The sequence below is a fragment of the Alteromonas sp. ISO5 genome (assembly GCF_058105165.1).
On sequence record NZ_CM176572.1, the window covers coordinates 230,686 to 288,356 of the forward strand.

Annotated in this window: 47 protein-coding genes (2 of these 47 only partly in view); 34 read left to right on the forward strand and 13 right to left on the reverse strand. The window is 49.9% G+C overall.

Annotated elements, in window-relative coordinates; genetic code table 11:
- The 5 genes from AC2T0J_RS01005 to AC2T0J_RS01025 form a co-directional block, all read left to right on the forward strand.
- A protein-coding gene (locus AC2T0J_RS01005) for a 1-aminocyclopropane-1-carboxylate deaminase/D-cysteine desulfhydrase (RefSeq protein WP_489810408.1) crosses the window boundary here: on the forward strand, nt 1-875 show its 3' portion. Its footprint begins 43 nt before the window's first position; 875 of the gene's 918 nt are visible here — the last part of the coding sequence; its start codon lies beyond the left edge, outside the window; it ends in the stop codon at nt 873-875.
- A gap of 41 nt (nt 876-916) precedes the next feature.
- On the forward strand, nt 917-1,324 hold the full coding sequence (locus AC2T0J_RS01010; protein ID WP_489808349.1) for a hypothetical protein: 408 nt from the start codon (nt 917-919) through the stop codon (nt 1,322-1,324).
- Nucleotides 1,325-1,471: 147 nt separating this feature from the next.
- Entirely contained in the window at nt 1,472-2,674 is a 1,203-nt protein-coding gene (locus AC2T0J_RS01015) for a saccharopine dehydrogenase family protein (protein ID WP_489808350.1), read from the forward strand.
- A 22-nt stretch (nt 2,675-2,696) separates the two neighbouring features.
- On the forward strand, nt 2,697-3,827 hold the full coding sequence (nspC, locus tag AC2T0J_RS01020; protein WP_489808351.1) for a carboxynorspermidine decarboxylase: 1,131 nt from the start codon (nt 2,697-2,699) through the stop codon (nt 3,825-3,827).
- A gap of 317 nt (nt 3,828-4,144) precedes the next feature.
- Nucleotides 4,145-5,299 carry an IS110 family RNA-guided transposase gene (locus AC2T0J_RS01025; RefSeq protein WP_489808352.1) on the forward strand — a complete coding sequence of 385 codons (1,155 nt, stop codon included), beginning with the start codon at nt 4,145-4,147 and terminating at the stop codon, nt 5,297-5,299.
- A 406-nt stretch (nt 5,300-5,705) separates the two neighbouring features.
- Here AC2T0J_RS01025 and AC2T0J_RS01030 read toward each other — a convergent pair whose 3' ends face one another.
- The 4 genes from AC2T0J_RS01030 to rsmI all read right to left on the reverse strand — a co-directional run bounded on the left by AC2T0J_RS01030 (nt 5,706) and on the right by rsmI (nt 7,996).
- Nucleotides 5,706-5,966: a PspC domain-containing protein gene (locus AC2T0J_RS01030; RefSeq protein WP_489808353.1), complete on the reverse strand. Its 261-nt coding sequence runs from the start codon at nt 5,964-5,966 to the stop codon at nt 5,706-5,708.
- 108 nt (nt 5,967-6,074) lie between these two features.
- Nucleotides 6,075-6,482 (reverse strand): hypothetical protein, encoded by a 408-nt coding sequence (locus AC2T0J_RS01035; RefSeq protein ID WP_489808354.1) that lies wholly within the window; start codon nt 6,480-6,482, stop codon nt 6,075-6,077.
- Between the two features lie 276 nt (nt 6,483-6,758).
- Complete coding sequence (locus tag AC2T0J_RS01040; RefSeq protein ID WP_489808355.1) at nt 6,759-7,025, reverse strand: hypothetical protein; 267 nt, start codon at nt 7,023-7,025, stop codon at nt 6,759-6,761.
- Between the two features lie 137 nt (nt 7,026-7,162).
- Nucleotides 7,163-7,996, reverse strand: a complete 834-nt coding sequence (gene rsmI, locus AC2T0J_RS01045) for a 16S rRNA (cytidine(1402)-2'-O)-methyltransferase (protein ID WP_489808356.1) — start codon at nt 7,994-7,996, stop codon at nt 7,163-7,165.
- 177 nt (nt 7,997-8,173) lie between these two features.
- Here rsmI and AC2T0J_RS01050 point away from each other — a divergent pair, with 177 nt between their 5' ends.
- From AC2T0J_RS01050 to AC2T0J_RS01070, 5 genes are all read left to right on the forward strand, one after another.
- Nucleotides 8,174-10,090 carry a penicillin-binding protein activator gene (locus tag AC2T0J_RS01050; RefSeq protein WP_489808357.1) on the forward strand — a complete coding sequence of 639 codons (1,917 nt, stop codon included), beginning with the start codon at nt 8,174-8,176 and terminating at the stop codon, nt 10,088-10,090.
- Nucleotides 10,091-10,094: 4 nt separating this feature from the next.
- Nucleotides 10,095-10,439, forward strand: coding sequence for a YraN family protein (locus tag AC2T0J_RS01055; RefSeq protein WP_489808358.1), 345 nt, complete (start codon nt 10,095-10,097; stop codon nt 10,437-10,439).
- A 41-nt stretch (nt 10,440-10,480) separates the two neighbouring features.
- Nucleotides 10,481-11,080, forward strand: coding sequence for a phosphoheptose isomerase (locus tag AC2T0J_RS01060; protein ID WP_105936437.1), 600 nt, complete (start codon nt 10,481-10,483; stop codon nt 11,078-11,080).
- Entirely contained in the window at nt 11,040-11,663 is a 624-nt protein-coding gene (locus AC2T0J_RS01065; protein WP_489808359.1) for a BON domain-containing protein, read from the forward strand. Before AC2T0J_RS01060 ends, AC2T0J_RS01065 begins: the two co-directional genes overlap by 41 nt.
- Nucleotides 11,664-11,765: 102 nt before the next feature.
- Complete coding sequence (locus AC2T0J_RS01070; RefSeq protein WP_489808360.1) at nt 11,766-14,738, forward strand: diguanylate cyclase; 2,973 nt, start codon at nt 11,766-11,768, stop codon at nt 14,736-14,738.
- An 11-nt stretch (nt 14,739-14,749) separates the two neighbouring features.
- On the opposite strand, the gene AC2T0J_RS01075 is transcribed toward AC2T0J_RS01070, so the two are convergent.
- Nucleotides 14,750-15,277, reverse strand: a complete 528-nt coding sequence (locus AC2T0J_RS01075; RefSeq protein WP_489808361.1) for a hypothetical protein — start codon at nt 15,275-15,277, stop codon at nt 14,750-14,752.
- A gap of 7 nt (nt 15,278-15,284) precedes the next feature.
- Nucleotides 15,285-15,494 (reverse strand): hypothetical protein, encoded by a 210-nt coding sequence (locus AC2T0J_RS01080; RefSeq protein ID WP_489808362.1) that lies wholly within the window; start codon nt 15,492-15,494, stop codon nt 15,285-15,287.
- A gap of 353 nt (nt 15,495-15,847) precedes the next feature.
- Here AC2T0J_RS01080 and AC2T0J_RS01085 point away from each other — a divergent pair, with 353 nt between their 5' ends.
- From AC2T0J_RS01085 to AC2T0J_RS01110, 6 genes are all read left to right on the forward strand, one after another.
- A complete protein-coding gene (locus tag AC2T0J_RS01085; protein WP_489810409.1) occupies nt 15,848-16,510 on the forward strand; it encodes a GntR family transcriptional regulator in 663 nt (220 codons plus the stop codon).
- Nucleotides 16,511-16,534: 24 nt separating this feature from the next.
- Entirely contained in the window at nt 16,535-17,413 is an 879-nt protein-coding gene (gene prpB, locus AC2T0J_RS01090; RefSeq protein ID WP_489808363.1) for a methylisocitrate lyase, read from the forward strand.
- 99 nt (nt 17,414-17,512) lie between these two features.
- On the forward strand, nt 17,513-18,637 hold the full coding sequence (gene prpC, locus AC2T0J_RS01095; protein WP_489808364.1) for a bifunctional 2-methylcitrate synthase/citrate synthase: 1,125 nt from the start codon (nt 17,513-17,515) through the stop codon (nt 18,635-18,637).
- A 58-nt stretch (nt 18,638-18,695) separates the two neighbouring features.
- Nucleotides 18,696-21,287: a Fe/S-dependent 2-methylisocitrate dehydratase AcnD gene (acnD, locus tag AC2T0J_RS01100; RefSeq protein WP_489808365.1), complete on the forward strand. Its 2,592-nt coding sequence runs from the start codon at nt 18,696-18,698 to the stop codon at nt 21,285-21,287.
- A 59-nt stretch (nt 21,288-21,346) separates the two neighbouring features.
- A complete protein-coding gene (prpF, locus tag AC2T0J_RS01105) occupies nt 21,347-22,525 on the forward strand; it encodes a 2-methylaconitate cis-trans isomerase PrpF (protein WP_489808366.1) in 1,179 nt (392 codons plus the stop codon).
- Nucleotides 22,526-22,711: 186 nt separating this feature from the next.
- Nucleotides 22,712-23,131: a hypothetical protein gene (locus tag AC2T0J_RS01110; RefSeq protein WP_489808367.1), complete on the forward strand. Its 420-nt coding sequence runs from the start codon at nt 22,712-22,714 to the stop codon at nt 23,129-23,131.
- Here AC2T0J_RS01110 and AC2T0J_RS01115 read toward each other — a convergent pair.
- Together AC2T0J_RS01115 and arcB are read right to left on the reverse strand one after the other, a co-directional pair.
- Nucleotides 23,128-23,601 (reverse strand): hypothetical protein, encoded by a 474-nt coding sequence (locus tag AC2T0J_RS01115; RefSeq protein WP_489808368.1) that lies wholly within the window; start codon nt 23,599-23,601, stop codon nt 23,128-23,130. The genes AC2T0J_RS01110 and AC2T0J_RS01115 overlap by 4 nt on opposite strands.
- Before the next feature lie 81 nt (nt 23,602-23,682).
- The gene (arcB, locus tag AC2T0J_RS01120; protein WP_489808369.1) at nt 23,683-26,043 is read right to left on the reverse strand and encodes an aerobic respiration two-component sensor histidine kinase ArcB; all 2,361 of its coding nucleotides are present in this window, start codon (nt 26,041-26,043) and stop codon (nt 23,683-23,685) included.
- 741 nt (nt 26,044-26,784) lie between these two features.
- On the opposite strand from arcB, the gene gltB reads away from it, so the two are divergent.
- Together gltB and AC2T0J_RS01130 are read left to right on the forward strand one after the other, a co-directional pair.
- Nucleotides 26,785-31,251, forward strand: coding sequence for a glutamate synthase large subunit (gene gltB / locus AC2T0J_RS01125; protein WP_489808370.1), 4,467 nt, complete (start codon nt 26,785-26,787; stop codon nt 31,249-31,251).
- A gap of 15 nt (nt 31,252-31,266) precedes the next feature.
- On the forward strand, nt 31,267-32,682 hold the full coding sequence (locus AC2T0J_RS01130; protein WP_489808371.1) for an FAD-dependent oxidoreductase: 1,416 nt from the start codon (nt 31,267-31,269) through the stop codon (nt 32,680-32,682).
- Nucleotides 32,683-32,752: 70 nt separating this feature from the next.
- Here the strand turns inward: AC2T0J_RS01130 and AC2T0J_RS01135 are convergent, their stop codons facing one another.
- From AC2T0J_RS01135 to AC2T0J_RS01150, 4 genes are all read right to left on the reverse strand, one after another.
- Nucleotides 32,753-35,119, reverse strand: coding sequence for a TonB-dependent receptor (locus AC2T0J_RS01135; RefSeq protein WP_489808372.1), 2,367 nt, complete (start codon nt 35,117-35,119; stop codon nt 32,753-32,755).
- A 149-nt stretch (nt 35,120-35,268) separates the two neighbouring features.
- Nucleotides 35,269-36,453 carry an MFS transporter gene (locus AC2T0J_RS01140; protein ID WP_489808373.1) on the reverse strand — a complete coding sequence of 395 codons (1,185 nt, stop codon included), beginning with the start codon at nt 36,451-36,453 and terminating at the stop codon, nt 35,269-35,271.
- Nucleotides 36,454-36,498: 45 nt separating this feature from the next.
- Entirely contained in the window at nt 36,499-37,683 is a 1,185-nt protein-coding gene (locus AC2T0J_RS01145; protein WP_489808374.1) for an acetyl-CoA C-acyltransferase, read from the reverse strand.
- 15 nt (nt 37,684-37,698) lie between these two features.
- The gene (locus tag AC2T0J_RS01150; RefSeq protein WP_489808375.1) at nt 37,699-39,795 is read right to left on the reverse strand and encodes a 3-hydroxyacyl-CoA dehydrogenase NAD-binding domain-containing protein; all 2,097 of its coding nucleotides are present in this window, start codon (nt 39,793-39,795) and stop codon (nt 37,699-37,701) included.
- Between the two features lie 290 nt (nt 39,796-40,085).
- Between AC2T0J_RS01150 and AC2T0J_RS01155 the strand changes: the two genes are divergently transcribed.
- The 16 genes from AC2T0J_RS01155 (at nt 40,086) to AC2T0J_RS01230 (ending at nt 57,112) form a co-directional block, all read left to right on the forward strand.
- A complete protein-coding gene (locus AC2T0J_RS01155; protein ID WP_489808376.1) occupies nt 40,086-41,138 on the forward strand; it encodes an alcohol dehydrogenase in 1,053 nt (350 codons plus the stop codon).
- 9 nt (nt 41,139-41,147) lie between these two features.
- Nucleotides 41,148-42,125, forward strand: a complete 978-nt coding sequence (locus AC2T0J_RS01160) for an NADPH:quinone oxidoreductase family protein (RefSeq protein WP_489808377.1) — start codon at nt 41,148-41,150, stop codon at nt 42,123-42,125.
- Between the two features lie 16 nt (nt 42,126-42,141).
- Nucleotides 42,142-43,398, forward strand: a complete 1,257-nt coding sequence (locus tag AC2T0J_RS01165) for an acyl-CoA dehydrogenase family protein (protein WP_489808378.1) — start codon at nt 42,142-42,144, stop codon at nt 43,396-43,398.
- A gap of 98 nt (nt 43,399-43,496) precedes the next feature.
- Entirely contained in the window at nt 43,497-44,693 is a 1,197-nt protein-coding gene (locus AC2T0J_RS01170) for an acyl-CoA dehydrogenase family protein (RefSeq protein ID WP_489808379.1), read from the forward strand.
- 12 nt (nt 44,694-44,705) lie between these two features.
- A complete protein-coding gene (locus AC2T0J_RS01175) occupies nt 44,706-45,839 on the forward strand; it encodes an acyl-CoA dehydrogenase family protein (protein WP_489808380.1) in 1,134 nt (377 codons plus the stop codon).
- A gap of 10 nt (nt 45,840-45,849) precedes the next feature.
- Nucleotides 45,850-46,599 (forward strand): electron transfer flavoprotein subunit beta/FixA family protein, encoded by a 750-nt coding sequence (locus tag AC2T0J_RS01180; RefSeq protein ID WP_489808381.1) that lies wholly within the window; start codon nt 45,850-45,852, stop codon nt 46,597-46,599.
- On the forward strand, nt 46,599-47,525 hold the full coding sequence (locus tag AC2T0J_RS01185; RefSeq protein ID WP_489808382.1) for an electron transfer flavoprotein subunit alpha/FixB family protein: 927 nt from the start codon (nt 46,599-46,601) through the stop codon (nt 47,523-47,525). The genes AC2T0J_RS01180 and AC2T0J_RS01185 overlap by 1 nt, the downstream gene beginning before the upstream one ends.
- Nucleotides 47,526-47,560: 35 nt before the next feature.
- A complete protein-coding gene (locus AC2T0J_RS01190) occupies nt 47,561-49,204 on the forward strand; it encodes an electron transfer flavoprotein-ubiquinone oxidoreductase (RefSeq protein ID WP_489808383.1) in 1,644 nt (547 codons plus the stop codon).
- A 9-nt stretch (nt 49,205-49,213) separates the two neighbouring features.
- On the forward strand, nt 49,214-50,737 hold the full coding sequence (locus tag AC2T0J_RS01195; protein WP_489808384.1) for a 3-hydroxyacyl-CoA dehydrogenase: 1,524 nt from the start codon (nt 49,214-49,216) through the stop codon (nt 50,735-50,737).
- Nucleotides 50,731-51,933 carry a 3-oxoadipyl-CoA thiolase gene (locus tag AC2T0J_RS01200; RefSeq protein ID WP_489808385.1) on the forward strand — a complete coding sequence of 401 codons (1,203 nt, stop codon included), beginning with the start codon at nt 50,731-50,733 and terminating at the stop codon, nt 51,931-51,933. The genes AC2T0J_RS01195 and AC2T0J_RS01200 overlap by 7 nt, the downstream gene beginning before the upstream one ends.
- Before the next feature lie 150 nt (nt 51,934-52,083).
- Nucleotides 52,084-52,878, forward strand: a complete 795-nt coding sequence (locus AC2T0J_RS01205; protein ID WP_489808386.1) for an IclR family transcriptional regulator — start codon at nt 52,084-52,086, stop codon at nt 52,876-52,878.
- A 205-nt stretch (nt 52,879-53,083) separates the two neighbouring features.
- Nucleotides 53,084-54,109, forward strand: coding sequence for a TRAP transporter substrate-binding protein (locus tag AC2T0J_RS01210; protein WP_489808387.1), 1,026 nt, complete (start codon nt 53,084-53,086; stop codon nt 54,107-54,109).
- A 3-nt stretch (nt 54,110-54,112) separates the two neighbouring features.
- A complete protein-coding gene (locus AC2T0J_RS01215) occupies nt 54,113-54,613 on the forward strand; it encodes a TRAP transporter small permease (RefSeq protein WP_489808388.1) in 501 nt (166 codons plus the stop codon).
- Entirely contained in the window at nt 54,613-55,899 is a 1,287-nt protein-coding gene (locus AC2T0J_RS01220; protein ID WP_489808389.1) for a TRAP transporter large permease, read from the forward strand. The genes AC2T0J_RS01215 and AC2T0J_RS01220 overlap by 1 nt, the downstream gene beginning before the upstream one ends.
- A gap of 212 nt (nt 55,900-56,111) precedes the next feature.
- Nucleotides 56,112-56,381 (forward strand): hypothetical protein, encoded by a 270-nt coding sequence (locus tag AC2T0J_RS01225; RefSeq protein ID WP_489808390.1) that lies wholly within the window; start codon nt 56,112-56,114, stop codon nt 56,379-56,381.
- Nucleotides 56,382-56,398: 17 nt separating this feature from the next.
- The gene (locus AC2T0J_RS01230) at nt 56,399-57,112 is read left to right on the forward strand and encodes a hypothetical protein (RefSeq protein ID WP_489808391.1); all 714 of its coding nucleotides are present in this window, start codon (nt 56,399-56,401) and stop codon (nt 57,110-57,112) included.
- Between the two features lie 117 nt (nt 57,113-57,229).
- Here AC2T0J_RS01230 and AC2T0J_RS01235 read toward each other — a convergent pair whose 3' ends face one another.
- Nucleotides 57,230-57,671 carry the 3' portion of a PaaI family thioesterase gene (locus tag AC2T0J_RS01235; RefSeq protein WP_489808392.1) on the reverse strand. It continues 26 nt past the right edge of the window, so the window shows 442 of its 468 coding nt (coding positions 27-468); its start codon lies beyond the right edge, outside the window; it ends in the stop codon at nt 57,230-57,232.

Sequence of the window (57,671 nt, forward strand, 5' to 3'; positions counted from 1 at the left end):
CATCTCCGTTACAGCGCTTTACACCAGACTGGCCGGGCGCCGACAGAGTCACTCTGTGGGTGAAGCGTGACGACCTTATCCACCCCATTATTTCCGGTAATAAGTGGCGCAAGCTGAGTCAGTTGTTGGCAAACAACGCCGCCACGACGCAACACATCGTGAGCTTTGGTGGCGGCTTTTCCAATCACCTGCATGCCCTTGGCTGGTGCTGCCAGCAACTGGGCATTGAGTTTACGGCGTTGATCAGAGGTAACTATGCCGCATCGCCAACCCCAATGCTGACCGACCTGAGACTCTGGCAGGCCAATATCCGCTACCTGACTAAACTGGAATATAAGCAACGTGATGAGTCTGACTACCTCGCCCGACTGAGCAAACAATATCCCCGGGCCCTGATCATTCCTGAAGGTGGCAGTCAGCATGCTGCGCTGGCCGGTGTTAAAACCATGCTGGAGGAATGTCAGGTACCGTTTGATAAGATTATTGCTCCCGTGGCAAGTGGCGCGACAATGGCCGGTATAATTGCCGGTGTCACCGCCAGGCAGCAGGTATTGGGTATTGCAGTTCTTAATGGGCTTGGGTATCTTGAAAACCTGGTAGCACGATTTTTACCCATTAAATCAAAACGCGACTGGCACATTCTGCATCAATATCATCACGGGGGTTATGCCCGCACCTCGCCGGCACTACTCAATCTGTGCGCAGAAATGCAGCAGGACTATGCGATTCCGGTAGAGCCAGTCTATTCAGGCAAAGTATTTTTTGCGGTAAAAGCGTTGCTGGCTCAGGGGGTCTTTGCAACTGACGAGCAGATAATCATTGTGCATACCGGCGGGCTACAGGGAGCCCGAACTGATCCGGAGAGCTATTCGTAACGTTACCAACCCAGAGTATTAAAAACGAACAGGGAGACAACATGAGTGACAATCATACCGTTTTTTCGCGTCCCGGCCAGTTGTTAATCGACCGCTCGTTAACCCTGTGTAAAACCCTACTGCGGATGGAAAACTCCTTTTACCCGTTCGCAGCGATTTATGAAAACGGCCGTATAGGCTGTTTATTCAGTGAAGATTTTGGCGTTGAGAATCCTGGTGAGATGCAAATTCTTGAGCATTTGCAATGGCGCATCATCGATAATATCACCGACAACGATGCCTATGCTACGCTAGTGTATGCGGCACAAATCGAAATTAATGAACAGGAAGCCCAAGACGCTATTGTAATTACTTTGTGCGAACCCAACCGTCCCGAACGTTCGGTGGTCTATCCTTATTATCGTCAAAATCAGCGTGTCATCCTTGCACCACCACTGGTTGAAAAGTAATCATTATTAATCATTTTACAGCGCGGCAGGAACTGCATTGTAAGGCTATGCTTTTAGGCGGCAGACGGTCAACTTTGCTTGCCTATTTTCCGCCGTCTGATAGCATTCATCGCAAATTTTAAATCCATTACAAAAGGGATCATGACTATGTCTCGTGTTCTGATTATCGGCGCTGGTGGCGTAGCGGCAGTTACTGTAAAAAAATGTGCTCGCCTGCCTGAGTACTTCGACGAAATTTACCTCGCCAGCCGTACCGTTTCGAAATGTGAAGCACTGCAGCAAGAAGTGGGAATCAACCGTGTAAAAGGCGTATTCGCCGTTGATGCCGACGACGCTAAAGCCGTTGAAGCATTAATTAACGACGTTAACCCGGATTTGGTAGTTAACCTGGCGCTGCCGTATCAGGATCTGCCAATCATGGATGCCTGTCTGGCCACCAGGACCGATTACCTGGATACCGCCAACTATGAGCCCAAAGATGTCGCCAAGTTTGAATACAGCTGGCAATGGGCCTACCAGGATAAATTCAAACAGGCCGGTATCATGGCGCTGCTTGGCAGTGGTTTCGACCCGGGCGTAACCAATGTTTACACCGCCTATGCGGCGAAACACTATTTCGATGAAATCCATTATCTGGATATTGTTGACTGTAACGGCGGCGACCACGGGCAAGCCTTTGCCACCAACTTCAACCCTGAAATCAACATTCGTGAGATCACTCAACGGGGTCGGTTCTGGGAAGAAGGCGAGTGGAAAGAAACCGATCCACTGAGCGTACGCGAAGATCTTGACTATCAGAATATCGGTGTTCGTGCTTCTTACCTGATGTTCCACGAAGAGCTCGAATCCATTGTTAAGCACTTCCCGTCACTGAAACGCGCCCGTTTCTGGATGACTTTTGGCGATGCCTACCTCAACCACCTGCGTGTATTGGAAGGCATCGGTATGACCAGCATCGAGCCGGTGGAATTCCAGGGTCAGCAAATTGTCCCACTGGAGTTTCTGAAAGCCGTATTACCTAATCCGGGCTCCCTGGCCGAAGGCTATACCGGCATGACCTGTATCGGTACGTATATTACTGGTATTAAAGACGGCAAAGAAAAAACCATCTTCATCTATAACAACTGCGACCATGCGGTGTGTAATGAAGAAGTTGGCGCTCAGGCAGTGTCTTACACCACTGGTGTGCCTGCCATGATTGGCGCGATGATGATGCTCCAGGGTAAATGGCATAAGCCAGGCGTTTGGAACATGGAGCAATTTGATCCGGATCCGTTTATGGAAGAGCTCAACAAGCACGGCTTGCCGTGGCATGTGATCGAATGCGATAGCAGCCCATTCAGCAAGTAACGGTATTGACGGAGACGACGGCGTGACCGATTTAACCCAACGCACCGATATTCCCTCCCCATGCTATGTGCTGGAGGAAGCGAAGCTGGTTAACAATCTGGAACTGATGAAACGCGTGCAGGATGAATCCGGCGCCAGAATTATTCTGGCCCTCAAAGGGTTCTCCATGTGGTCTGTGTTCGACATTGTGAAGCAGTACCTCCACGGCGCCACCGCCAGTTCGGTATGGGAAGCCCGTTTGGCCAGCGAAATGGGCAAAGAGGTGCATGCCTATGCGCCAGCCTACAAAGCGAAAGACATTGCTGAACTGGCAGGGTTAGTTAATCACCTGTCGTTTAACAGTCTTAGCCAATGGCAGGCGTATAAGGATGCCTTGCCTGGTGTTTCGCTGGGCTTGCGTATTAACCCTGAACATCAGGAAGCAGACACCCCCCTATACGATCCGGCTGCGCCGGGTTCGCGACTGGGGATCCGCGCCAGCGAACTGGAAGGTATCGGGTTAAACGGTATTGAAGGCTTTCACTGCCACAATCTCTGTGAGTGCGACTCTTTCGCAACGGCTCGCACCCTCGAGGCCATCGAACAACGTTTCGGTGAATGGCTGGGGCAATTAAAATGGTTAAATTTAGGCGGCGGGCATCTGATGACCCGCGCCGGCTATGACGTTGACCACCTTATCAGTACGCTGAAAGCGTTCAAAACGAAATACCCCCACCTGGATGTGATCCTCGAACCGGGCTCTGCAGTGGCCTGGCAAACCGGGCCGCTGATTGCTGAAGTAGTGGATATCGTAAATAACGATGGGCCCATTGCGCTGTTGGATATATCAGCTACCGCGCATATGCCGGATGTACTGGAAATGCCTTATCGCCCGGCGATATTGCACGGTGGACAACCCGGAGAACTGGGCCATGATATCAAGCTTGGCGGCAACTCCTGCCTGGCCGGCGATGTGATAGACACGTACAGTTTCGCAGAGCCCCTGGCCATTGGCACACGGTTGCAGTTTGAAGACATGATGCATTACACCATGGTAAAAACCACGTTTTTTAACGGTGTGGAACACCCGGCTATTGGAATTTTACGCTCCAACGGAGATTTCGAATTAGTCCGTCAATTCCATTACGACGATTTTAAAGCGCGCTTATCCTAAGCGCGTTTCCATCACTCCGATTTTAACGCCTTGTTAGCTTTCATCGATCTCTAAATTACCTTCTTCCGTAATGTAGAAAAACGAAATTCGCTTTCTTTTTCGCCGGGGATTTTTCCATACCAGTAGCCTGACATATCAAGCATTGGAGGTTGTGAAGCTACTAGAAATGAAAAAAGAATAAGTTTAATTAGCATTATTTCCCATCAATCTAGACACAATGACTCCCTGTGAAATGCTAGCCTCCGCATTTTCGTTGGTTAGCTGAAAGCCATTGCCATAATTAGTTTGTTCAATACTAAATCAATTTGGAGGCTAGCATGAACAAACATAGCATGATTTTTATCGGATTGGATACGCACAAAGAATTTCATGAAGTGGCGTATTGTGAAGAACAGCGTGGTGCTGTACCTGTTCATTACGGGCGCATCCCTTCTTCCAAAGTCAGTGTTAAAAAGCTACTACGTCAGTTTGAATCGAAATATCCTGGCGCGACTCTGCACGTGGTTTATGAAGCTGGACCTTGTGGCTACTGGATTTATCGACTGATAACAAGTTTAGGTCATTGCTGTTATGTGGTCGCCCCTTCTCTTATTCCGAAAAAGCCTGGGGAGCGAATTAAAACCGACCGTCGGGATGCGCTTAAATTGGTGAGGTCATTGAAGTCAGAAGACCTCACGCCAATCTATGTCCCGGAGCCCGAAGATGAAGCGGTTCGCGATTTATCCCGCGCTCGTGAAGCGGCCATGAAGGATTTAAAAGAAGCGAAGTATCAGCTTAAGGCCTTACTGCTTCGAAACAATATTCGTTATGAAGGCACAGCCAACTGGTCGAAGAAACATCTGCGCTGGCTCACTGAATTGATATTGCCCCATCCGGCGCAGCAAATTGTTTTGCAGGAACAACTTCAGACTATTGAGGAACGCATCCGGCGATTAGAACGGCTGGATAATGAACTCACTCATCATGTTCACCAGTGGCGTTATTATCCGGTAGTGAAGGCGATTCAGGCTATGCGGGGCGTTCGCTTGCTAGTGGCTGTTGGTGTCGTGGCAGAACTTGGCGATTTACATCGCTTCGACCCCCCCAGAAAGTTGATGGCGTACTTGGGCTTAGTCCCAAGTGAACAATCCTCCGGAGGCAAACGGCACTTAGGGGCTATTACCAAAGCAGGTAATGGAAGGGCCAGGCGTCTACTGATTGAAGGCGCGCACAGTTATCGATACCCGGCAAACGTCTCCACCGAGTTACAGTTAAGGCAGGAAGGCTTACCTAAAGACATCATTGATATTGCCTGGAAAGCGCAGCTTCGTTTGTGTAAACGCTACCAGCGAATGAGTAAGAGAGGAAAACACTACAACCTCATCATTACCGCCATTGCCAGGGAAATGGCAGCCTACATCTGGGCAATCGCGAAAGAAGTGGTACTCACGCCGGTTAATCCCAAATTAAGACTGAGCCGGGTACCTGCATGATAAACGAGTTTGAGCTAACGCATTCGGATCAGGCCGCGGAAGGTGGCACAACCTACGAGGGCGTTATGATGGCAATCACTTAACCGTGATTGACCCACGAGCATAGACTGATGAGAAGGTGCCACGGCGGATTGAGTAAGGTCAGCTCTGCTTATTCATCGAATAAGTAACCTACGAATACCAGCATAACAACCGACGACATTACTGCCTCATCCGGTGCGTTAGCTCATTTATTTGAGTGAAAAAGATAACTAATTATGGACTGAAAGAGTGTCAGGGAAGCACTCGTTCAGGGTTGACAAAGGGAGTCATACCAACGCCCCAAGAAGGGGCTATTACATGTGGGCTATAATACGGAACGAAGTGACGGGAGCCCACATGTAATTGTCCCGCTTACTTGGGTTTGTTAACTGCCAATACCTCGCCTTTGCGCTGCTTTACGTTCTAAATTGCGAACCATTGCTTGATTAGTTGGATATCTTGGCAAAATAAGCCATAAAACAATATAGGCCAAAATAGTAGCGCCGAAGAAAAACATGGCAAGTACGAATACTAAGCGTAGACCGTTTGTACGAAGACCATAGTAGCCTGCCACCCCAGAACAAACACCAGCAATAATCCCTGTTTTACCACGTGTAAGTAAACTTATCTTGTGAACATCTTGCATGCCTTCTCCTTTGGCGGTTAACGCCCCAAGAAAGGGCAATTAGCGCAGGCTATAATACGGAACGAAGTGACGGGAGCCTGCGCGTAATTGTCCCGCTTACTTGGCTTGTTAGCTGCCATTCTCACCGTAGCTGATAGCAATGTGTTCACCATACCGGTTATTTGCTTTAAATATTTCACCTTGTTTGATGAAGTTGATTTGTAATGTTTTGGCATCCGGTTGCCATGACATAGTTGGCTTTACAATTTTTGGGGGGCTATCAGCAATAAATATATTACCGGGTTCATTCTCTAAATTATCCCTAACTGGAATAATTGATATTTGAGTAGAGAGACCTGTAGTAGCCCCACAACCTCTTGAAAATGCCAATGCTATGAATTTACCATCAGGCGACTGCGATTGCTTATATATCTCATTACCGCAGATATCATCCGATATAGAGTCACAAGCTTTAACCATGATTGCGACGAATAAGAAACCCCAAAAAAGTGGGGAATATATTATTTTCTTCATCATTTCCCTATGGCTGCTAACTGTTAAATAGACACCAAAACAGTCTGAATAAAACTGCCATTTTGGTGCTTTTCAATCTCCTAATAGTTTCAGATTATCTTAAATGTCCCACAGATAAAAGAATACGGCTGTAATGGTGTTTTTTATCCAACATTAAATACACCACTCCCTACTATAATTGTAGTTTGGTGTAAAACGCGCACCAGAGAATAAATTACGCTCTCTCGACAGCTACCATCGCTTTAATTTATGGCTGATAACTGAGCGCTTAAGATTGAGCTAAATAATACCGTGCCCACGGCTAATACCACTGGCGGCGATTTTGCCTTCTGCCAGTACGGTATCGTCCAGTTTAATTTTGAACGGGCTGTCGGCCTTACCAACGATACTGTATTCAAACCCGTATATATGGTTGTCCTGAATATGCACCGTTGCTGAGCGGGCCGGCGAGACTAATTCGTAAACACCGTTGTCGGCATGCTCATTGATGATATTCACCATCCAGTTGCCGCGTTCCATATCGATATTGAGCGTTTTCTCAAGCATTCGTCATTCTCCGAAGAACGTTGTGTGTCACCTGAAATAACTAAAGAAGCACACTGCAACTGCCAGCGTGTTGATATTTGAATTATTGAAATAACGGCCTTAGAACAACCAGCCGAATGTAGGATAAATCGTTAGTCCTATTTTAGGGCCAAACCGGCCTGATACAAAGCGTTTTTCTTTAGCTGATAATGATCTGCCACAATGGCAGCCGCTTTTTTCAGTGGTAAATCCTGCTGCAGACGTGTGAGCAGTGCCATGGCTTCTGCGGGCAGCTCATCGCTGGCAGGCGGAGCGCCGGCAACCATCAATACAAATTCACCCTTTTGATGTACGGCATCTTCTACCAGCCAGGCGATGATACCGTCCGGCGTATCACTGATGTAGGTCTCAAAGGTCTTGGTCAGCTCTTTGGCCAGGACAAGATGCCGCTCTGGCCCCAGGACTGCTTTGATGTCGTTAATGGTATCCAGAATCCGCCGTGGTGCTTCGTAAAATACGCTGGTGCAGGTTCGGTCGAGCAACGTTGCCAGCACATTCATTCGAGCCTGATTTTTAACCGGTAAAAACCCTTCAAAAATAAACCGATCGGTAGCCAGGCCGGAAGCGCTTAGCGCGGTTATCGCCGCACAAGGGCCAGGCAAAGCAACCACATTGATACCGCTGGCCCGGCATGCACGTACCAGCACAAAGCCAGGATCGCTGATCAATGGTGTACCGGCATCACTAATTAATGCAACGGATTCGCCGCCGAGCAGTTTATTGCACAGCATTTGAGTACGCTTTTCTTCGTTATGATCATGCAGCGAAAGGGTTTTCGCCTGAATAGAAAAATGTTGTAAAAGCTTCTGGCTATGACGGGTATCCTCCGCTGCTATCCAATTTACAGCGCCTAACACGTCGATAGCCCGCTGGGTAATATCCTGCAGGTTGCCAATGGGCGTTGGCACAATGTAAAGGGTAGCGGCGGTCATAGGATAAAATCCGGCAAAACTGAAAGGCTGCCAATATACCTGTTTGTCACAATGGCGGAAACCTTTGTGTGGTATTCACTGCTCTTTGGGCCAGAATTTAGATTAATCCGTAGATTTTAGTTATCAGTCAGTTAAACTGACAGTTCAGGAATAATTGTATGGAATCGCGGAACATTTATGCGCCGATCTTACCCATGGTTACTGTTAGGTTTAAGTGTGACTTTGCTGTTGAGCGGTTGCGGTTCTACCGCGCCTACAACCCGCGTACCGGTGAAAACCTCTGTGCCGGAGGAGGTTCAGGCCGAAGAGAATCCCGAGACAACGCTGACTCCTGCGATGATGGTCGCCCGGGCTCAGGATGTCTGGCAGACAACCAGCGATGTGAATTTGCGTAACCGTTACCTGCTGGATGCGGCACAAGCCTTTCTGGATGAAGGTGCGCCAGCCAAAGCCAGCCAGATTATTTATATGCTGCGTGATCAAATCCGGTTAGCGGAACAACAAAATCGCTATCAGTTACTTCTGGTCGAACTCTATAGTAGCGATCCCCGGGTGGGCAGTGCACAGCGACTCGAACTGCTGCAATCCATAGCAGCCCCCGACCCGGCTACCAAAGCGCAAAAGTTTGCTTTGATGGCAACCGAATATACTCGTCTTGGTCAGTGGCTGGCGGCCGCTGACGCGCTGCTCAATAGTGATGATGCCTCCCCCGAACATGTGGCTCAGGCCTGGCAATGGGTAAACCAGGCATCGACACAGCAATTACAAAACAGCGCCCGCTTTACCAAACTCCCCGCATACGTTTCTTTACGTCAGCTTATTCTTGAGTATGGTTTTGAGCCTGACGCACTCCGGCAACAACTGGCTCAGTATCAGCGCGTATTTCGCAATCACCCGCTGGTCACTTATTGGCCGGACAACTTAAGCAACCTCGCTCAGTTGACCCAAACCAAGCGCGAAAGCATCGCTGTTATGTTGCCACTCAGTGGTCGTTTACAGGTCACCGGCATGGCGATAAAAGAAGGGATACTGGCCGCTTATTTTAACGATGCCGCTGCAATGAATGCAACCCGGATCCCACAGTTGCACTTTATCGACACCAATGGCGTAACCGTCGACGAGTTAATTGCGGCCGCTGCAGACGCTGACTGGATCATCGGCCCCTTATTAAAAGAGAATGTGGATGCTCTGCTGCCTAAACTCGGCCCACAACACCGCATTTTGACGCTCAACCGACCTGAACTAACCCTACCTGCACTCGGCAATAGCGAACAAGAGAGAGAGCTGCTGCCAGCCAGCTTCAGCTCTCAGGTTTACTATGCACTGGCGCCGGAAGATGAAGCCAGTCAGCTGGCCGAACGAGTATTTACCCAGGGGCGTCGCTCACCGGTGCTGGTCGCCTCCGAAAACACCCTCCACCAGCGCATGCAGGACGCCTTTTTAAATCGCTGGCAGCAGCTTACCAGCGGCCTGGCTGCGAGTCAGCACAGTGCCCCTACCCTGGTTACCTATTCCGATAACAATACACTGCGGGAGGGGATTCTGGATGCCCTGGACGTTGCCCAGAGTAAGGAACGCATCAAAGAAATTCAGAGTTTCGCCGACGATGAGTTATATAACATGGCGCGTAACCGACGGGATATTGATGCAGTAGTGGTGTTTACCTCACCGGAACAAACCGAACTGGTTAACCCGGTAATTGAAGCAAGCATCAGTCCTTTTGGTGGCGTAACCGTACCGGTTTTCGCAACCTCCCGGTCTATTGATTATGCCCAGTCGCGCAATCAGTGGCGTGATTTGGAGAATCTGCATTTCCTCGATATGCCATGGGTACTGCCAGACAATCCGGCACCGGAGCTGGCCGCCCAGACCGAAGCGCTGTGGCCGCAACGCCCTACGCCGCTGCAACGTCTGTTTGCCTTTGGCGTAGATGCTTACAACCTGCTGCCGCGGATTAGCAGTATGGCGTTGTTACCACAACTACAGTACGAAGGCCTGACCGGCTCACTCAGTGTTAATCAGAACAATGAGATAGTGCGCAGTTTACCCGAAGCCGTGGTCACCCGTGAACGAGTAAAGGTACTGGCTGAGTAACGCCATGGCACGTTGGATTGGTCATCATCAGGAAAAACGTGCGCAACAGTATCTGCAACGGGCCGGACTCACTCTGGTAGCCAAAAATGTGACCTATCGCGGCAGCGAAATCGACCTGATAATGAAGGAACAACAAACCTGGGTGTGTGTGGAAGTAAAATATCGCCAGCAGGATAGCCATGGCCATGCTGCCGAAACTATCAGTCCGGCAAAAATTCACCGAATGGGTACTGCGTTTCAACGTTATTTAAGTGATAATGGTATGAATTCCAATATGGTTCCCATGCGGCTTGACGCAGTAGTCATTGACGGTGATAACATCAACTGGCTGAAAAACATCGCTCAGTAGGGTCATGGAGCCTGTGCAGTTAAGAGAAACGATATATCTACATGATCGAAAATATCAAAGCGAATTTTACCGAAAGTATCCAAACCAAAATTGCAGCGTCAGAAATGCTGCCGCCAGCCATTGATAAAGCAGCCATGATGATGGTTGAAGCGCTGATCCGCGGTAATAAGATTTTAAGCTGTGGTAACGGTGGTTCAGCCGGCGACGCCCAGCACTTTTCGTCGGAAATGTTAAACCGTTTCGAACGCGACCGCCCCAGCCTGCCGGCGATAGCCATTACCACCGATACCTCAACGTTGACGTCTATTACCAACGACTACAGTTACGATGAAGTGTTCTCCAAGCAGGTACGTGCGCTGGGCCAGCCGGGCGATGTATTGCTGGCAATTTCCACCAGTGGTAATTCTCGTAATGTGATTAACGCCATGGAAGCGGCTTTATCACGGGACATGACTATCGTAGCCCTGACCGGTAAAGACGGCGGTGAGATGGCAGGTTTCCTGGGTGAACACGATGTGGAAATCCGTGTTCCCTCCAACCGCACAGCGCGGATCCAGGAGGTTCATCTACTGGTCATTCATTGTTTATGCGAGTGTATTGATGACAGCTTGTTCCCGGCCCATGACCCTGATGGTTATTAAGCCTCTGTTACGCAACATACTGACCGTTGGTGCTGTCCTGATGTTATCAGGCAGCCTCAACGGCTGTGCCGTGGTAGCTGTAGGTGCGGTAAGTGCCACGGCGGTATCGGTTTCCAATGACCGCCGCACGGCAGGCACACAATTAGACGATTTTAATGCACAAAATACCGCTTCACGGCTGATAGGAAAGCAGGACAACCTTAACGAAACGTCCAATATTGAAGTGACCGTCTACAACAAGGTGGCATTACTCACCGGGCAGGCGGCAAGCCAGGCCGACATCAAGCAGGCTGAAGAGCAGGTCCGCAGCATTAACTATATCAACAAAATCCACAATCAGATCCGTATCGGTCAGCCCATTGCCACCTCCAGTGAACTTTATGATCGGTGGCTGGCCACTAAGATCCACACTAAAATTCTGGCTTCCGATAATGTACCGACCTCACAAATCAGTATTATTGTCGAAGACTCAGAAGTGTTTTTAATGGGCCTCGTCACTAATCAGGAAGCCACCGCAGCAGTCGATATCGCTCGCCATGTAGACGGCGTAGCGCGGGTCATTCGTGCTTTTGAAATTTACTAGCAGGATGAAGATGTTAGGCAAGGCTTTCACTGATAGACAAAGGCCCATACTGCATTTATGCTAAAGGAAACTACTCTGACAATATTGATCGGAAAATCGTCGATGTCCAGGTACGTCAGTCGCCAGACTGTTAAGCAAACCTTCTTATGTGTAGCCCTTTACTCCCTGGCTGTTTTTTTCAGTATCACAGGCTATGCTGCGCCATCTCAACTCAGCGATTATTTTCGAGAAGTCTGGACCACCCGCGACGGACTCCCACACAACACTATCAATGCCATCGCACAAAGTGAAGACGGCTACCTGTGGGTTGGTACCTGGGAAGGTGCGGCCCGGTTCAACGGCCGGTCGTTTACCGTGTTTGGCCGCGGCGAACCCAGTGGTATGCCGGATGTCGGTATCCGCACCATCCATAAAAACCGCCAATCCAATTTGATCTTTGCCGGGGCCCGCGGTGGGTTGAGCGAACGTCGCCCGGATAACTGGCAAAGCTGGTCACCGTTGAGAGTGTTGATTAATGCCGTTGCCGACGATCCCCAGGGTAATCTGTGGCTGGCAACAGAAGGACAAGGCGTTTACCGTCAGACAGCCCGGGGCGAACGTACCCAACTGACCACTCAACAGGGCTTACCGAGTAACGTGGTGTCCAGCGTACTGACCACTAAAGACGGCACTGTCTGGGTGGGGACCGGGCGCGGATTGGTGCGCCTCAACAGTGAAGACGACAGTTTTGGACTTGAACGGGTCAACGGTTTACCCGAAGTCCCGGTGCTTGCATTAACACCCTATAACAACGGCCTGTTAATTGGCACGGAACGGGGGCTTTACCAGTATCAGGCTGGTGAGGTCAGCGTTTTTTCCCCACAGTTAATGAATCTGCCGGTATCGGTCTTACTGGCTTTCGATAACCAAATCTGGATAGGTACCACCGACCGCGGGCTCCTTCGCTACAGTGACGCCGGTCTGGAGAGTCTGAATATGGCCGCGGGTCTGCCAAACAATCGGATCCTGTCATTATTCCGCGACCGCGAAAACAGTATCTGGATCGGCACTAATGGCGGCTTATTCAGGTTGCGTGACGCCCCCTTTGTCACGCTGACTGCAGAACAGGGTTTAGCCGGCAATTATATTCGCTCGGTACTGTCACACAGTGACGGCAGTGTCTGGGTTGGCAGCAGCCAGGGCGTTAGTCGTATCACTCAGCAGGGTATAGAAACCATTGACTTTTCAGCCTACAGCGACGGCCAGTCAGTCCTTAGCCTGGTTGAGGGGCCCGATGGCTCGGTCTGGATAGGCACCTATTCTGATGGAGTGTTACAGTGGCAGGATGGTGCCATTGTACAGCAATACAACCGCCGCACGGGCTTACTGGCCAACGAAGTCCGCGCCATCGCGGTTGCCCGGGAAGGCGGTTTATGGGTAGGCACCGGCCACGGTCTGAACTATGTAGACAGCAGCGGCGTGAGCAGTTTCACCCCAGAAGATGGCTTACCCACGCCATTTGTAATGGGGCTGTATTTACATGATGACGGTCGTCTGTTTATTGGTACCGGTGGCGGGGTAGTGATACGCAGTCCGCGCGGAGACATTACCCCGATAGATATCAGCAACCTCGATGATGCAGAATATGCCTTTGGTTTTACGCCGGATCTGGCAGCAGGCCTGCTGTGGATGAGCACCGATCGTGGCCTGATAGCCTTTGATCTGACCACAGGCCGCTTGACCATGCTTGGCCGCGACGCGGGCCTGCCTTTCGATAAAGTCTTTCAGGCGGTTATCGACCAGGACAGACATCTGTGGTTAAGCAGCAACCGCGGTATACTGCGCTTCAGACGCGAACAAATTAAGGACTACCTCGCCGGGCAACGCCAACAGGTAGATTACGAGCTATTTGGTGAAAGCGATGGCATGCAAAGTGCGCAGGCCAATGGCGGCTCCATGCAGGCAGCCACACTGGCTCAGGACGGCACGGTATGGTTTGCAACATCCAAAGGCGCTAGCCGGGTTAACCCGGCCGAACTGACCCGCTTTTCAGCCAATACTCCGCCGGTGGTAATAGAAGGCTTTAAAGTAAATGGTTCAGCACTGCCTTTACACTCCGAAAAAGATATTGCCGCCGGCGCAGACCGGATTGAGATTCAGTTTGCCGGACTCGGTTTTGTTATGCCCGAGCGAATTCAGTACCGCACCCGTTTACAGGGGTTCGACAACAGTTGGGTAGACCGGGGCTCTAATACGATTGCTGAATACACTAACCTCCCACCAGGCGACTATCATTTTATGGTAAGTGCCTCATATCCTGGCGGGGCATGGGGTGAGCAAAATGCCAGCTTCCGTTTTTCCATTGCTCCTTACTTCTGGCAACAAACCAGCTTTTGGTTTGTGCTTTTTCTCGTGGCAATAGCGTTAGTTATTGTGGCCCACCGCTGGCGTATGAAGAGTCTCCACCAGCGCGCTGAAGAACTGAGTACCCAGGTGGCCGAACAAACTTATACCCTAAAACAACAGGCCGACAATCTACGCAAAATCGATGAAGAACGTTCAGCATTACTACTGGAAATTAAGCGCCAGGCTGCTGAATTCGAGCAACAGGCCCGGTCAGACAAACTCACCGGTCTTGCCAACCGGCGGGCATTTGATGAGTCACTGCAACGCGAGTGCGCCCGAGCAAGAAGACGGAATTTGCCACTTTGTCTGGCTCTGTTGGATATTGATCACTTCAAGCAAATTAACGATACGTTTAATCATAGCATAGGCGATAGGGTGCTTAAGCTGGTGGCGGATACCATCAGTCACCACTGCCGGGAGGAAGACCTGGTCGCGCGTTGGGGCGGTGAAGAGTTTGCGATACTCCTGCCAAACTGTGATAACGAGGTTGCACAGGACATATGCGAGCGCATTCGCCTGGCTGTTAGCGAGACAGACTGCTCTGCCGTCGCCCCGGGCATCTCGCTGACCATCAGCATTGGGGTCACGGCTTATACCAGCGACGATACCCTGGATAAGTATATTTCGCGGGCTGACAAAGCGTTATACGCCGCAAAAGAAGCCGGCCGCAACCGCCTGCTACTTATTTAAACAGCGATGCTTTAGTCTTTCATCGGGTAACAACGACTGGCAAAGGCGGGTAACCTGCCCTGCGACTGACCATACACATGCAGGTGCCAGGTGGGATGAATACCTCGCGCAGCATCGATTGCATGAATATCACTCCCTCTCATCACCAGCACATCACCTCTTCCCACCACACATTCTATGGTTTCAACGACAGCCCGGTTGTGAGCGTCTGCACAACAATAGAAAACGTGGAATTCTGCTCCTGACAGTCCAACAATAACCACCCAGGTCCGATGGTCATGAGCTGGAGTGCTGACCCCTTTACCATCAGATACCAGATAGACCGAAGGGCCGCCGGCAGGGTCCTCACTTAGCGGATACATAAACTCTTCACCAGGCCCGGCCTGTTGAAACTGAGTTAAATCGAAGTTCGATGCCAGACAAATATCTCGGAGCCGTTCTCCGACAGCTTGCAACTGAGAGTAATCAGGCGCCTTGCTTTGGCATTCAACCCGGATTTGCCGGGCAAAATCTTCGATGGCGCTAAGGGAAGCTGTCATAAAACGGTTACCTAATGTCTCGCCTCAGTTCGCACACTCTTTTCAGACCCAGTATCATTAAAAAAATAAGCGCCAGAGGTGGTGTAAAAAATAACAAAATCGCCAGCATGGTAGTGAGTACCGGAGTCTCTGTTTTACGTTTGCCAAGGTAATACCCCATTATCACCATCAATACCAGAACAAATGAGCCGAGCCTGGTCGCGTTAATTGCTCCCATATCTTCATCCTGAATACAGCCACAATCCAATTTCAGAAAAATAACACGAGGGCAAAGTAACCACAAACAAGCCCTCACCATCTGGCGTGTTATTCCCTGCGTCACAGCTTTATCGTCGACATAATACTTTGGTGGTACGCCACCGCTGTTCAAATTGCCATCAGCTATACTAGCCCTGTTACAAAGCGCAGGTCTGGCAGGGGCTGGCGACTGGTCAGCCGTATTTGAGTACCATATTCGTCACCAACCACTGCCCAGCTTTGTCGACAATAAGGCCGTAATCATATTGACTAACCAGGTTAAAGCGCCTATATTGTCGACATATTTTCTAAAGTGAGTCGTTAATAGTGAGTATCGCAGCCTTTGCTGAACAAGCGGTCACCAGCGCTGACAAAACGTTTTTACAGCTTCGGGGAGATATTGTTGAAGGTGCCATTCCGGCAGGCAGTAAACTGAGCGAAACCGAACTGTCGACAAAGTATCAGGTAAGTCGTGCGGTTATCCGGGAAGCGATTAACCGCCTTGAGTCCTGCCATCTGGTTGAGCGTAAAGCCAATGTCGGCGCGCGTATTGTGTCATTAACGCCGGAAGGCTTAATTCAGCTCTACCAGGTTCGCGAGGCGCTTGAGGGCATGGCCGCTCGTTTGGCGGCAAAAAACATGTCGGATGAAGAAATTGCCGACCTCACGGCCCTGCTCGACAATCACTTTCAAACCGTAAAAGGCGGCGAGTCCTATTATCAGGAAGCCGGCGACCTGGATTTTCATTACCGGATTATTCTGGGCAGCAAAAATCAACACCTCATCGAAGTGCTGGTTAACGGCATCTACCATTTGATTCGCATGTATCGTGTGCAGCTTGGTATGGCCGGGCCGCGGGTCACCACCGCATTTGATGAGCACAAACACGTGGTACAAGCGATTGCAAACCGTGACGAAGAGCTGGCCGAAATGCTAATGCGTCGTCACATTTTGTATTCAAAAAACAACATTGAACGCAAGTTGCTTCAATCCTAATCACCCTAAACCAAGAGAATGATTATGAGCGCAGGTAAAAAATTTCGTCAGGCACTGGCCGACAATACACCTCTTCAAATCGTAGGCACGATTAACGCCTACAGTGCCATGATGGCAAAAGCCATTGGCCACAAGGCCATCTACCTCTCTGGTGGTGGTGTTGCCAATGCTTCTTACGGTCTGCCAGACCTGGGGATGACTTCGTTAAATGACGTTATTGTTGACGTTCAGCGCATCACTTCTGCCTGCGACCTCCCCCTACTGGTCGATATTGATACCGGTTGGGGCGGCGCATTTAACATTGCCAAAACCATTAGAGACATGGAAAAAGCCGGCGCAGCGGCCGTGCATATGGAAGACCAGGTAGCTCAGAAACGTTGTGGTCACCGTCCAAACAAAGAGATCGTATCGACCGCAGAAATGGTTGACCGTATCAAGGCAGCCGTAGATGCCCGTACCGATCCGGACTTTTTCATTATGGCTCGCACCGACGCCTTTGCACAGGAAGGACTGGAAAAAGCCATTGAGCGTGCAAAAGCTTACGTGGCAGCCGGTGCTGATGGCATCTTCGCCGAAGCAGTGAAAACCGAAGAGCACTACCGCGCATTCTCTGCAGCGCTGGATGTGCCACTTCTGGCTAATATCACCGAATTTGGCCAAACCGAATTATGGAACAAAGAAGAGCTCGGTGAATGGGGCGCCGCTATGGTGTTATACCCTCTAAGTGCCTTCCGAGCCATGAATAAAGCTGCCGAAACCGTGTATACCGCCATCTTAAAAGACGGCGATCAAAAAGCGGTCACAGACATGATGCAAACTCGCATGGAACTTTATGATTATCTGGGTTACCACGAATACGAGAAGAAGCTCGATGCGTTATTCGCGGAAGGTAAAAACAAGTAAGCAAATTAACTGACTGACGCCGCCCAACCGGGTTTCACCGCCCGCAAAGCGTCAGTCCGAAAAAGTGTACTCTACAAAAATTACATTAGGAGAAAAACGATGGCTAAAGTACTCAGTGGTGCAGGCTTACGTGGTCAGGTAGCCGGTAAAACCGCCTTATCAACCGTAGGTGTTTCAGGTTCCGGCCTGACCTATCGTGGTTACGATGTAAAGGACCTGGCCAATCACTGTCAGTTTGAAGAAGTTGCCTATCTTATCCTTAAAGGCAAGCTGCCAAACCAGGCCGAGCTGGATGAATACAAAGCGAAACTGAAAGGCATGCGCAGCCTGCCACAGGCCCTGCTTGATGTACTGGAACGTATTCCTGCTGATGCCCACCCAATGGATGTTATGCGTACCGGTTGTTCGATGCTGGGTAACCTTGAAATGGAAAACGACTTCAGCGAGCAGGGTGAAATCACTGATCGCATGCTGGCCTGTTTCCCAAGCATTATTTGCTACTGGTATCGTTTCTCTCACGACGGCGTTCGCATTGACGTTAACACTGACGACGATTCAATTGGCGCGCACTTCCTGCATATGCTGCATGGCAAGAAACCAAACAACCTGCACGAGCAGGTAATGCACGTATCCCTGATCCTCTACGCCGAGCACGAATTTAATGCATCAACCTTTACAGCTCGCGTGTGTGCATCAACCTTATCTGACATGCATTCGTGTATTACCGGTGCAATAGGTTCACTGCGTGGTCCTCTGCATGGGGGGGCAAACGAAGCGGCCATGGAACTAATTGAAAACTTCACTTCGCCTGAACATGCTGAAGCAGAAATGATGGGCAAGCTGGAGCGCAAAGAGAAAATCATGGGCTTTGGTCATGCGATTTACTCTGAGTCTGACCCACGTAACGAAATCATTAAAGGCTGGTCTGAAAAACTGGCAGCCGATGTGGGCGACACTGTGCTTTATCCGGTATCGGTGCGCTGTGAAGAAGTGATGTGGCGCGAGAAGAAACTGTTTTGTAATGCGGATTTCTTCCATGCGTCGGCTTACCACTTTATGGGTATCCCCACTAAACTGTTTACGCCTATCTTTGTGATGTCGCGTTTAACAGGCTGGGCTGCTCACGTTATGGAACAACGTGCTGATAACCGTATAATCCGCCCATCTGCAGATTATACCGGCGAAGACCTGCGTCCGGTTCCTGCTATCGCAGATCGCGCTTAAATCCTTTGCCGCTTCGTGACCGTCGAAGCGGCAGTCTTGCTACGCTTTAGGATACGTCATGAATACCGAATACCGTAAACACCTGACAGGCACTAATCTGGACTACTTCGACGCGCGCGAAGCCGTTGACGCCATTAAACCTGGCGCGTTTGATACCCTGCCCTACACTTCCCGTGTGCATGCAGAAAACCTGGTTCGCCGTTGTCCGCCAGACCAACTTAAAGACTCCCTTATTCAGTTAATCGAGCGCAAACGCGACCTCGACTTTCCCTGGTTCCCGGCACGCGTGGTGTGTCACGACATCCTGGGGCAAACCGCACTGGTTGACTTAGCCGGCTTACGTGATGCCATCGCCGAGCAAGGCGGCGATCCGTCCAAAGTTAACCCGGTTGTCCCAACACAACTTATCGTGGATCACTCACTGGCTGTAGAACATGCCGGTTTTGAGAAAGACGCGTTTGAAAAGAACCGCGCGATTGAGGACCGTCGTAATGACGACCGCTTCCACTTTATTAACTGGACCAAAACCGCCTTTAAAAACGTCGATGTGATCCCACCCGGCAACGGCATTATGCACCAGATTAACCTGGAAAAAATGTCGCCGGTAGTACACGCTAAAGATGGCGTTGCCTTCCCGGATACCCTGGTAGGTACCGATAGTCACACTCCGCACGTTGATGCCCTGGGCGTTATCGCGGTAGGTGTAGGCGGCCTGGAAGCAGAAAGCGTCATGCTGGGTCGCGCCTCTTACATGCGTTTACCGAATATCGTCGGCGTTGAGTTAACCGGTAAACCACAGCCTGGGATTACTGCCACCGATATCGTATTGGCCCTCACAGAATTCCTCCGTAAAGAACGTGTAGTCTCTGCTTACCTTGAGTTCTATGGCGAAGGTGCCGCGCACTTAACCCTGGGTGACCGTGCCACTATCTCCAACATGACACCGGAATACGGTGCCACCGCGGCGATGTTCTATATCGACGACCAAACCCTGGATTACCTGAAACTCACCGGTCGTACTGCTGAGCAGGTCGAACTGGTAGAAACCTATGCAAAACAGGCAGGCCTGTGGGCTGACACGCTTACCGAAGCTGAATATGAGCGCGTACTGACCTTTGATTTATCATCAGTGACCCGTAACATGGCCGGTCCTTCTAACCCTCATGCACGTTTGGCTACCAGCGATCTTGCTGCGCGCGGCATTGCCGGTAAGTGGGAAGAACAGGAAGGCATGATGCCCGATGGCGCGGTAATCATTGCCGCCATCACCAGTTGTACCAACACCAGTAACCCGCGTAACGTAGTGGCAGCAGGTCTGTTAGCCCGTAACGCCAATGCCAAAGGCCTGGTGCGTAAGCCTTGGGTGAAAAGCTCTCTGGCACCGGGTTCCAAAGTAGTGAAGATGTACCTGGAAGAAGCCAACCTGCTGCCTGAACTGGAGCAACTTGGCTTTGGTGTGGTGGCCTTTGCCTGTACAACTTGTAACGGCATGAGTGGCGCTCTGGATCCGCGTATCCAGCAGGAAATTATCGACCGCGACCTTTATACAACTGCAGTACTTTCCGGTAACCGCAACTTCGATGGCCGTATTCATCCATACGCCAAACAGGCTTTCTTAGCCTCGCCACCGTTGGTAGTGGCCTACGCCATTGCCGGTACTGTGCGTTTTGATATCGAGAAAGACGTACTCGGCCATGATCAGGACGGCAACCCGGTTACTCTGAAAGACATCTGGCCATCCGATGAAGAAATTGATGCCGTAGTAAAAGCGTCAGTAAAACCGGAGCAGTTCAACAAGGTATACGAGCCAATGTTTGACCTCTCAGTTGATTACGGTGATGATATCGACCCACTGTACGAATGGCGCGAGATGAGTACCTATATTCGTCGTCCGCCTTACTGGGAAGGCGCCTTGGCTGCCGAACGTACCTTAAAAGGCATGCGACCGCTGGCGATACTGCCGGACAATATCACCACCGACCATTTATCGCCGTCTAACGCTATCCTGGCGTCGAGTGCTGCCGGTGAATACCTGGCCAAGATGGGACTGCCGGAAGAGGACTTCAACTCTTACGCCACTCACCGTGGTGACCATCTTACCGCCCAACGTGCGACCCTGGCTAACCCGAAAATATTCAACGAGATGGTCGTTGAAAATGGCGAGGTGAAACAAGGCTCTCTGGCGCGTATTGAGCCGGAAGGTAAAGTCACCCGCATGTGGGAAGCTATCGAAACCTACATGCAGCGCAAGCAACCGCTGATTATCATCGCCGGTGCCGACTATGGTCAGGGCTCGTCCCGTGACTGGGCGGCAAAAGGGGTTCGTTTAGCCGGGGTAGAAGCGATTGTGGCGGAGGGCTTTGAGCGCATTCACCGCACCAATCTGATTGGCATGGGCGTATTACCGCTTGAATTCAAGCCGGGCACCACCCGCAAGACCCTTGAACTCGACGGTACGGAAACCTACGATGTGATTGGTGAACACACTCCAGGCAATATCCTGACACTGGTAATCCACCGTGCCAACGGCGAAATCGTTGAAGTACCAGTTACCAGTCGTTTGGATACCTTTGAAGAAGTATCTATTTACTCCGCGGGTGGCGTACTTCAGCGTTTTGCCAAGGACTTCCTGGAAGCCGAAGCAAACTAATCTGATATCAGGGGGCATTACGCCCCCTTAGCAGTTAACAATCCTTTAGTGAGAGACTTATGGCTTTTGCACCACAAATAAAAATTCCGGCCACCTATATGCGTGGCGGTACCAGTAAAGGCGTCTTTTTTAATCTAGCCGATTTACCCGAGGCGGCGCAACAACCCGGCGCCTATCGCGATGCCATGCTGCTACGCGTTATTGGCAGTCCGGATCCTTACGGCAAACAAACCGATGGTATGGGCGGCGCGACTTCCAGTACCAGTAAAACGGTTATTTTAAGTAAGAGCGAACACGAAGGGTACGATGTGGATTACCTGTTTGGTCAGGTGTCTATCGATAAAGCTTTTGTAGACTGGAGCGGTAACTGCGGTAACTTAACCGCTGCGGTAGGCGCCTTTGCCGTGAACAATGGTTTAGTCGATGCAGAGCGTATACCGGACAACGGTGTTGTTATGGTGCGCGTCTGGCAAGTCAATATCAGCAAAGCCATCAATGTGCATGTGCCTATTACTAATGGCGAGGTGCAGGAAACCGGTAATTTCGAACTAGACGGCGTCACCTTTCCGGCGGCGGAAGTCAAAGTAGAGTTTATGGATCCGGCCGACGGCGAGGGCGATATGTTCCCCACCGGCAATCTGGTTGATGAGCTCACCACACCAGAATTCGGCACCCTGAAAGCCACGATGATCAACGCCGGTATCCCGACGATTTTTGTTAATGCGGCGGATATCGGCTACACCGGAACCGAGTTGCAGGACGATATTAACAGCGACCCACAAGCGCTGGCGAAATTTGAATCCCTGCGCGCACACGGCGCGGTAAAAATGGGTTTGATCAGCGATATCAGTGAAGCGGCAGGCAGACAGCATACGCCAAAGATAGCCTTTGTTGCGCCCCCCGCCGAGTACACTTCATCAAGCGGTAAACTTATTGAGATTGATGATATCGACGTATTGGTAAGAGCATTGTCCATGGGCAAATTACACCATGCGATGATGGGCACTGCCGCCGTGGCTATCGCCACCGCAGCAGCTATTCCCGGCACACTGGTGAACGATGCAGCGGGCGGTGTGGATCGCGCCAGTGTGGTGTTCGGCCACCCATCAGGTACGCTTGGCGTAGGTGCAGAAGCAGCCGTTGTTAACGGCAAATGGACCGCCACCAAAGCGGTGATGAGCCGTTCAGCGCGAATTCTGATGGACGGTCGCGTACATATCCCCGCACCTCAGGTTTAGTCTTTACCAACCCGCTGCGCACAGGCAATGTGCGCAGCGCCGCCAACCAGTTTCTCTGGGTGGCCAGCGACTATTGGGCATGGGCTGGTCACCTCTTTTCTTTTGCAACACTGGCAATCTGCTTATTTAAAGCGCACAATAACCACTCATCAGCGTAGTGAAGATGGAAATACCTGGAGATTTGATATGGCAGGTAAATTTAGTAAACACGGTTCTCTGAGTGTCGCCATTGACGGCAGACTGATTGTGTTAAACGGTGAAGGCCCCTGGAATGCAGAATCGCTGCACTTATCCGACGATAAGATCATGCAAAACCTGCGCGCTATGTACAGCTCCCCCTGGGGCGTGCTGGCCATTTTTCGTGGCGAGGCCGTATACGTACCTGAAGCGTTCACATTACTACGCAAACAAATCAAAAAAGAAGTCACCCTCTGCCGGGTAGCCACTGCAGTGGTGTTTGAAGACGTAAACTCCCCGTTGCTGTCAAAGCATCAGTTTAAATCGATTTATGAGATGCCGGGCCATGAAGTAGCGTTTTTTGATTCAGCCGACGATGCCAAAGCCTGGTTGAATTCACTGATTAGTCAGCAGCAACAGCAAGCTTAAAAGCGATATGCGAGGCTGACAAAACCAAAACTGTCATCACTGCTGGCGCTATAGGTCGCCCCAATTAGCCAACCGGGTTTATTCTGCCCGCTTACATAAAGTTTAATGCCAATCGAACCACCATATTGACGTTCATACTCATATTCGGTTAATTCTAAATCACCACCAAACCATTCATCACTGCGATAACGATCAACGTCGATAATGCCGCCAAAAGTGGTGAGTGATAAATGTTTGGTCACAAAAAAATTGGCACCAATCCCCCCTCCTATGCCTCTCTCATTCTCACGAATATCCTCCGTGATACCAAATGCGCCATATAATTCCAGAGGCTTAAATGGCATCTGCGCGATAGCCTGAAAACCCAGGCCGCCATATTCTATGCCAAGGCCACTTTCGGTTTTAAACAGGCTTTTGCCATTGGCTGAAGCTGCTGTTAGCAGCAAAACCATCAATAACATCCGTTTCATAATGCTTCCTTTTCTATTCCATAAAAGGGAAGAAGCAACCTGCCTCTACGTTGTGATTGCTTTGACAACCTTTAGTCAGGTCTAATCGTCGATGGTTTGTTCTTTTAACCAATCGTGCAGTGTTTCCATATCGTGAGGCACCGCCATTTGCAGTTCTTCCAACCAGTCGTGAACGTTTTGCCACCAGGCAGGATGGTCTCCCTGCTGGATTTGGTTAGCAATACGCTGCACCCTGGCCAGGCCAACCGAACTGGCTGCGCCTTTAATTTTATGCGCCTGGGCGCACACTTCAGATTTTTCGTCGGCACTTAAGCTTAACTGCAGGATTTCCATATATTCCGGCATTTTTTCCTGGAACACTTTCACACTGGCGCGTACCATATCCTCGCCAATGGTATCCACCAGCATTTGCAGCAAGTCCAAATCCAGAATATTGGTCAGCAGCTTACTGCTGTCGAGTTTCTTGCGCGGTGGCGCTTCGGGAGCAGGCTGTTCCACTTCAGACTCAGCAAATAGCATGTTGAGCACTTCTACCACCCGGCTCTTCTTAACCGGTTTAGCTATTACGTCATCCATACCGTTTTGCAGATATTCTTCGCGCTTTTTAATCACATTAGCAGTAAGCGCAACAATCGGCGTCTGCATGACCAGATCTTCTTCATGCAGTGTGGCGGCCACGTCAAAGCCGGTCATATCCGGTAATTGGATATCGAGTAAAATAAGGTCGTAGGTGGTTTCCCGGGCTTTGTCTATGGCTTCCTGGCCGGTCATTGCCACATCAACATGCTGGCCTAACTTCTCCAGCAATGCTTTGGCCACCATTACGTTAAGCTCAATGTCTTCGACCAGCAGAATGTTCAGTCCGGTAACCTGTAATTGTGCCACCTGCATGGGACGGTTAGATACCTGCAAAGGCAGCTCTACGATAAAGCGGGTACCCTTGCCCTGCTCGCTTTCAACACGGATATCACCATGCATCAGATCAACCATTTGCTTACAAATCGCCAGGCCGATACCAGTGCCGGTGGCCGATTGATGATCAGGGTGATCGACCTGATAATACATGGCAAAAATCTTGTCGATTTCAGTGTCAGGGATCCCCACGCCAGTATCTTCAATGACGTAAGTGACTAACGAAATATCGCTATTGGGTCGGGTGGCCGAGACAGTTAACGATACATGTCCTTTCTGGGTGAATTTCACCGCATTGAACAGAATGTTCCACAGGATCTGACGTAACCGCGTACCGTCTACTTCCACCTGTTTAGGTAACGGCTCGACGATATTGGTGATCAGCTCCAGCGATTTGTCTTTCGCCAGTAAACGAATAATCGAACTCAACTCTTCGGTGAAGTCGCGCAGGGAGACGGTTTTCAACGATAGTTCCAGCTTGTCGCGGTCGAGCTTATCCAAATCGATAATGTCGTTAAATATGTTGCCAAGGGTAATCGCACTGGCATAAATGGTACTCACCCAGCTCCACTGCTCTTCGTTAAGCTCGGTATCGCGCAACATCCGGCTTAAACCAACAATCCCATTGAGCGGCGTGCGCAGTTCGTGGCTGATGGTGGCAATAAATCGCGTTTTGTCGGTACTGGCTTTGGCCGCAGCACTTTCGGCCTGTTTGCGCTCGGTCATATCACGGCCAAAGGCAAGTAATCCCAGTCGGTTACCTTCGTGATCAAAAAAGGGCACCCGACGCATTTCAAAGAAACGCCGACGGCCATCGGCAAAACGTAACCATAGCTCATCAGTAATGCTGGCATTGGTTTCAAGTACTTCATGATCACTGGCAACGACCTGACGAGCCAGTTCCTCTTCATAAACATCGTGCGGAGTAAGACCAAGCAATTCTCTCTCGGACATGCCAGTCAATTGCTCCGCAACCCGGTTACACCCGGCAAAACGGCCTTCTTCGTTGCGGTAGTAAATCAGGTCGGGGGAGGCATCAATGATGGAGCGTAACAGGGTGGATAAGCGCCGGGCCTGGGCTTCTTTCTCCGACTTATCCTGAATTTCTTTTTCCAGCTCTTTAAACACCGTTTCCCGTTCTTCCTGAGCGTGTTTACGCTGTTCTATTTCATGGTTTAGCTGACGAATATTGTTTTGCAACTCACGGTTCAGAAACACATCTTCTTCACGCAGGTGTTCCAACTGGCTGACCACTTCTTTTAAATTCGTTCGCGAATGTTCCAGTTGCTTTACCAGTTCACTGAAAAAATACAACACCCAGGGCGCCGACAGCATGGTAAGTATAACGGCGCTGATAAAGTCATCTGGCTGCACGTCACTCCCCAGGCTCACGCGGATGACATAAGAACCGCCCACCGTAAACGCCAGCGTTAATACGACAAACAATACACTTAGCTTGATAGTGCCAAAGCGCTCTACAAACTGCGCAAAACGTATCGCCCAGGAATCATTCGGAGTTTCTTGATACATAGCTGAAATACTTCGTTGTTTAGTGCCGCTATCCTAGCAGGTCTTAGCGACATTCGCATAGATTACTGCGCAGCTAAAAGTGGATACAATGGCCCTGTATTAACCGTTAACCTTTATTCCCTTGCAATAATTGTCTACGCAGCACTGGGCTTTTGCAGTAATTATTGGTTTAATGGAATCCTAGCCTGCCTTTATAATAGGTTCAATCCAACCGCACAGCGGACATCTCCTGGTGAGACTGATGCGGTGGCCTTGTTCACTGCTGTCTATGAAGCAGCCGGATTAGTTTAAAATAAACATTCAGCGCCGCTTGCTGAAACTGGGTAAATACCCAAATATTACGACTTTTTATGCAACTTAAGTTGTAGACATAAAAGCCGGATAATGTTTTTTTAGCTTCAACTGAGTATTTTTTTTCGATTTTTTTTGCGCCTAAAAATAGAGTCAACAAGCTGATAAATATACAAAAAAAAGATTGTATACGATTTCACAAAACCCGACTCACACATTCCGATTGATTTTAGGAATCAATATCGGTATTTTGTACGGCCCGCTTGGCAATAGTGCATAAAAATGCGGTACATGACTGGTATCCACTAATAATAATTAACGACAAACCGGCGCAGACTGATTTTTCTATATTTTTCAGTTTATTACGCGTTGTTACGCCGTTGCAAAGCCACTTCTGGCCAAAAATGCAGCGCATACCTTGCCCAGTCTAAGGTTTAAGGAGTTAAGAGAATGAGTTTATATAATCCCAACGATTCACGGGATAACTGTGGATTTGGTTTGATTGCCCACATAGAAGGTGAGGCCAGCCATAAGCTGGTGACTACCGCTATTGAAGGGCTTGACCGCATGCAACACCGTGGCGGCATTGCCGCAGACGGCAAAACCGGTGACGGTTGCGGTCTGCTATTACAAAAGCCCGATGCCTTCTTCCGCATGATAGCAGAGCAGCATGGCTGGAAGCTCAGCAAAAAATATGCTGTGGGTATGATTTTCCTTAATCAGGACGAAACACTGGCGCAAGCTGCGCGGGAAGTCGTGAATGAAGAGCTGCAAAAAGAAACCCTGGGGGTTGTAGGCTGGCGTGAAGTGCCCGTTAATCACGACGTACTGGGTGAACTGGCGTTAACCGGTGTGCCACAAATTGAACAGGTATTTGTTAACGCGCCGGCTGGTTGGCGTAAACGCGATCTTGAACGCCGTTTATTTATGGTGCGTCGCCGGGTAGAAAAACGCCTCGAGCAGGATCCTGACTTTTACGTTGCCTGCCTGTCTGGCCTGGTAACCATTTATAAAGGTTTGGTAATGCCAAAAGACTTACCTGCCTTCTATAAAGATCTGGCCGATGAAGAACTGAAAAGCAGCATCTGTGTATTCCACCAGCGCTTCTCTACCAACACCCTGCCTAAATGGCCGCTGGCACAGCCTTTCCGCTATCTGGCACACAACGGTGAAATTAATACCATTAAAGGTAACCGCGATTGGGCAATGGCCCGTACCGGTAAATTTGCCACGCCACTGATCCCGGACCTGAAAGACGCAGCACCTTTTGTTAATACCGAAGGGTCTGACTCATCGTCACTGGATAATATGCTGGAGCTGTTCCTCGCCGGTGGCATGGACTTGTTCCGCGCCATGCGTTTGTTAGTGCCGCCAGCGTATCAGAACAATGACACCATGGATCCTAAACTACGTGCATTCTACGAGTTTAACTCCATGCACATGGAGCCCTGGGATGGCCCGGCCGGTATCGTAATGACCAATGGTCGTCACGTAGCCTGTAACCTCGACCGGAACGGTCTGCGCCCGGCGCGTTATGTACTGACCAAAAACGGCTTTATTACCCTGGCCTCTGAAATTGGTATCTGGGATTACGAACCTGAAGACGTAGTAGAAAAAGGCCGTGTTGGTCCGGGCGAAATGCTCGCAGTAGATACCTATAACGGTAAAATCTGGCGCTCTACGGAAATTGATGACGAGTTGAAAGACCGTCACCCCTATCATGAGTGGATTGAGAAAAATATCCGTTCATTAACGCCGATTGAAAATATGGATGCCTCGCTGATTGGTCAGCGAGTATTCAATGACGACACCATGGCGGTGTATCACAAGCTGTTTAACTACAGTTATGAAGAAATCCATCAAGTCATTAAGGTACTGGGTAAAGACGGTCAGGAAGCCGTTGGCTCAATGGGTGATGACACACCGATGGCGGTTTTATCTTCCAGGCACCGTACCCTGTACGATTATTTCCGTCAGCAGTTTGCACAGGTAACCAACCCGCCAATCGATCCGCTGCGGGAAAACCACGTGATGTCACTGGCCACCTGTATTGGCCGTGAGCAAAACGTATTCAGTGAAACCAGTGGTTATGCTGATCGCGTGTTATTTAAATCTCCCATACTGATGTACACCGATTTAAAGCAATTACGCGAATTCAATCCTGACCATTATTATTCAGAAGTTATCGATCTGCAGTATTCACAGGATGAAGGTCTGAAGAAAGCCATTGAGCGTGTGTGTCACGAGGTAGAGTACCTGGTGAAACAAAAACGCGCGGCCTTTGTGGTGCTTTCAGACCGTAACATCAAGCCGAACAAACTGTCGATTCCTGCCGCGATGGCCGTCGGTGCTGTACACCGCCGCTTAGTGGATCAACAATTACGTTGCGACGCCAACATCGTAGTAGAAACGGCTTCTGCCCGTGACCCACACCACTTCGCCGTGCTGATTGGCTTAGGTGCTACCGCGGTTTATCCGTTCCTGGCCTATGAAACTATCGAGCAGCTGTGTGAAAAGGGCGAGCTGGATATTACCCCCATGCAAGCGGTATTGAATTACCGTAAAGGGATTAATAAGGGCCTGTATAAAATCATGTCGAAAATGGGCATCAGCACGGTTGCCAGTTACCGTAGCTCGAAACTGTTTGAAGCGATTGGTATCAGTAATGATGTAATCCAGATGTGCTTCAAAGGCGTGACCTCCAGAATTGAAGGTGCCTCTTTCGATGACTTCCAGCAGGACGCCATTAATCTGTCGCGGGTTGCCTGGCTGAAACGTAAAAAAATGTCTCATGGTGGCTTACTCAAGTATGTTCATGATGGCGAATACCATGCGTACAACCCGGATGTGGTCAAAACCCTGCAAAAAGCGGTGGTTAGCGGTGACTATGCTGATTATCAGCAGTATGCAGCGCTGGTTAACGACCGGGCACCGTCTCACCTGCGAGACTTAATGAAAGTCCTGCCAGCGGGTGAAGCTGTGGATATCAGCGAAGTGGAATCAGCGGAAAACCTGTTCCCACGTTTTGACACCGCGGCAATGTCCATCGGTGCTCTGAGTCCTGAGGCACACGAGGCGCTGGCGATTGCCATGAACCGTTTAGGTGGCCAGTCAAACTCCGGTGAAGGTGGTGAAGATCCAAAACGCTTCAATACCGAAAAGAACTCTAAAATCAAACAGGTTGCTTCAGGCCGCTTTGGCGTTACACCACATTATCTGGTCAATGCCAATGTTATCCAAATCAAGGTTGCACAGGGAGCTAAACCTGGTGAAGGTGGTCAGTTACCTGGCGACAAAGTCAATAAGTATATCGCGCAGCTGCGTTTCTCGGTGCCAGGCGTAACCCTGATTTCACCACCACCGCACCATGATATTTACTCTATTGAAGATTTAGCTCAGTTAATCTTCGATCTGAAGCAAGTGAACCCAACCGCGCTTATTTCAGTGAAACTGGTTTCTGAGCCAGGTGTAGGCACCATCGCAACCGGCGTTGCTAAAGCCTATGCCGACCTCATTACCATTTCTGGCTACGACGGCGGTACGGGTGCCAGCCCGTTAACGTCAGTGAAATACGCGGGTAGTCCGTTCGAACTGGGTCTGTCTGAAACACAGCAGGCTCTGGTTGAGAATGGTCTGCGTCATAAAGTACGGGTACAAACCGATGGCGGCCTGAAAACCGGATTGGACGTAATCAAAGCCGCTATTCTAGGTGCTGAGAGCTTTGGTTTTGGTACCGGCCCAATGGTTGCGTTAGGTTGTAAGTACCTGCGGATTTGTCACCTGAATAACTGTGCAACCGGTGTTGCCACCCAGGACGATAAACTGCGCAGCGACCATTTTATTGGCCTGCCAGAAATGGTCATGAACTACTTTAAGTTTGTGGCACAGGAAGTTCGTGAAATCATGGCTTCCATGGGCGTACGTAAGTTCGACGAGCTGATCGGGCGCACCGAATTACTGGAGTTACTTGACGGTTATACCGCTAAGCAAAACCGACTGGATCTGTCCCCCATACTGGCCAAGCCGGTTGCCGGTGAGCACACTCGTCTGTTCTGCTCTGAAACGACCAACGCGCCGCTCGACAAAGGTGTCCTTAACGCGAAGATGCTTAAGGATGCTAAAGAGGCCGTCGTTAAAGGTTGTGGTATTAACTTAAGTTACCCAATTCGCAATACCGATCGCTCAGTAGGTGCTTTACTGTCTGGTGAAATCGCCAAACATTACGGCAACCACGATATGGAAGAAATGCCAATCACCGTGACCTTCAAAGGGACGGCGGGGCAGAGCTTCGGTGTCTGGAATGCCGGTGGCCTGAACATGTACATCGAAGGCGACGCCAACGATTACGTCGGTAAAGGCATGACCGGCGGTAAGCTGGTTATCTATCCGCCGCGCAAAGGCGAATTCAATGCCCATGAAAGTGCCATTATGGGTAACACCTGCCTGTATGGTGCAACCGGTGGTAAGTTGTTTGCTGCTGGCCGTGCCGGTGAACGTTTCGGGGTGCGTAACTCCGGTGCGATTGCCGTAGTGGAAGGTGTTGGCGACAACGGTTGTGAATACATGACCGGTGGTATTGTGGCGGTACTGGGTCCGGTAGGCATTAACTTTGGTGCCGGCATGACAGGTGGTTTCGCTTATCTTTATGATGAGCAAGGCGATCTGAACAACCGTGTTAACCAGGAGTTGGTTGAAGTACTGGATATCGATGATAAAGTCATTCTTGCCGAACATTTACGCGGCCTGATCAACCAGCACTACGAAGAAACCGGCAGCCAGTTCTCACTAAGTCTGCTGCACGATTTCACCAATACACTGAATCGCTTTAAGCTGGTTAAGCCAAAAACCAGTGATGTGAAAAATCTGTTGGGCCATATTAGTCGTTCCAGCGCGGAACTGCGCATTCAGGCGCAATAGAGGGGTTAGAAGATAATGGCTAAGAATGTATATCAATTTATTGACGTAGAAAGGATTGATCCGCCGAAGAAGCCGATAATGGATCGTAAAAACGGCTTTGCTGAGATCTACCATCCTCTAACAAACTCACAGGCAGAAGGCCAGGCAGACCGCTGCCTGGACTGCGGTAATCCATACTGCGAATGGAAATGCCCGGTACATAACTACATTCCTCAGTGGCTGGCACTGGCCAACGAAGGTAAATTTATCGAGGCAGCCGAGCTGTCTCACCAAACTAACAGTTTGCCGGAAGTATGCGGCCGGGTTTGTCCTCAGGACCGTCTGTGTGAGGGTGACTGTACCTTAAACGATGAGTTTGGTGCGGTAACCATTGGTTCTATCGAAAAGCACATTACCGACACGGCCTTTAAAATGGGCTGGCGTCCGGACATGAGCGGCGTTACCTGGACCGACAAGAAAGTCGCTATCGTGGGTGCTGGTCCTGCCGGCCTCGCCTGTGCAGACATTCTGGTGCGTAACGGCGTGAAGCCTGTCGTATTTGACAAATACGAGGAAATTGGTGGTCTGCTAACGTTTGGTATTCCCTCTTTCAAACTTGAAAAGGACGTTATTAAACTGCGCCGCGAGATCTTTACCGAGATGGGCGTCGAGTTTGTAATGAATACTGAAATTGGTAAAGACATGCCGTTTCAGGATCTGATTGACCAGTACGACGCCGTGTTCCTCGGCATGGGGACTTACAAGTCAATGAAAGGCGGATTTGATAACGAAGGTGCCGACGGTGTTTACGAAGCCCTGCCCTTCTTGATATCAAATACCAACAGAGTCATGGGCCTGGAAAAAGACGCTGCTGACTTTATCGACATGAAAGGCAAGAAGGTTGTGGTACTCGGTGGTGGTGATACCACCATGGACTGTGTTCGTACGTCTATTCGTCAGGGCGCTGAGCAGGTAACCTGTGCTTACCGTCGTGATGAGGCAAGCATGCCGGGCTCACGCCGTGAAGTGGTGAATGCCCGGGAAGAAGGCGTTGAATTTGAATTTAACGTCCAGCCGCTCGATATCGCAGTGGATGAAACCGGTAAGGCCATTGGCGTTAAGCTGGTACGCACCGAAATGGGTGAACCTGATGCAGCAGGGCGTCGTCGCCCGGTTGTGGTGGAAGGCTCAGAGTTTGTCCAGGAAGCCGACGCGGTCATTATTGCCTTTGGTTTCCAGCCAAGCCCGGCACCATGGTTTGCAGACTACGGTATTATTCTGGACGAAAAAGGCCGCGTACGTGCGCCGGCAAAAGGCCAGTACGCTTATCAGACATCCAATCCGAAAATCTTCGCCGGTGGCGATATGGTTCGCGGCAGTGATCTGGTTGTAACTGCAATTGATGAAGGCCGGAAGGCCGCTGATGGTATCCTCGACTACATTGGTGCCTGATACACAATTGTATTAGTTAAAAAAATAACGGAGCCCTGTGGCTCCGTTATTTTTTAATGTTAACCACTAATTAATCGTAATAGTAAGTCACTTCGATACCATATTCGCGACCTTTTGCGAGAGGTGAAAACGTACCGAAACTCAACTGCGTATCGTTGCCGTGTTTGACATCATTTAACAGGTTTTTGCCAAACACCCCTACTGACCAACGCCCATCTTCAGTCTGGAAATCCATGCCGGCATTGAGGATTTTCTGATCGTCAATATAGCCAAGGTTATTGTCTGTGTAGTAAGTTTTGTCACGGTAGGAATAGTTAATCCGACTGGTTAATAACCCCCAGTCATTAAATTCGACGTCGTGGGTTAGACCAACGCTATAGGTCAGCTCAGGAACACGGGGAATTTCCAGTTGCTCATCTTTATCATCAACCACCCCATCACCATTCAGGTCATAAATGACCTCGTCGTATTCAGCATTAATGAAACCTGCATTAAACATAGCAACCAGATTATCAGTAATGCGGATCATGCCATCCACCTCAATACCAGTCAGCGTCGCTTCAGCCGTATTTTTGATGATCTGAATAAGCGAGCCATCTGGCGCAGGTAAGCTGACTTCGCGCTGCATGTCATCAATGGACATTACAAATGCCGCGGCATTGAAACGCCCCCATTCAGTATCCCCTTTATAGCCCACTTCAAAATTGTTAACGGTTTCTTCGTCAAATGGGCCAGGGCCGTTGGTTTCGCGTAGTTCAGGCGTACTGATATCCGCTGTGTTCCTGAGGTTGTAACCGCCTGAACGAAAGCCCTTGGACCAACTGGCAAACAAATTGGTATCACTATCTAACCGGTAGCGGACTCCTAACTTAGGTGACACGTTGCTCCATTCTTTGCTATCAACAAAATCAAAATTACAATCATTTGCTTCATAGATATTACACACCGGCCCCTGAGGGATAATAAAGCCTGAATTAATACTGCCGATATTAAGATTCATTGACGAAATCTGCACATCCTTCTCTTCCCGGGTAAAGCGCAGGCCCGCAGATAATGTCCATTGCTCATTGAGGTCATAATCGACGGCTGAGAACGCACCTAAACTGTTGGTATCATGAAGCCCGCCCCCATCCTGATAAATACCAGCCGCGAGTAAATCCGGAGTACCGTCAGCATTAATGTCGGCATACACTGTGGTTAACGGCAACTCACGACGTTCATGGTAGAGCATATCATTGGTATAATGATAAAGGCCTGCCGTTACGTTGGCCTTGCCCAACGATTTGTTGAAACGGAGTTCATGACTAAACTGTTCACTGGTCGTCCACGAATTTGAGTGAAACAAAGTGAAAGGCTGTGCATCAATATCGCCGCGGGTAGGAGAGGAATAATCTCGCCAGCCAAAGATATAGGTTAACGTCCCGCCACCAATCTGCCAGTCAGCATTGAGAGACAATAGTTCAGTCTCAATTTGTTGCCAGCCTGGTTCATTAATAGCGATGTCATGGCTATCACGGTCAAACGTCACAGCGAATGGGGCCAGTGGATGCCCCTGAGGGAATGCCAGGTTTGGGTTTATTCCCAAGCCATTGGTGTGGTTCTGTCCCGATGGGCCATCACCGTCGAGGTCAAGGTTCTCGTATTTCAGTGTAATACTTAAATCGTCTGTCGCTTCCCAGAGCGTAGTAGTACGAATGAGTGTTTGATCAACGGCGCCATGATCACTGCCATCAAATTTATTTTCAAACCATCCATCGTCTTTGTTGTGATAGACCGACAGTTTAGTAAACAGGTTGTCTGTAAGCGGAATATTCACATTTCCCTGGATCGTTTTATTCAAGCCGCCGGGACCGCCCCCACTCACAGAACCTCTGACCTTAGCTGAGAAAATGTCATCCGGTTGCTTGGTTGTGATCAAGATTGCACCGCCGGTGACATTGCGGCCAAATAAAATTCCCTGCGGACCTCGTAAAACTTCAACCCTGGCGATATCAAACATATCAACCACTACACCGCCATTAGTGCCGATAAACACACCATCGACAAAAACCCCAACAGTCGGATCAATTGACGTTATCGAGCTGTTGATCCCCAATCCTCGAATGGAAAAATTAGCAACGCCCCTAGCTGTGCCTACATCATCAAGCACTACATTAGCAATGCCCACGGATAAATCATTCATATTTCTGAATTTCATGGCATCAAGCTGCGCTTCACCAAAAGCGGTAATCGCCACCGGGACATCCTGAATCGACTCAACTCGCTTACGCGCTGTGACTTCAATGGTTTCAAACAAGGTATCTGCCGTCTTCTTATTACCTGTGGCAGGCGCTTCTTCCTGAGCCAGGGCAGGATTCAGTACTGCTGCTACACATAGCGATAATAACGTGACATTTAAGCGTTTCGAACTGCATTGGGTATAACGGGTTAACGACATCGGTTTTTCCTCGTTTGCTGTAGGGTGTGCATCCACTAATGTTAAGACGATGTTATAAATTTAACATCAAAACTAACACCAGCGAAAACACATGTCAATATAACGGTATATTATTTCACTATGCAAAATTAATTAACTGCTATTTGAACTTAAATTTTGCCTTTTATTGGATTTGCGTTGTACAGAAATATCAGGGCAATGCAGAAAAATGTGCAGGCATAAAAGGGAAAGTGGGTATGCCAGGTGTACAGGTAGGCTCCTAGTGGTGGGCCAATAATATAGCCTAGTGCTGGTGCCGCCGTAATATATCCGGTCATCCGAGCGCGTTGTTCAGCCGGGCATTCACTGGTAAGTGTTGCAGTTATGGTGGGATAGCCAATGCCGGTTCCGGCTCCTATACATAGCATTGCAATATATATCGTCGTTAATGACTGAGCGCTTGTAATTAAGCCGTACCCTGCAATTAACAACAGCGCAGCAATCAACAATGACCTCGCGGCCGATAATCGCCCTCGCTGAACCACGGTCCATTGCACAAACAGTGCAGCCAGTGCACTGTTCATCATTGCCGCTCCCGCGCGCTGGGCGGCAGCAACTGGCGTATAATGAAAATAATCAATCAATAAAAAGCCTAAAGACTGCTGTAGCATTGCCATGCAAATAAAAATAATGATGGCATAGGCGATGAGTGGCCTGGCTGAAAAGGCGAGCGTCGAGCTACTTTGTATTTTACTGTCGATGCGGTAAGAGGTGATAGCTTGCTCAGGCAACCTTCTCCATACTAATAGCAGTGCGAGCAATGTCATGATGATGATCGCATAGAGCGGAACAACCAGCCCAAGGTGAACCAGCAGGCCGGCAAAACCAGGGCCGAGTATCTGACCAAGACTATTTGCTGAGGTAACCCGGCTTATAAACCGAATCGAAGGCAGATCTCGTTGCCTTGCATACAACGTGGTGTAACCTACCACTGAAGGGGGTGTAGCAGACATGACCGATGACTGTGCCATACGCGCAATCAACAAAGATACGAACAGCCAGCTTCCCAGGAGCACCTGTTGCTGACCTAATGCAAACACACTGGCAAATCCCAGCGTGCCCAAACTATACCCGGCCAAACCAATAAGCAGTGTGGTCTTGTGCCCGAGTGATTGGGCACGTTTACTCCACCAGGTGCTACCAAACGCAAAGGTGAATGCCGATAAAGACAATATACTGGCAACCTGTAACTCGCTTAAGCCGGTTTGCCGCCCTAAGGACGGTAGTATTGTCATCACCACACTCTGACCCATTGCCGTGGCCAGCAAGGCTAAAAACAACACCACCGAGATCATGGCAGTTCTCGCTGACCCGGTGGTTGCAACGGACAGTCGACAGCGTTACTGAGCAACTTCAAACAATGCTGCCATTCCCATGCCTCCACCGATACACATGGTAGTAACGACATAACGCACCTTGCGACGTTGTGCTTCAAGCAACGCATGACCAACCATACGAGCCCCGCTCATGCCATAGGGGTGACCAATAGAAATTGCGCCACCGTTAACATTTAGCCGGTCGTTATCAATACCGAGCTTATCGCGGCAATACAGTACCTGTACTGCAAATGCCTCATTGAGCTCCCATAAACCAATATCGTCAACGGTGAGGCCATGACGTTTTAATAATTTAGGTACCGCAAATACCGGCCCGATCCCCATTTCGTCAGGTTCACAACCCGTCACAACCATGCCCCGATATATCCCCAGTACGGATAAATTTCGGCGAACTGCTTCTTGTGCTGACATCAGCACACTTGCGGACGCACCGTCGGATAACTGACTTGCGTTACCAGCAGTAATGCTACCACCTTCGATAACCGGGTTCAGACCGGCAAGTCCGTCCAGAGTGGTAGAGGGTCGATTACACTGATCCTGACTTATGGTTGTATCAACCAGATCGAATTTACCCGTGGCCTTATCCATTTGTGCCTGAACCACATCCATGGGGACTATTTCATTGTCAAACACACCATTAGTTTGTGCTGCAGCAGTCCGCTGCTGACTTTGCAAGGCATATTCATCCATTTGCTCCCGTTTGATACCATAGCGTTTCGCCACAATTTCAGCGGTTTCGATCATCGACAGATAAATCCCGGAATGTTTGGCTTTTAATGCCTCGCTATGAGCGCGGAATTTATTCATTTTGTCATTTTGCACCAACGATATAGAATCAAGTCCGCCGGCGACCGCTATTGGTGCACCATCAACGATAATGCGCTGCGCGGCCATACTAATGGCCTGCAAACCGGAAGAACAAAACCGGTTAATGGTGACACCGGCAGAAGTGACGGGTAAACCAGCCATCAAGGCAGCTTGACGGGCGATATTCCCCCCTGTCGCCCCCTCTGGCAAGCCACATCCCATTAAGACATCTTCCACTTCGCCGGCCTCTATGCCAGCTCTCTCAACTGCATGCCTGATTGCATGGCCGGCCAGTTCAGCACCATGGGTATTATTTAGCGCGCCCCGGTAAGCCTTACCAATTGGCGTACGGGCAGTACTGACAATAACTGCTTCAGTCACGGTATTTCTCCTTCATTATGATTGAGTAAGATCGGCAAAGCTACGGCCTTGCTCAGCGAGTTCTTTGAGTAATGGAGCAACGACCCAATCATCACCATACCGGGCCTGGAAGGCTTCCATATCAGCAACAATATTGGCAAGACCGACCGTATCGGCATAAAACATAGGCCCGCCCCGGTATACCGGGAAGCCATAACCATAGATGTAAACCACATCAATATCAGATGGACGTTGCGCAATACCTTCAGCGAGGATTAGCGCAGCTTCATTGATCAGGGGATAAATTAAGCGCTTAACAATTTCTTCGTCACTCACATCTTCGCGCTGGCGATTCAGTGCCTGCATGGCGTCTTTAATAATGTTGTCGACCTCAGGGTCTGGTATCGGCATTCGAGAACCGTCTTCGTAACGGTAATAACCTTTACCCGCTTTTTGCCCGGTTCTGCCGGCTTCCACCAGCCGGTCTGCAATAGCGCCATCGGTTGCTGGCACATACTCGCCGCGTTCGCGGCGCTCCTTCCGCACGCGATAACCAATGTCAAGGCCGGCTAAATCGCCCATCGCCAGAGGCCCCATCGCCATACCAAATTCATACAGCGCCTTATCAATACGAGCAGGGCTTAAGCCTTGCAGGAGTAACGCCCCAGCTTCCCGGCCGTAACCTTTCAGCATCCGGTTGCCGATAAAGCCGTCACATACACCCGACACCACGCCGACCTTCTTAATGCTCTTGGCCAGTTTCATTGCTGTCGCCAGCACATCATCGGCAGTTAATTTGCCGCGTACTACTTCTAGCAAGCGCATAATGTTGGCAGGACTGAAGAAATGCAGGCCTATTACATCTTCCGGCCGGGAAGTAAATGATGCGATAGTGTCGACATTTAAAGTAGAGGTATTGCTCGCCAGAATAGCGCCGGGTTTACAATACTTATCAAGTTGGGTAAACACATCACGTTTGACCGACATGCTTTCAAATACTGCTTCAATCACCAGATCAACCTCAGCCAACTGCTGGTAGCTGTCGGTTCCGCTCACCAATGATTTAGCCGCTTCGGCCTTCTCAGCCGTCATGCGGCCTTTTTTCACCTGAGCATCGTAATAGTGATGAATGTGCCCTATTCCGCGCTCGAGTGCTTCAAAACTCATTTCAAGCAGAATCACCGGCATACCTTTATTGGTAAAATTAATAGCAATACCACTTCCCATGGTTCCGGCACCAATAATTGCTACCTGCTTTATTTCTCTGACAGGTGTCGACTTATCCAAACCTTTCACCAGCGCAGCCTGACGTTCAGCAAAGAATAAATGACGCTGGGCTTTGGATTGGGAGCCGTTCATCAGCGCCAAAAACAGTTCACGCTCTTTCTTAACGCCATCATTGAAATCGAGCTCCACCGCAGCCTGTACCACCTCCACACAGTACTGTGGTGCAATAAAACCTCGTTTTATTTTTGCCAGCTTACTGCGATACTGCTCGAACAGACCTGGCTCTGTAGCGGCTACCTGCATATCGCTGATACGTCTGACAGCAGTATTTTCAACCACCAACTCTTTGGCATAAGCAACCGCTGCCTCTTTTAGGTTGTCCTGGACAACCCTATCGATAAGCCCATGCTCAGCGGCCTCGCGCGCTGGCACTTGTCTGCCGCTGGTAATCATATCGAGCGCCAGCTCGGCACCGGCAATACGCGGTAAACGTTGGGTTCCTCCGGCTCCTGGCAATAATCCAAGCAACACCTCAGGAAGCCCGACCCGGGCAGATTCAAGTGCGATACGATAGTGGCAGGTAAGCGCAACCTCCAGACCACCACCAAGCGCAGTGCCATGCAGCGCCGCGACAACAGGCTTGGTTAGCGAATCCATCTCAGTCAATAAATCGGGCAGCGCTGGCGGCTGCATAGGCTTACCGAACTCGGTAATATCCGCGCCGGCAATAAAGGTTTGCCCCTGACAACAAATCACAATGGCTTTGACGTCCTGATTACGCTCTGCGGCTTGAAGCGTTTCCTGTAAACCACTGCGAACCCTGGCTGATAGTGCATTCACCGGCGGGTTATTCACTTCAACTATCGCGACATGGTCGTCGATATTCATCGTTACGGCTGAAGTCATGATATTTGTCCTGTGTTATTTAATTTCTTTGCATACTAACCGAACAAACGCACATTTCAAAACTTTATTTCACTATGCGGTACAAAAATGAATGATGTTTTTATCTTTAATATCTACGTAAAAAACCACGAATAGCAAAATAAGCCTATGTTTATTATTATTTTTTATTTTAATCACTGTTCTATTAATGCTTTTTATCTTACTAGACGTTCTAGCATTTTCACTTTGTATATAGACTTATAGTTTCGCTATGCGGTAGTATATTTCAATTAATTAAAGAGGGATAACCTATGCAAAGCCAGCAATTTTCCGAATATGGTGCCGCACTTGCGGCTAATGACTACCCAACACCTCAACCCAGTGGCGAGGAAGTACTTATCAAGATTGATGCCTGTGGGGTATGTCACAGCGACGTTCATGTATGGGAGGGGTATTTTGATCTCGGCGGAGGACATAAGGTCGATATGCGAGGTACCCATAAACTGCCCTTTACTCTGGGCCACGAAATCGCCGGTGAAGTAGTCAGTTGCGGCGAAAACGCTACTGCCAGAGTCGGCGATAAAGTGATCGTATACCCTTGGATTGGCTGCGGTAAGTGCCCGCTTTGTAAAGCCAATAAAGAACACCTGTGTTACCAACCACGCTCGCTGGGTGTCTCAGTGGATGGTGGATTTAGCGACCATGTGCTGGTACCGCACAGTAAATACTTATTTGACTTAGGCCAGCTACCGCCCCAAGTGGGTTGTACTTACGCTTGCTCTGGTGTCACGGCATTCAGTGCCATTGAACAAGTAAAAGAACAAGTGGAAGGTAGACAGCTTCTGATCATCGGTGCCGGCGGCGTTGGCCTGAGTGGTCTGGCACTTGCCAAAACACGTCTGAATTGCGAGATCATTGTTGCAGATATCGACGAGGGCAAACGCGAACTGGCAATGCAGGAAGGCGCGGATGCGGTCATTGACCCGCGCGATAAAGAAGCTACCGGAGCCTTAATTAAACGTACGCATGGCGGAGTCGCCGCTGCGGTAGATTTTGTCGGCTCAGACCGTAGTGCTGGCTTCGGAGTACAGGTGCTGAACAAAGGCAGCACATTGGTGGTAGTGGGCTTATTTGGTGGTGCAATGCCACTGTCGGTTCCTTTGCTGCCACTTAAAGCCATCACCATCAAAGGCTCTTTCGTCGGCAGTCTTGACGACATGCAATCACTAATGTCGTTGGTGCATGCCGGCAAGGTAGCGCCAATTAAGATTACCCAGCGGGACATGTGTTGTGCCCACCAGACTCTGGAAGATCTACGTACCGGCAAGATCATGGGTCGTGTTGTGTTAACCCCGGAATCATAGGAGACAACCATGAAAGCAATCATCTGTCATGAATTTGCCCCCCTCGAACAACTGGCTTTTGGCGACTGGCCGGTCCCACAACCCAGTGCGAAAGAAGTACAGGTTGAGGTCAAAGCTGTTGGTGTTAACTTTCCGGATGCCTTGTTGGTGCAGGGCCTTTATCAGGCCAAACCCGAGCGTCCTTTTATTCCAGGCAGTGAATTTGCCGGAATTGTTAAAGGTGTCGGCAGTGAAGTTAAAGGCATCAGCCCCGGCGACCGGGTTATCGGATTAAGTCCTCATTACAGTGCCTGTGCTGAATACATCTGCATGCCAGAAAAACGCCTTATTGCGTTACCCGAAGGTATTGCTTTTGATGAAGCAGCCGGACTTATTCTTGCTCATGGCACTGCCCACTACGCGCTTAAACAACGTGCCGCACTTAAACCAGGTGAAACACTGTTAGTCCTCGGAGCAGCCGGCGGTACCGGATTAGCGGCAGTGCAAATCGGAAAAGCGATGGGCGCCACCGTTATTGCAGGATGCTCAAGCGATGACAAATTGCAATTAGCCAGACAAAACGGCGCTGACATACTGATCAACTATACCACTGAAGATCTTCACGACGCGCTGCGTCGCGAAACCAATGGAAAAGGGGTTGATGTGGTTTATGACCCTGTTGGTGGCAAGTTGTTTGATGTTTGTACCCGCAATATGGCGCCTGCCGGTCGTTTATTGGTTGTAGGCTTTGCTGGCGGAGACATCCCCAAGTTCCCGGTGAATCTGGCGCTGGTAAAAGAGTATGCCGTTGTGGGTGTATTTTTTGGTGCCTTTACCCGCCGCGATCCAGCAGCCTATGCCGCTAACATGCGGGAACTTTTACAGTGGTACGCCAAAGGGCAGGTTCACGTCCACGTCGATGCAACTTACACGCTTGAGCAAACCGCTGAAGCCTTCGCCGCTGTGATGAATCGACAGGCGAAAGGTAAACTCATTATTACCCCATAAATGACGGAGAGTTTTTATGAACTTTGCTCACAGTGAGAAGGTAATGCAGTTGCAGCAACGACTGCATACCTTTATGGACAATTATATATACCCCCGAATTCAGGCCTATCGCGATGAAGTGCGAGCTGGCCATTATCCGGTATCGTTTATGGCAGATCTCAAATCACTGGCTCGCAGTGAAGGTTTGTGGAATTTGTTTTTGCCAGGTTTGCAGGATAACGAACCGGGTACCCGACTTACTAATTTAGAATACGCACCGTTAGCAGAAATGATGGGGCGTGTTCCCTGGGCCTCGGAAGTGTTCAATTGTAACGCGCCGGATACCGGCAACATGGAATTACTGCACATGTTTGCCACCAGTCACCAGCGTGAGCAGTGGTTAACCCCGCTTCTGGCAGGTGAAATACGCTCAGCCTTTGCAATGACCGAGCCTGATGTTGGCTCCTCAGATGCCACCAACATTCAAACCCGCATCACCCGCGACGGTGACGACTATGTCATAAATGGGCGCAAATGGTATATCTCTAATGCCGCCCACCCCTACTGCAAGCTGTTTATATTAATGGGTAAAACAGCACCGGATAATCCTAATCCGCATCAGCAGCAAAGCATGATAATAATTCCCAAAGACACACCCGGCGTTACCGTTCTGCGTAATTTGAAAGTGATGAACCATACCAATGCCCATGGCCACTGCGAAATAAAATTCGACAATGTACGCGTGCCTGCCAACAACCTGCTGGGAGAAGAAGGTCAAGGATTTGCAATGGCCCAGGCGCGATTAGGCCCCGGCCGTATTCACCATTGTATGCGCTCTATTGGTCAGGCTGAACTGGCCCTTGAGTTAATGATTGCCCGAGCCCAGGAACGCAAAACCAATGGCAAGTACCTGTTTCAACATGGTGCTGTAAGCGATTGGATAGCACGCTCACGCATAGAGATAGAGCAAGCCCGGTTACTGGTGCTTAAAGCTGCCTGGAAAATAGATGAAGTAGGCGCTAAAGCTGCTGCCGATGATATATCGCTTATCAAAGCGCTAATCCCAACCATGCATACCACCGTGGTTGACCGTGCAATGCAAACCTTTGGCGCGATGGGCACATCGGAAGACTTGCCGCTGGCAGATATGTGGACCCAGGGACGAGCACTGCGCTATGCCGATGGCCCTGACGAAGTACATCTTCGTAAAATTGCCCGTATGGAGATCAAACGCGCTAACCAGAAAGAGGTCAATCTGGACCATTTTTATTTTCGTCCAGATTATGACGAATAAATTAAAAATGAACTATTGATTTCACTATGTGAAACTGTATACTGCAAATGATGTTATTATCCCCTGGTAACGGGTGACACTTTTGCAGGATACAGTTTATGAATATTAATTTTTCCGAACAGGAACTCGCCTTCCAACAGGAAGTACAAACCTTCTTTCGCGAAGAGCTCCCCGAAGATGTGCAGGATCACATCAAAAATGGATTGAGCTTCAATGCAGACATTACCGTTTCATATCAGCGAGCGCTTTACAAAAAAGGCTGGGCAGGTATTAACTGGCCCGTTGAGCATGGCGGCACCGGGTGGTCTTCGACACAGAAGTATATTTTTCAGACCGAGATGGCTAAAGCCAAAGCACCTCGGCAGATCCCATTCGGTTACTCAATGGTGGCGCCAATTATTTACACCTTTGGTAACGACGAACAAAAGCAGCGCTTTCTGCCAGATATCTTGTCGTCAAAAACCTGGTGGTGTCAGGGCTATTCAGAGCCCAATGCCGGCTCAGATCTGGCTGGTTTAAAAACCCGCGCCGTACGCGATGGCGATCATTATGTCGTCAATGGTACGAAAACCTGGACCACCCTGGGCCATCATGCCGACTGGATCTTCTGCCTGGTGCGCACCAGTGATGAGGACAGTAAACAAAAAGGCATTAGTTTTTTATTGATTGAGATGAACTCACCAGGGGTATCAGTAAAACCTATCATTACTCTGGATGGCCGTCGCGAGGTTAACGAAGTGGCGTTCCAGGATGTTCGCGTGCCGGTTGAAAACCTGGTTGGCGAGGAAGGTAAAGGCTGGACCTACGCCAAAGTATTGCTTACCCACGAGCGCACAAACATCGCAGGTGTAGCCGTATCCAAACAACGCCTCAGCGATTTATATGAGCTGGTCAATAATCCACCAGAAGGCTGTCCGTCACTAAAACAAAACAGTGTCTTTATGAGCCGGCTATTGCAGGTAGAAATGGAACTCAAGGCACTGGAATTTACCGATTTACGAGTATTGTCGTCAGTCAGTACAGGTTCCGCGCCCGGACCGGAGTCATCGATTTTGAAAATCAAGGGCACTGAAATCCAACAGGCACTTGATGAACTGTACGTCGAGGTTTCCGGCATTTACGCTCTGCCTTTTGTCCCGGCGCAATATGATGAAGCAGGCTATGAGCCGCGCATTGAGCCCTTCTTTGCCCCCAACACTGCCCCCCATTACTACAACAACCGCAAGGTCACTATCTATGGTGGTAGTAATGAGATTCAAAAAAATATCATCGCCAAGCAAGTACTTGGTTTGTAAGAGGAGACGGACATGGATTTTGCATTAAACGATATTCAGCAAATGCTCAAAGACAGTGCGGGCAAATTTGTTCAGAACGACTACGATTTTGAAACCCGCCAAAAGTACTGTCACTCAGACATCGGCTTTAGTGAAGATAACTGGCAGCTCTTTGCAGAACTTGGTTGGTTAGCTCTGCCTTTTAAAGAAGAATTTGGCGGTCTGGATGGCAACGCCACGGATTTGATGGTGCTAATGACCGAACTTGGTAAAGGCCTGGTTCTGGAGCCCTACCTGGCTACTATTGTATTGGCTGGAAACCTGATCCAACGCCATGGTAACCGTGCGCAACAAGACGAGTTGTTAGGCGCGGTGATAGGCGGTGAATTAAAACTCGCCTTTGCAGGTTGGGAAGCCCACGCCATTGATGACATCACGGCAATTCGCACCAGCGCAACGCCACAAGGTGATCACTATAGGTTAAGCGGTAAAAAAGCGGTCGTGTTAAATGCCGCGAGTGCCGACAAACTTGTTGTTGCCGCCAGAACATCAGGCTCCAGCGGTGATGCCCATGGGCTCAGCTTATTTATCGTCGATACGAATGCCAACGGCATTACCTTGCATCATTATCCTACGAATGACGGCGGCCGTGCCAGCGACATCACTTTCGATAACGTCGAGGTACACAGCCTGGGAGAAGCAGACAGCGCATTTGCTGCTATCCAGGCGGTAAGGAATGACGCCATCGTGGCAGTCGCGGCAGAAGCCGTAGGTCTGATGGACAAAATGCTGGCAGCCACCACTGAATATACCAAAGTACGTAAACAATTTGACGTACCTATCGCTAAATTTCAGGTTCTCCAACACGCCATGGTCGACATGTTTATGGAATGCGAGCAAGCACGTTCGATGCTGTATTACGCAGCCATCACGATTGGCAACGACAACAGTGCAGAAGCCGACCGTGCCAGTCAGTTCCTTAAGTGGAAAATAGGTCAGGCCGGACGCTTAGTTGGCCAGTCTGCAGTGCAATTACACGGTGGAATGGGCGTCACTGAAGAGTTGGATGTGGGTCATATGTTCAAGCGTCTGACCATGATTAATACGCTGTTTGGCTCAATGGATACCCACCTGGATAGCCTGATCAAGCAACACCAGGCTGCTTAAGGAGCATGACATGAAAATTATGGTTAGCGTTAAGCGCGTGATCGATTACAACGTCAAAATACGGGTTAAACCTGATGGCAGCGATGTTGATCTGACAAATGTCAAAATGGCGGTTAACCCGTTTTGCGAGATCGCCATTGAAGAGGCGGTGCGACTTAAAGAGCAAGGTATTGCCACTGAGGTCGTCGCTGTATCAGTGGGCCCAGAGTCAGCTCAGGAACAATTGAGAACAGCCCTGGCACTGGGTGCCGATCGCGGCATCTTAGTAACAAGTAACGCTCAGACCGAGTCACTCAATGTTGCCCGTATACTGGCTAAAGTCGTTGAACAGGAAAAGCCTGATCTGATCATTATGGGCAAACAGGCGATTGACTCAGACAATAATCAAACCGGGCAAATGCTGGCCGCACTATGCGACTTTCCTCAGGCAACGTTCGCTTCTGAGGTCAGTGTCGCTGACAAAACAGTCACCGTTACCCGGGAAATAGACGGCGGTTTACAAACGTTAAAACTTAGCCTGCCGGCGGTTGTGACCACCGATTTACGTCTGAATGAGCCCCGCTACGCATCACTACCCAACATTATGAAAGCAAAGCGTAAACCGCTCACAACGCTCACTCCCGAAGCGCTTGGTGTAGACGTGTCAGCCCATAGTCGGTTAGTCGGTGTAGCACCGCCGCCTGAACGTAGCGCGGGTATTAAAGTCGCCTCAGTAGAGGAACTGGTGAAAAAACTCAAACACGAAGCCAAGGTGATCTAATGTCTATTTTACTTATTGCAGAACACGACAACCAAGCACTGAAGCCGGCAACGTTAAATACCGTTTCTGCGGCGACTCTGCTTAACCAGTCGGTTACCGTACTGGTGGCTGGCAGCGATTGTGGGACTGTAGCCGAGCAAGCCAGCGAAATAGCCGGCGTAACTAAGGTGATACTTGCTGATGCTGCCAGTTATGCGCATCAGTTAGCAGAAAACATTGCTAAGCTGATCATCGATCTCGCGCCTGATTACGACTACTTTATTGCACCTGGCACCACCAATGGGAAAAATCTGATGCCCAGAGTGGCGGCCTTGCTTGGCGTAGGTCAGATTTCAGATATTACGGCAATAGAGAGTGCCGATACATTTGTCCGTCCAATCTATGCAGGTAATGCGCTGGCCACAGTGCAGGCACTGGATGCTAAAAAAGTGCTCACCGTACGGACCAGCGCATTTGATGCGGCAGCGACCGATGGCAATGCTGAAATCATCGCCTGCACGATAGTGCATGAGTCGCCAACAAGCGAATTTATCAGTCAACAGGTGGCCGAATCAGAGCGTCCTGAACTCACTGCAGCCAGTGTCATTATATCTGGTGGTCGCGGCATGGCGAACGGCGAGAACTTTGCCATGCTGGAAGGCGTTGCAGATAAGCTAGGCGGTGCCGTGGGCGCATCCCGGGCAGCGGTAGACTCCGGTTTTGTGCCTAACGATATGCAGGTGGGCCAGACCGGGAAAATCGTTGCGCCGGATCTGTATATAGCCGTCGGTATTTCAGGCGCTATTCAGCATCTGGCCGGTATGAAAGACTCCAAAGTCATTGTCGCTATCAATAAAGATGAAGAAGCACCAATTTTTCAGGTTGCTGATTATGGACTGGTAGCAGATTTATTCTCCGCCATCCCTGAACTTCAGGCACAACTATAACTACTACACAGACGGATTACGCAGGAGGAACTGCCGTGGAACGAGAATCGATGGAGTTTGATGTACTGATTGTCGGAGCAGGCCCGGCGGGACTCTCTGCTGCTTATCAGATAAAAAAACTTGCTAATAACAACAACCAGGACATCAGTGTTTGTGTTCTGGAGAAAGGTTCCGAAGTCGGCGCGCATATTTTGTCGGGTGCAGTCATCGAAACCACCGCTCTTGATGAACTGATCCCAGACTGGAAGGAAAAAGGCGCACCGCTCAACACCCCGGTATCCCGGGACGAATTGTATTTACTGAAGGATAGTCAAAAGGCAACACAGATACCCGGCTGGGCCATTCCCGCCCCTATGCACAACACCGGAAATTACATTGTTAGTCTGGGCAATGTGTGCCGATGGCTGGCTGAACAGGCCGAAGCCATCGGGGTAGAAATCTTCCCCGGATTTGCTGCCGCCGACATAGCCTATGACGACAACGGCGCAGTCAAAGGCGTATTCACCGGTGATATGGGCGTCGATGCCGAGGGTAATCAAAAGGCCGGCTATATACCTGGCATGGCACTGTATGCCCGCTATACGTTGTTTGCAGAAGGGTGTCGGGGGCATCTGGGGAAAGCTCTGATACGACAGTTTAACCTCGATAAGGACCGCGACCCGCAACATTATGGTCTGGGTATCAAGGAGTTATGGGAGATCCCGCCCGAACAACATCAGCCTGGGTTGGTAGTGCATGGTTCAGGCTGGCCATTGGACGATGCCAGTGGCGGCTTCTTTTTATACCACACTGACAATAATCAGGTAGTGGCCGGGTTAATTGTTGATCTGAATTACAGTAACCCGTACTTAAGCCCTTTTGATGAGTTCCAGCAGCTCAAACATCACCCGCTGTTCGCCGCCACGTTGTCGGGCGGAAAACGAATCGCCTATGGCGCCCGTGCTATCGCTAAAGGCGGCTTAAATGCGCTACCCGAAATGGCATTTCCGGGAGGTTTGCTAATAGGTTGCGACGCCGGCACGCTTAACTTTGCCAAAATTAAAGGCACCCATACTGCCATGCAATCAGGCATGATTGCGGCGGATGCCGTAATGGATGCCTTAAGTCAGCAACAGCCACCTGCCCAAATAACCGAATTTAGTGCGCGTTTTCGCGATTCCTGGCTATATCACGAACTCCATGCCACCCGTAATTTTGGACCCGCCATGCATAAGTTTGGTCCGTTATTAGGCGGTGCCTACAATTGGATCGAGCAAAATATCTTTAAAGGCAGGTTGCCTTGGACGCTGCATGACAAGGTACCGGATCATAAGCAACTTAAACCGATCAGTGAGTGCTCAGCTAAGTCTTATCCTAAACCTGATGGCAAGCTGAGCTTTGACAAATTATCGTCGGTGTATTTATCCAATACGAATCACGAAGAAGACCAGCCCTGCCATTTGCGCCTCACCGATCCGTCGATCCCGGTAAAGGTGAATTTGCCACTTTACGATGAACCGGCTCAGCGCTACTGCCCGGCGGGTGTCTATGAAATAGTAGAAAATGATAGCGAGCCTCAGTTGCAAATTAACGCGCAAAACTGTGTGCACTGTAAAACCTGCGACATAAAAGATCCGTCGCAGAATATCTGCTGGGTCACACCGGAAGGTACCGGTGGTCCTAATTACCCGAACATGTAGGAGGCAACAATGCGAACCATCGAAATGATTGGTGTAATTGGGGCTGGCGCCATGGGCCGGGGTATTGCACAGGTATTACTCAGTTGTGGCAAAACCGTTCTCCTGGCAGACAGTAATAAACAGGTACTGACTGAAGCCAAAGCGTTTATTATGGATAAGCTCCACAAACAAGCGGCTAAAGGAAGACTGACGAAAGCCACCGTAACACAAGCAGAGGCGGCACTGTCTCTGATTAGTACTGATGCCCTGGGAAAGTTGGCAAGCTGCCAACTGGTGGTTGAGGCCATTGTTGAACAACATTCGGCCAAGGCCGAGCTGTTTGAACAACTTGAACATATCGTGAGCGCTGACTGTATCCTGGCAACTAACACCTCTTCGTTGTCGGTCACTGGCCTCGCCGCTACTTGCCAGCATCCTGCGCGCGTTGCCGGGTGGCATTTTTTTAACCCCGTGCCCCTTATGCGTCTGGTTGAAGTGATTGGAGCGGTGCAAACCGCGCCAGATGTACTTGAACACTTAACGGCTCTCACCCGGGAATTCGGTCATACACCGGTTAATGTCAAGGATATGCCAGGCTTTCTGGTTAATCACGTGGGTCGTGGTTATGGCGGTGAAGCGCTGCATATCGTCGCTGAACAGGTCGCCGACTATGCCTGTATTGATCGAATTTTAAAACGTCAGTGCGGCTTTAAGATGGGGCCCTTTGAACTATTTGACCTGACTGGTCTGGACATTTCACACCGGGTCACCGAATCAATTTATCAGCAGTTTTATTGTGACCCGCGATATCGACCAAGTGTGATTGCCCAGCAACGCGTACAAGCAGGTCTGTTAGGTCGCAAGAGCCAGCACGGTTTTTATGACTATGATAATGCCAACGCTACTTCGCCCGGCTCTGTCGTGATTCCCAATGGAAGCCTGGAGGCGGTCTGGCTGGGGGCCTGTGATGATAAGGTACGTAGCTGGCTAACCGCCTTGCTTGAGGACACCGGCATCAGAATAGAGTCAGGCTTACAGCCATCGGGGACTGCCCTAATAATAATTGCCCCATGGGGTTCTGATGCCACCCACTTTGCCTCCCTGAACAATCTGGACAGTCAGCGTACCATCGCAATTGACCCACTGTTTCCCGAGTCAGGACAACTCGTTCTGATGGCCACGGTCAACACAGGGCCCGACTATCGGGACGGCGCCCATGCGTTATTTGCCCAAACCGGCCAACAGGTTGAAGTCATCAACGATAGCTGTGGCTTTGTCAGCCAGCGTATTCTTGCCTGCATCATTAATATTGCCTGCGAGATGGTGCAGCGCGGTATTGCCAGCATCTGTGACATTGATCAAGCCATGCAGGCTGCACTGGGTTATCCCAATGGCGCGTTTGGCTGGGCCGAAATTATTGGTCCGGCACGCGTCCTTACCATACTGGAAAATCTGTTTGAGCAAATGGGTGATCCTCGCTATCGCCCCAGCATCTGGCTTAAACGCCGGGTACTGACTGGTCAACCCCTACTGCGGGAGGAATCCTTATGTTAGACGCGTACATTTACGATGGTATCCGAACTGCCTTTGGTCGTCATGGTGGCAGACTGGCCTATACCCGGCCCGATGATTTACTGGCCCATTGCATAAAAGGTCTGATGGCCCGTCAGTCGTTAAGTGGTAGTGACATCGAAGATGTTGTGATTGGCTGTGCCAACCAGGCAGGCGAGGACGCCCGTAATGTAGCCCGCCACAGCGCACTGCTGGCTGGCCTGCCTGAAACCGTCGCCGGGCAGACGCAAAACCGGCTATGTGGCAGCGGTTTGTCGGCATGCATTGAGGCTGCGAGGGCGATTACCTGTCACGAGGGCCAATGGCTTATTGCCGGAGGTGTGGAAAGCATGAGCAGGGCCCCCTTTGTCATGGCTAAAAATAGTCAGGCCTTTGGGCGCGAAATTGCCATGTTCGACAGTACCATAGGAGCGCGATTCCCCAATGCCCGGATTGAAGCCACGTTTGGTGACGATACCATGCCACAAACTGCAGACAATATCGCCCACGAGTTGAACCTGACCCGAACTCAAGCAGATGAGTTTGCCCTGGCCTCTCAACAAAAATACCAACACGCCAAAGAGAGCGGATTTTTCAACGGCGAAATACTCCCTGTTGAAGTACCTGCCGCGAAACGAAAAGTCACTGTGACGATGGCCGATGATGAACATCCCCGACCGGACAGCAGCAACGACACCCTCGCCTCTCTGCGGCCGCTGTTTACCAATGGAGTCGTTACGGCCGGAAACGCGTCAGGTATCAACGACGGCGCTGCAGCGTTACTACTGGGAAGTTTAAGCGCCGGCAATCGTGCAGGCATGTCCCCTCGCGGACGAATTGTTGCCGGTGCAGTGGCTGGTGTGGCCCCACGGGTTATGGGGCTGGGGCCGGTAGATGCCATTCACAAAGCACTCAAGCGCGCTAATCTGACGTTAAATGATATGAGCGTTATTGAAATTAATGAAGCCTTTGCTGTTCAGGTGCTGGGGTGCCTTCATAAGCTGGGTATTGATAGCGATGATCCCAGGGTCAACCCGAATGGCGGTGCAATTGCAGTAGGTCATCCCTTAGGTGCCTCCGGCGCACGACTGGCGCTGACAGCCTTACGCCAGCTAGAACACACCCAACAACGTTATGCCGTGGTCAGTTTGTGCATTGGCGTGGGTCAGGGTGTTGCCATGGTCATTGAACGAGTCTAGTCCGGGATGGGTACTTTGGTAGCATTTGTAAAGCTAGTTAACCGGTGTATACTCGTTTAATGCCAGTTATTTCATAGGTTAAGCATCTACCAGATGGTTAACAAATGGCCAGTCTGACAAGGCTGGCGCAAGAAAAGAGTATCACTTTGTATGACAGATTTTAGTGAACTTCCACGCAAAAAAAGCGGTAGCGATGATCGCAAATTCATTGAGTCACTTGCGCGGGGGCTCGATGTGTTACGCGCCTTCAGTCAGCAAGGCGGAGTATTAGGAAATCAGGATTTAGCCCGCCTTACCGGTCTGCCGAAACCGACAATATCCCGGATGACCTATACCCTGAGCAAACTCGGTTATTTGTCTTATTCTACCCAATTAGAGAAATACCAGCTCGATGCAGGCGTTTTAGCGCTGGGTTATGCCTACACATCAAACCTGCAGGTCCGGCGTATTGCCAAACCTATCATGGAAACCCTTGCCAACCGGGTAAATCTGTCGGTAGGTCTGACAATTCGTGAGCGACTTACGATGATCTATGTTGAAAACTGCCGCGGTGACGACGCACAGGCGCTGCGCATGGATGTAGGTTCAAGCCTGCCGATCATTACTTCTGCAGCAGGGCGCGCTTACCTGGTTGGCCTACCCGACGAGGAACGCGAAGTCGTCATGAAGGAACTTGAGTTACGTGCCGGCGACAAATGGCCAGTGCACAAAGCGAGTATCGAGAAAGCCCTCGCCTGTTATGAGGAGCATGGGTTTGTCACGTCATTGGGCGAATGGGACCGTGCGGTCAACAGTGTCGGCGTGCCTCTCAAACTTCAGGATGGGCGAATAATGGCACTCAATTGCGGCGGTCCCACTTACCTGGTATCAGAACAAATGGCCATGGAGAGCCTTGGCCCGCAATTGCTTCATGTCGCCAGAGATATTATTCACACCGGCGTTTAACAACTTAAAAAGACCGCCGGTCTCGCTGGCGGTTTAACAGAAAAATCCGTCAGATCCTCCCCACCACCAGCCTCTCTCAGCCTTTAGTTTCGCGCTGCTCAGAATATAAAAAAAACGTAAACTATGTGTTAAATCGCATTGACTTCTGCTGTGCAAAGGAAATATTATGAAACTATAATTTCACATTGCGAAATATAATACTGATATGTTTGCACTAAACAAAGCCAGAACAACCATGTTAATGGTGCTGAGTCTTTTATTCAGCGTTAACACATTGGCTGAAGAGCCGCGGATCCTCAGAATGGCCTCCTGGGGACCACCAAAACACTACTTATCTGAATCAAGAGTAGCCTGGATTGAGGCGGTCAATAAACGCGCCGCCGGACGGATAAAAGTCGTCGATTACCCTAGCGGCCAGCTCTATGGCCCTAAAGATATGCACCGCGCAGTCGCCCGCGGTCTGATAGATATGGGCGTGATCCTGCAACCTCGACTTATGGCCACGGTACCACTGTTACAAGGCGTCTATTTACCCTTTGCCTTTGACTCCATGGAACAAGCGTCGAAAGCGTACAGCGGCGAATCACTGGCTATCATCGAACAGGCGATGCAGGATAAAAGTATGAAGCTGATATTTCCCAGTTTCAGCGGTGGCGTGCATGTTTTCAGTCATCAGGGAAATGTGACGTCGGTCAGTGATTTGCAGAACTTGCGGGTGCTGGCCACCAGCCCGATGGTAACGCGAATATTACATAGCCTCGATGCTGCGCCTGACACATCCATTCCCCAGAGTGAGCAATACATGGCACTTAAACGCGGGGTTGCTGACGCACTGCTGAATGGCATTGTCACCGGTTACTTTCAGCGCAACCACGAAGTTGCCCCTTATCTGACCATCACCAACATGAGTTTTCCAACAACCCTCACGACCATTAACCTAGATGTATGGCAAAGCCTACCCGCAGACATTCAACAGATTATGTTGGAAGAAGGTGAAAAACAGAAACGCTTCTCGTTGGCAAAATCGGCAGCCATGGAACGTTATTTTGAAACGCAAATTATTAAAGAAGGGGGTCAGGTTGCCCCACTGGACGCGTCGACCCGCGCACAAATAAAACAAATCAGTCAGCAGGCATGGTTAGACTGGGCCAACACTACAGGCCCTCAGGCCAGACGTTTACTGGAACTTAACCTGCCGCCTGCTTCAGCCGCCAACAACCAATCGGAGTAACTCATGTCTGGCCATCGTTACCGTTTTCAGTATGTCATCGACTCTGTTTGTAAAGCCGGTGCCTGGATAGCCGCGCTCTGTCTGTTATTCCTCGCACTTATTGTCAGTTACGAAGTCGCTGTGAGGTATCTTACTGGTCAGTCAAGTAGCTGGGTACAGGAGTTATCCGTGTATCTGATGATGGCTGTCGGCTACCTCGCAGCCGCCTATGCATTGCAGCTTAACAGTCACTTTTCGATCACCTTTTTTGTCGACCGCCTGCCGGCGAAAAAACGGCGGCGACTGCGCTTGACGACCCATTGCGTCGGACTCTTCTACGCGCTGGTTTTTTTAGTCAAAGGGGTGGACATGGTGCTGTTTTCTTATGCCATCGCTGATACCAGCACCGGACTGTTGAAAACCCCCCTTTGGATACCCGCCTGTCTGGTACCCATTAGTGGATTGCTTCTGGCATTACAATTTTTGAGCCAGACCATCGATTATCTGCACGAGGAGTCTCTTTGATGGATACGTTAATTATTCTGGCCGGACTTGTCGTGTTTATGCTGGTACTGGTCAGCGGCCTGCCCGTGGCATTTGGTTTAGGGTTTCTGGCGATTATTTTACTGAGTATTTATGTTGGACCGGATACCGCTACCGATATTGCTATCGACAAAGCCTATTCGGCCATCGATTCAGACATATTAGTAGCCATACCGCTGTTTATTCTGGCCGCACAACTTATTTCGGCAACGGGTATTGGTAAGCGGTTATTCAGTGCTGCCGAGGTAGTCTTATGGCGACTACGAGGCGGTCTTGGTGTTGCGACCATCGGCAGTAGCGGTATATTTTCGGCCATGACTGGCTCCAGCTTTGTCTCGTCATCGACCATGGGACTCATTGCCATACCTGAATTAAGAAAATCAGGCTATAGCGAGCCTAAAATTGCCGCAGCCATCACCGCAGGAGGCACGCTAGGCAGTATGATCCCACCAAGCATTGTGATGATTGTGTATGGCTATCTGACCGATGAGTCTATCAGCAAGCTGTTTATGGCGGGTGTGATTCCAGGCCTGCTACTGATCATTTTTTACTCCTTATTTATGATGTTTACCGGCCACCCGGAGCATAAGCAACCACAGGAAAAACCTAAACTGTCTAAACGCCAGGCTTTTAAGGAAGCTTTTTGGGGATTGATGGCACCGGTGATTATCCTGGGAGGTATCTACCTTGGTATCTTTACGGCATCAGAAGCTGCCGCCGTCGCCGTTGTATATTGCCTGGTGATTGGATTTGTCGTATACCGTACCTTAGACATCAAATCGCTCTGGACACAACTTATGGCAGCAGCAGTGACTTCTGCCATGGTTACTATGATCATCATTGGTGGTGCCATTCTCGGCCACGGCGTCATTTTTGGACGCATGCCTCAGGAGATACTCGCCACCATTATTGCCATGGATATTTCGCCCCTGACATTACTGATAATCATTAATCTGGTGTTATTTTTACTCGGCATGTTTTTAGAAGTACTGGCGCTCATTTATCTGGTCGTTCCTCTGCTGGTACCCGTTATTGCACATATGGGCTGGGACAACATCTGGATTGCTGTCATGTTATTGATTAACGTTAATCTTGCCCTGATCACGCCTCCCATGGGTGGCGTCCTGTATGTCGTATCACATATCGGTAATATGTCGCTGCGTACCGTAATGCAAGGCGCCCTCATGCCAATTCTGGTGTTAATCCTGGTGCTTATTCTGACCCTGATCTTTCCACAGATCGCATTGTGGCTGCCCTCAATAACCTGAGCTACTCTACCGAAACTTACCTGAGGCCGTCTTTGGCGGCCGCTACTAAGATGAATAGGGTAATTCGCTAATTTTTTCTTAGCCTATTTCACTAACAATCAGCTACTAACTTTTTAACTGACTGATTTTAAGTAAATTTACACCTTACCTTGGAATTACCTTCTTTTTGTCCAATAAACGCATTGAGACAACACAATAACAAGGTAGCCGTTATGTACATCGGTGAAGATCTGGCACTCGCCGTACGAAACAACATTTTTAATCAGGAATCTGTTCTTCAGTTTCGTCAGCATATGAATGAACTACGCAATAGTCAGGCAGTCGACGAAGAAAATTTTCGCCTGGTAAATGGTTTTAATGATGTTGTCGTAGTAATAGCGAGCGCCCTGCTACTGACGTCGTTGGGCTGGCTGGGACATACCATGACAGCCAGTCTGGGTGCTATTGCTATCGCAGCAGGTTCATGGGCGCTGGCGGAATAGTTTGTTAATCATGCCGTATGGCACTGCCGGCAATCACTTTATTACTGTCGTTTCCGGGTAGCTTATTTGCCATACCAGTGCTGTTTATGGAGCCACTTATCAATGAAAACACCTTCATTGTCGCCGGGCTGTTAACCACTGTTGGTGCTATCGCACACTGGATACGTTTTCGGGTAACCATTCCCATCGCCGCTGGCACAATCAGCCTGTGTGCAGGTGTCGCTGCCAATTTGGCGTATGTGTATCCTGCTATCATTACCACGATTGAATCGCTGTCTCTGGTGTTCAGGTTACTGGTTTTTGGTTGGGCAATGTACTGGGGCAGCCGGGATATTCGCCACCAATCACGTGATTCTGACGTCGCATTCTGGCTTCATCTGATAGCAGCGCCAATGATTGTACATCCGGTGTTCCAGAATTTAGGCGTACTGAATGAAAACAGCGATCGGCTTCTTTCCCTGACGGTACTTGTGCTTTACGTTCTGTTGGCATTCATTTCTTTAATCGTGGACCGCCGTGCCATCATGGTATCTGCACTGGTTTATGTGATGTATACCTTTTCTTCACTGCTGGAAAATTTCGGCATCGTAAGCTATGGATTCGCCGTTACCGGCCTCTGTCTTGGCTCTTCTGTGTTGGTGCTCTGCGCCTACTGGCAGAGTTGTCGCGGGTGGGTGTTGAAAGCCATTCCTTTAACACTTCGGGCGAAACTACCGGTTGTCAGCATTTAATCCCCCACCACCGACAGTTAATAAAGACGTCTCACCGTCAATGCCGGTTAGCCTGTATTGACGGTTTTCTGTCAGCACCATGACGACAGCAGATGACTAATGTCTACATTGAAATAATCAACGGCGTCTTTGAGTATTATTTGCCGCCATAGTCGGACCGCTGCGATAACGAAACGTCCCCTCGCCAAATGCCAGCAAATTACCGTCACTATCTTTTATTTCGCCACTTGAACTGTATATCCGCCGACCACTGGCTTTGACGCTGGCAGCGGCGGTAATAACGCCGCCACTGCACTGACCGGTAAACGTCGTAGTCAGTGACAAGGTGACCGAGCGACGAATAATCTGCTCATCGGGAAAATAAATCCCTGCCTGCGCACAGGCAATATCAAGTAATCCAGACAGCACACCGCCGTGCAGCACCCCTGCGAAATTGAGATGCTTAGGCTGGATCACCAGCGTTAATTCAGAATATCCAAATCGCCACTGTCGATGTTCGTATTCAATCAAGTCATGATATCCGGTTGACATCAATTGATAGGCAATATCAGGAAGTGCC

What these genes read in the sequence shown, in the direction of transcription:
- AC2T0J_RS01010 (WP_489808349.1), top strand. Translation starts at nt 917, where the DNA reads ATGAGTGACAATCATACCGTTTTTTCGCGTCCCGGCCAGTTGTTAATC.
- AC2T0J_RS01015 (WP_489808350.1), top strand. Translation starts at nt 1,472, where the DNA reads ATGTCTCGTGTTCTGATTATCGGCGCTGGTGGCGTAGCGGCAGTTACT.
- AC2T0J_RS01025 (WP_489808352.1), top strand. Translation starts at nt 4,145, where the DNA reads ATGAACAAACATAGCATGATTTTTATCGGATTGGATACGCACAAAGAA.
- AC2T0J_RS01030 (WP_489808353.1), bottom strand. Translation starts at nt 5,966, where the DNA reads ATGCAAGATGTTCACAAGATAAGTTTACTTACACGTGGTAAAACAGGG.
- AC2T0J_RS01035 (WP_489808354.1), bottom strand. Translation starts at nt 6,482, where the DNA reads ATGATGAAGAAAATAATATATTCCCCACTTTTTTGGGGTTTCTTATTC.
- AC2T0J_RS01040 (WP_489808355.1), bottom strand. Translation starts at nt 7,025, where the DNA reads ATGCTTGAGAAAACGCTCAATATCGATATGGAACGCGGCAACTGGATG.
- rsmI (WP_489808356.1), bottom strand. Translation starts at nt 7,996, where the DNA reads ATGACCGCCGCTACCCTTTACATTGTGCCAACGCCCATTGGCAACCTG.
- AC2T0J_RS01050 (WP_489808357.1), top strand. Translation starts at nt 8,174, where the DNA reads ATGCGCCGATCTTACCCATGGTTACTGTTAGGTTTAAGTGTGACTTTG.
- AC2T0J_RS01055 (WP_489808358.1), top strand. Translation starts at nt 10,095, where the DNA reads ATGGCACGTTGGATTGGTCATCATCAGGAAAAACGTGCGCAACAGTAT.
- AC2T0J_RS01060 (WP_105936437.1), top strand. Translation starts at nt 10,481, where the DNA reads ATGATCGAAAATATCAAAGCGAATTTTACCGAAAGTATCCAAACCAAA.
- AC2T0J_RS01065 (WP_489808359.1), top strand. Translation starts at nt 11,040, where the DNA reads ATGACAGCTTGTTCCCGGCCCATGACCCTGATGGTTATTAAGCCTCTG.
- AC2T0J_RS01070 (WP_489808360.1), top strand. Translation starts at nt 11,766, where the DNA reads ATGTCCAGGTACGTCAGTCGCCAGACTGTTAAGCAAACCTTCTTATGT.
- AC2T0J_RS01075 (WP_489808361.1), bottom strand. Translation starts at nt 15,277, where the DNA reads ATGACAGCTTCCCTTAGCGCCATCGAAGATTTTGCCCGGCAAATCCGG.
- AC2T0J_RS01080 (WP_489808362.1), bottom strand. Translation starts at nt 15,494, where the DNA reads ATGGGAGCAATTAACGCGACCAGGCTCGGCTCATTTGTTCTGGTATTG.
- prpB (WP_489808363.1), top strand. Translation starts at nt 16,535, where the DNA reads ATGAGCGCAGGTAAAAAATTTCGTCAGGCACTGGCCGACAATACACCT.
- prpC (WP_489808364.1), top strand. Translation starts at nt 17,513, where the DNA reads ATGGCTAAAGTACTCAGTGGTGCAGGCTTACGTGGTCAGGTAGCCGGT.
- acnD (WP_489808365.1), top strand. Translation starts at nt 18,696, where the DNA reads ATGAATACCGAATACCGTAAACACCTGACAGGCACTAATCTGGACTAC.
- prpF (WP_489808366.1), top strand. Translation starts at nt 21,347, where the DNA reads ATGGCTTTTGCACCACAAATAAAAATTCCGGCCACCTATATGCGTGGC.
- AC2T0J_RS01110 (WP_489808367.1), top strand. Translation starts at nt 22,712, where the DNA reads ATGGCAGGTAAATTTAGTAAACACGGTTCTCTGAGTGTCGCCATTGAC.
- AC2T0J_RS01115 (WP_489808368.1), bottom strand. Translation starts at nt 23,601, where the DNA reads ATGAAACGGATGTTATTGATGGTTTTGCTGCTAACAGCAGCTTCAGCC.
- arcB (WP_489808369.1), bottom strand. Translation starts at nt 26,043, where the DNA reads ATGTATCAAGAAACTCCGAATGATTCCTGGGCGATACGTTTTGCGCAG.
- gltB (WP_489808370.1), top strand. Translation starts at nt 26,785, where the DNA reads ATGAGTTTATATAATCCCAACGATTCACGGGATAACTGTGGATTTGGT.
- AC2T0J_RS01130 (WP_489808371.1), top strand. Translation starts at nt 31,267, where the DNA reads ATGGCTAAGAATGTATATCAATTTATTGACGTAGAAAGGATTGATCCG.
- AC2T0J_RS01135 (WP_489808372.1), bottom strand. Translation starts at nt 35,119, where the DNA reads ATGTCGTTAACCCGTTATACCCAATGCAGTTCGAAACGCTTAAATGTC.
- AC2T0J_RS01140 (WP_489808373.1), bottom strand. Translation starts at nt 36,453, where the DNA reads ATGATCTCGGTGGTGTTGTTTTTAGCCTTGCTGGCCACGGCAATGGGT.
- AC2T0J_RS01150 (WP_489808375.1), bottom strand. Translation starts at nt 39,795, where the DNA reads ATGACTTCAGCCGTAACGATGAATATCGACGACCATGTCGCGATAGTT.
- AC2T0J_RS01155 (WP_489808376.1), top strand. Translation starts at nt 40,086, where the DNA reads ATGCAAAGCCAGCAATTTTCCGAATATGGTGCCGCACTTGCGGCTAAT.
- AC2T0J_RS01160 (WP_489808377.1), top strand. Translation starts at nt 41,148, where the DNA reads ATGAAAGCAATCATCTGTCATGAATTTGCCCCCCTCGAACAACTGGCT.
- AC2T0J_RS01165 (WP_489808378.1), top strand. Translation starts at nt 42,142, where the DNA reads ATGAACTTTGCTCACAGTGAGAAGGTAATGCAGTTGCAGCAACGACTG.
- AC2T0J_RS01170 (WP_489808379.1), top strand. Translation starts at nt 43,497, where the DNA reads ATGAATATTAATTTTTCCGAACAGGAACTCGCCTTCCAACAGGAAGTA.
- AC2T0J_RS01175 (WP_489808380.1), top strand. Translation starts at nt 44,706, where the DNA reads ATGGATTTTGCATTAAACGATATTCAGCAAATGCTCAAAGACAGTGCG.
- AC2T0J_RS01180 (WP_489808381.1), top strand. Translation starts at nt 45,850, where the DNA reads ATGAAAATTATGGTTAGCGTTAAGCGCGTGATCGATTACAACGTCAAA.
- AC2T0J_RS01185 (WP_489808382.1), top strand. Translation starts at nt 46,599, where the DNA reads ATGTCTATTTTACTTATTGCAGAACACGACAACCAAGCACTGAAGCCG.
- AC2T0J_RS01195 (WP_489808384.1), top strand. Translation starts at nt 49,214, where the DNA reads ATGCGAACCATCGAAATGATTGGTGTAATTGGGGCTGGCGCCATGGGC.
- AC2T0J_RS01200 (WP_489808385.1), top strand. Translation starts at nt 50,731, where the DNA reads ATGTTAGACGCGTACATTTACGATGGTATCCGAACTGCCTTTGGTCGT.
- AC2T0J_RS01205 (WP_489808386.1), top strand. Translation starts at nt 52,084, where the DNA reads ATGACAGATTTTAGTGAACTTCCACGCAAAAAAAGCGGTAGCGATGAT.
- AC2T0J_RS01210 (WP_489808387.1), top strand. Translation starts at nt 53,084, where the DNA reads ATGTTTGCACTAAACAAAGCCAGAACAACCATGTTAATGGTGCTGAGT.
- AC2T0J_RS01215 (WP_489808388.1), top strand. Translation starts at nt 54,113, where the DNA reads ATGTCTGGCCATCGTTACCGTTTTCAGTATGTCATCGACTCTGTTTGT.
- AC2T0J_RS01220 (WP_489808389.1), top strand. Translation starts at nt 54,613, where the DNA reads ATGGATACGTTAATTATTCTGGCCGGACTTGTCGTGTTTATGCTGGTA.
- AC2T0J_RS01225 (WP_489808390.1), top strand. Translation starts at nt 56,112, where the DNA reads ATGTACATCGGTGAAGATCTGGCACTCGCCGTACGAAACAACATTTTT.
- AC2T0J_RS01230 (WP_489808391.1), top strand. Translation starts at nt 56,399, where the DNA reads ATGGCACTGCCGGCAATCACTTTATTACTGTCGTTTCCGGGTAGCTTA.